Here is a 57143-nt window from a genome sequence, read left to right as displayed (position 1 = left end):
GCACGCGCAGAGCTCGGTCACGCTGTACGGCCTGATCGATGCCGGCATCGCCTACACCAACAACGTGGGCGGCGGTTCCCAATGGCGGATGGCCACCGGCACGATCAACGGCAGCCGTTTCGGCCTGCGCGGCAGTGAAGACCTCGGCGGCGGCCTGAAGGCGCTGTTCCTGCTCGAGAACGGCTTCAACACGAACAACGGCTCGCTCGGCCAGGACGGCAAGCTGTTCGGCCGGCATGCGTACTTCGGCCTGAGCCGCGCCGGCTACGGCACGCTGACGCTCGGCCGCCAGTACGATTCGATGGTCGACTTCGTCGCGCCGCTGTCCGCGACGGCCGGCGACTTCGGCGATACGGGCTTCGCGCATCCGTTCGACAACGACAACCTGAACCATTCGGTACGCGTCAACAACGCGGTCAAGTACACGAGCGACTCGATCGCGGGCTTCAAGGTCGGCGCGCTGTACGGCTTCTCGAACTCGACGAACTTCGCCGGCAACCGCGCGTACAGCGTCGCGGCGAGCTACACGAACGGCCCGCTGAAGCTGGCCGGCGCGTACCTGCAGATGAACGGCACGAAGGGCTCGACCAGCGCGAGCCCGGGCGCGTCCGACGTGGCCGAAGCGAAGGGCGTGAGCCAGGGCGGCTGGTCGGTGGGCGCGGACCGCATGCGCACGTACGGCGGCGGCGTCAGCTACGTGTTCGGTCCGGCGACGGTCGGCTTCGTCTATACGCGCTCGCAGTACGACAACACGGGCTCGTTCGGCTCCACCGGCCAGGTCGCGTTCAACAACTACGACGTGAACGTGCGCTATACGGTGACGCCGGCCGTCAGCCTCGGCGCGGCCTACGTGTACACGGACGCCAGCGTGTCGAACCCGGACAGCAAGCACGGCACCGATCCGAAGTGGCACCAGGTCGACCTGCAGGCGGTGTACAAGCTGTCGCGCCGCACCGACCTGTACGCGGAAGCGATGTATCAGCACGCATCGGGACGCGGTTACCAGGCGTTCATCAACACGTCGGGCGGCGCGTCGAGCACCGCGAACCAGGTCGTCGGCACGATCGGCATGCGCACGCGGTTCTAAGCGCCGATCCGCGTGACATCACGACGCGTCGCCCGCCGGCCGAAGCCCCGCCGCTGCAAACGGGTTCGGTCGATACGGGCGACGCGCGCCAATGTTGTTCCATCTGGAAAGCTGCCTGCCTGGAATCGGGGTTTTTGTGACGAGGCGCGCTGAATAGACTGGCATTGACGGTTCCGATCGCGGATCGATCGCCGAACCGGCCTCACCCCCGTCTACAGGAGAACATCGTGAAATCGCTCGTCGTCACCGCCGCCGCTGCCGTCCTGCTTGCCGCTCCGGCGCTGTCGTTCGCTCAGTCCGCCAAGTCGCCCGTTACGCGCGCGCAAGTGCTGCAAGAGCTCTACGACCTCGAATCGGTCGGCTACAACCCGTCGCTCGGCGACGCCGGCAACTATCCGGACGACCTCATGGCCGCGCAGGCACGCCTGGCAGCCAAGCGCCTCGCCGAGCACAAGGCCGCGCAAGCCGCCTATGGCCCGGCCGGTGCGGGCGCAACCGAATCGGGCGTGACCGCGAATCCCCCGCTGTGAATGCCGCTGTGAATGCATCACGCAACGCCGCGCCCGCATGACACGTGTCGTGCGGGCGCGGTTTCCATTGCGGCAATGGCCGATGACGACGGGCCGGTGACGATTCGACCGGTCAGCGTGCCGCCCTGCCCGCGGCGTGCCGGTGAATCGATCGCCGTCAGGCGGCCTGCGCTTCGCGGCCGATCGCGTTGAGCATCTCGACGTCGTGGGCGATCATCCCCGGCACCTGCGCACGCAGCATCTCGACCCACGTGCGGACCTTCGCATCGACGAAGCGGCGCGACGGATACAGCGCATACACGTTCATCTTCTGCAGGATGTGCCCCGGCAGCACGCGCACGAGCGTGCCGTCGTGCAGCGCGTCGATCGCCGAATACAGCGGCAGCATGCCGATTCCGATGCCGTCGCGGATCGCGAGCGCGAGCGACTCGGCCGTATTGGTCTGCACCGGCCCGGCGACATGGATCTGCTCGACGCCTTCGGCTCCTTCGAGTACCCATTCATGAGTCGGGAACGCCGGCGTGCAGAGCGTCAGGCACGCGTGCGCGCCGAGATCCTGCGGGCGCGCCGGCGCACCATGGCGCTTCACGTAGTCGGGCGACGCGCACAGGATGCTGAAGGTCGAGCCGAGCAGGTGCGACACGAGTTCCGAATCGGGCAGCGACGACGCGGTCACGACCGCCATGTCGCTCGTGCCGTCGAACAGGTCCGGCATGCGCTGCGACAAGGACAGTTCGATGGACACGTCGGGAAACTGCGTGTGATAGCGCGTCAGCGCGGGCATCACGTAGTGATGGCCGACGCTCGCGAAGCTGTGCATGCGCAGCACGCCGGCCGGCCGCTCGTGCGCGCAGCTCGCCTCTTCTTCCGCACGGTCGACGTCGGCGAGGATCTGGCGGCAGCGCCGCAGATAGCTTTCGCCGGCCGACGTCAGCGCGAGACGGCGCGTCGAGCGATTCATCAGACGAGTGCGCAGGCGCGCCTCGAGCTCCGACACCGCGCGCGACATCGCGCCCGTGGTCGAATTCAGCGATTGCGCGGCCGCGGTGAAACTGCCCGTCTCGACGACGCGCGTAAACACTCGCATGTTTTGTAGGGTATCCATTCCTGTGAGCCACCTGTAGCGGAGCCGATATTTTCCTCCAGAGGCCGACGCAGATTGTTGCGCACCCTGCAACTATCGTTTCCCCGTGGCTGCGTTAATGCCCGCGCGCCGCGCTCCTACAATCGGCGCCTCACCAGTCGAACGGACCCGTCCGGACGCGCCGCGGCCCCGCACGCGCGCGCCCCTCTTTTTTCATGAAGCCACAACCTGCGATCGAGCGACCTTCCATCGAACCGGCACGATGGAGACCCTGGCTCGATCCGCTCGGCCGCGCCGCGCGCGACTGGGCCGCGAGCGACGGGCTGATCTGGCTGCACCTCGCGAAGACGGTGCTCGCCGCGCTGCTCGCGATGGGCATCGCGATGCGGCTGGAGATGCCGCAGCCGCGCACGGCGATGACGACCGTGTTCGTGCTGATGCAGCCGCTGTCGGGCATGGTGTTCGCGAAGAGCTTCTACCGCGTGCTCGGCACGGCGGCCGGCCTCGTCGCGGCGCTCGCGCTCGGCGGGCTGTTCGCGCAGCAACCGGAGCTGTACATGGCCGGCATCACGCTGTGGATCGGCACCTGCATCGCGCTCGCGGTGCGCAACCGTCACTTCCGCTGGTACGGCTTCGTGCTCGCCGGCTACACGGCCGCGCTGATCGGCCTGCCGGCGGTCATGACGCCGCAGACGCTGTTCCAGTCCGCGCTGACGCGTGCCGTGGAAGTCGCGCTGGGCATCGCGTGTTCCGGCGCCGTCAGCGCGCTGATCCTGCCGCTCAGCTCCGCGAAGGCGCTGATGCGCTCGCTGACCGCCCGCCATGTGAAGTTCCCGGCCTTCGCGGCCGGCGCGCTGTCGGGCGACGTCGCGCGCGGCGATTTCGAACGGCGCTTCGCCGATTTCGTCGACGAGATCGTCGGCTTCGAGGCCAATCGTGCGTTCGCGTCGTTCGAGGATCCGCACATTCGTGTGCGCAGCCGCCGGCTCGCCCGGCTGAACAGCGAGTTCATGAACGCCTGCACGCGCCTGCATGCACTGCACCAGCTCGTCAAGCGCCTGCGCGAAAACCGCTCGGACGCCGTGCTCGACGCGCTCGCGCCGCACCTCGACGGGCTCGCCCGGCGGGTCACCGCGTTGCGCGACGAGCGGCAGCGCGGGATCGCGTCGACCACCGGCGCGCTGCTCGACCTGCGCCGCTTTCACACCGCGTTGCCGAAGGCCGCGCGCGCGTCGCGCCACGCGATCGAGGCTCATGCGGCCGGCGGCCTGCTCGACTTCGACACCGCGATCGAGCTGGTGTATCGCTTCATCGGCGAGTATGTCGGCTATGCCGACACGTTCGCGTCGCTCGACCGCGACGATCACGCGTTCGAGCGCTCGGTCACGCACTACGCGGTGAAAACCAATGCGTTCTTCGTCGGCTTCGCGTTCCTGCGCACGCTCGTCGCCGTCGGTGCGATGAGCGCGTTCTGGCTCGCGTCCGAATGGCCGAGCGGCTCGCTCGCCGTGATCGCCACCGCGATCGCGTGCGCGCTGAGCTCGACGTCGCCGCGCGCGCCGAAGTTCGTTGCGCAGATGGGCGTCGGCGCGACGTTCGCGACGGCGGTCGGCTATGTGTTCCTGTGCTACGTGTATCCAAACATCGACGGCTTTCCGCTGCTGTGCGCGGCGCTCGCGCCGGTGCTCGGCCTCGGCGCGTTTCTCGCGATGCGCCCGGGCCTGTCCGGCTACGGGATCGGCTTCGCGGTGTTCTTCTGCCTGCTCGCGGGCCCCGACAACGCGATCGCGTATACGCCCGAGGTGCTCGTCAACAACGGTTTCGCCATCGTCGTCGCGATGTTCGCGTGCTCGATCGTGTTCGCCGTGGTGTTTCCGACCCACATGCCCTGGCTCACGTCGCGTATCGCGCACGATCTGCGCCGCCAGGTCACGCTCGCGTGCGAAGGCGCGCGCGAGGGCCTCTCGGCGCGCTTCCAGTCGAGCACGCACGATCTGATGGCACAGTTGCGCACGCTGCTCGTCAAGCGCACGCGACAGCATCGCGACGCGCTGCGCTGGATGCTGTCGACGCTCGAGGTCGGTCATGCGGTGATCGACCTGCGCGACGAGCTGCACGGCTTCGCCGAATCGAAGCCGCCGCAGACACTGCACTGGACGACCTCGATCGATGCGGTGCTGCGCGCGCTGCCGCGCTTCTTCGACGATCCGACGCCCGTCCACCACGCACGCGCGCTGAAATCCGTGAACCTGGCGATCCGCGCCGCGCAGCACGCGCTGCACGCGTGGTACGCCGTGCCCGATGCGCGCCACCGCATGCAGCGCATCGTCGGCTGCCTGCACTTCATCCGCAGCGCGCTGCTCGACAAGGACGCGCCGTTCAATCGTCACCGGCATTGACTCGTCGACGGCGATCGATCCGGATCGATGCGTACGCAACGTGATCCTTGTTCCGATTGGAAATAAGCTCTGCACCCGCGATGATTAATCTTTAAGCAGTGCGCACCTATAGTTTCCTCACTGCCAGCGAGACTGGCACTGACCCAGGAGAAACCGAAATGAAGCCGCTGCACCTCGCCCTCGTTGCCCTGTCGCTCGCCGCCGCTGTCGCGCACGCCCAGTCCGCACCTGCCGACCTCGCGCAACAACCGGCGAACCGCGCCGAAGCCGTCCAGGCAGCCGGCCGCGTCGATCGTTCGCAATCGAAGCAGGACGAACCGAACGCATGCGTCGGCCCCGTCAGCTTCTGCAACGTCTACTTCGGCAACTGAGCATGACACCGCGTCGTCACGGCCAGGCCCGACGCGCGCGCATCGCCCGCATCGCATGCGCACGCGCCCGACGCGCCGGCCGCTCGCCGCAACGACACTGCCCGCCACGCCGCTTCGAGTGAAGCGGCGCATGCCGTTTCAGGCGCCGCGCCCCGGCCGCCACCCCACTTCGCGCAACGCATCCAGCAAGCGCGCCTGCCCCAGCCCTTCGACCCGCGCGCCGCGCGATGCGACCTCGCCCCCCGCGACCAGCGCATTGACGATCGCTTCCTCCACCGCTTCCGCCGCCGCGACGAACAGCGCGGAGATATGGTCGTTGTTGACCATCTTCACGCCGGTCGTCGGCACGCCCTTGCTGCCGTAGTTCGCGGCCGGCAGCCTGTCGTTGCCGGTAGCGAACGCCAGGAAGATGTCGCCGCTCGAATCCTCGGTGCCGCCGCCGACGCGGGCCAGCCCGACGCTCGCACGCTGCGCGAGGCGCGTGCATTGATGCGGCAGCAGCGGCGCGTCGGTCGCGAGCGTGACGACGATCGAGCCCATCCCGGCCTCGCCTTGCGCCGCGGCCGCGCGAAACGGCGAATGCACGTGCCGCAACACTTCACCGACCGGGTAGCCGGCCACGCGCAGCATCTCGCGCACGCCGTGGTTCGCCTGCACGAGCGCGCCGACGGTCCAGCCGCCCGCGTCGGCCGCGACTACCCGCGACGCGGTGCCGATACCGCCCTTGAACTCGTGGCAGATCATGCCCGTGCCGCCGCCGACGCCGCCTTCCGCGACCGGCCCCGACTGCGCGGCGGCCAGCGCGCGCTGCACGTGCGCGGCGCTCACGTGCTGCCCCCAGATGTCGTTGAGCAGGCCGTCGTAGGTTTCCATCACGACCGGCATGCACCAGTACACGCGGCCGGCCGCCGCTTCGCGTTCGTTCGCGACCAGCGCATCGCGCACCGCGCCGACGCTGTGCGTGTTCGTATAGGCGATCGGTGTCGTCAGCAGGCCGGCTTCGCGGATCCATTCAAGCCCGGTCGCGTCGCCATTGCCGTTCAGCACGTGAACGCCCGCGAAGCACGGCGAATCGTGCGCGGTGCCCGCGCGCGGCTCGATCACGGTGACGCCGGTGCGGATCGACGCGTCGCCGTTCTCGACGTTCAGCGTGCAATGGCCGACCCGCACGCCCGGTACGTCCGTGATCGCGTTGAAGCGGCCCGGCGTGCCGAGCCCGATGCGGATGCCGAGATCCCTCGTGCGCATGATGCAGTTCCTCCCGTCCTTCAATGGTTCGGTGTTTCGGTATGGCAGGGTGTCGGTGCGGCGTTCAAAGCGCGCGGAACGCTTCGCTGTGGCGCGCCCAGGCCAGATACATCACGAGCGCGGCCACCAGCAGCCCGCCGATGATGATCAGGTCGGTGGACTTCGTCGCCGTCGCCAGCGTCGTGTAGAGCGTGTACGCGGCGCCCGCGACCGCGACGAGCGGCGTCACGGGCCACAGCGGCATCCGGTAGTGATGTTCGACGTCGCGACGCACGCGCCGGCTGGCCAGCGCGGCCAGCCCGACGACCAGGTAGATCAGCAGCAGCAGGTCGACCGTGAACGCGGTCAGCTCGTCGAGGCTCGACACGAACACCAGCCCCGCGGACGGCACCGCCAGCGCGAGCGTCGCGAGCCACGGCGATTCGAAGCGCGGGTGGATCGTCGAGAACGCGCGGTTGCAGGGTCGCGACCAGAGCGCATGCCGGCCGCTGCTGTACAGCAGGCGTCCCATCGTGATCACGATCGCGATGATCGCGTTGAACACCGACAGGAAGATCCCGCCGCTGACCACGCGCGAGATCACCGGGTTGCTCAGCGACCGCACGACATAGCCGATCGGGTCGGCGCTTTTCGTGAGTTCCGTCAGCGACGGCGCGCCGAGCACGATCGCGGTCAGCGGCACCAGCTCGACGACGAGGATCAACAGCAGCGAATAGATCACCGCCTTCGCGACGTTGCGGTTGCCGCCGCGCAGATCTTCCGCCAGATACGCGGCGGAGCCGAAGCCGTTGTAGCAGAAGATCGCGGTGCCGATCGCCGGCACGATCGCCGCGAGCGTGGCCGGCACCAGTGCATTGCCGCTCGCGACGACGGGCGCGACCAGCACGTCGGCGCCGCGATGCGGGGAGCCGAAGCCGAGCCCCGCGATCAGCATCAGCACGCCGATCTCGACGACGAGGAACGCGCCCGTGATCCACGCGTTCGTCTTGATGTTCAGCATCCCGAGCACGTAGCCGAGCAGCACGATCGCCAGCGCGACCGACGGGTTGCCGAAGTGCGTGCCGAGCGCGTTGTTCAGGTACGGCGCGGCACCGCTCGCGAGCACGGCCGGGATGAACACGCTGACGGACAGCACCGTGATGAAGGTCAGATAGCCGGGCAGCGTGCCGAACACGCGCTTGGCCATCACGTATTCGCCGCCCGCGCTGCGATGCGCGGCGCTGAGTTCCGCGTAGCAGAGCGCGAACGCGAGTGCGAGCACGCCGCCGAGCACGAACGACAGCACCGCGCCGCTGCCGGCCTGCTGGATCGCGAACGGCGCGATCACGAAGATCGAGCTCGCGGGCGTCACGCCCGACACGGTGATCATCACCGCGTCGCGCACGCTGAGCGTCCGCGACAACGCGCGCGGCGCGTCTTCCGTGACAGGTGCCGCTTGCAGCGTGCCCGTCGATTCCGACATCATCGCCATTTCGTTCTCCTGTGCTCCTTTGCTGCGGTTTTTTGAACGCCCATACTCGGGCCCGAATCATTGCGTGGCAGTCTAGGAAGCCAAATTCAGGACCGCTATTCCCCCTTCGTGTTACGCCTTCCGGTGGTGGTATGGATCGACTCTTCTCCGAAATCGCGATGCACCAGGCGCTCGGCCGCGCGATCGATCATCTCGGCCAGCCGCGCTTCTGGCGCTTCCTGGTGCTGCTGCTCAACGAGATGGTGCCGTTCGACAACGCGCTCGCGACCGCGATCGGCCGCGACGGCGTGCCGCTCGTGCTCGACGAGTACGACACGGGCGGCACCGACAGCGCGTCGCCGGTGCCGCTTTACCTCAATGGGTTATATCTGCTCGATCCGTTTCTGCAGGCCGCGCACGACGGGCTCGCCGACGGCTGCTACCGGCTCGAGGAAGTCGCGCCCGACCTGTTCCGGCAGAGCGAGTATTTCCTGAGCTATTTCCGCGATGCGGTCGGCGACGACGAAATCCAGATCCTGCTGCGGCCGAACCCCGACCTGTTGCTGTCGCTGTCGCTCGGCGCGGCCACGCGCTTCGACGTCGAGCCGCTCGGCAAGCTGACGGCGGCGATGCCGTGGGTGCTCGCGGCGATCCGGCAGCACTGGCGGCTGGTGGGCGATACCGCGCGCGCGACGCCCGACGACGATCTCGGCGCGCGCGTCGAGCAGGCGCTCGCGCGCTTCGGTGCGGGCGTGCTGACCGATCGCGAGATGTCGATCGCGAGAATGGTGCTGCGCGGCAATTCGTCGAAGGCGATCGCGGAGCGGCTGGCGATTTCACCGGAGACGGTGAAGGTGCATCGCCGGCATCTTTACGCGAAGCTCGGGATTGCGTCGCAGCCGGAGCTGTTTTCTCGGTTCATCCAGGCGCTGGGGGAAGATGCGGCGGGCTGAGCGCGTCGATGCAGGCGGTGCATTCACCCGCCCGCTTCGACGAACCCGCCATCGGGCGCCGGGTGCGGCACGTACCAGCCGAAATACACCTCGGCCTCGACGAGCCGACCATCCCGCACGCACAACCGCTCGGCGTTCCGGAACCGCCTGCCGGCCGTCGTTTCGGCTTCGTACACGACAAACACGTATTCGCCGTGCACCACAACGTCGACGAACTCGAAGCCTGCGAGCATCGCGCTGTTCGGCCAGCAACGCGCCAGATACGCGGCGCGGTCGAGCCGGTTGTCGAGCGGGCTCGTGAAATGGAAGTCCGGCGCGATCAGCGCTTCGATCGCATCGCGGTCCTTGTCGACATACGCGCGATAGCTCGCGCGCGCGACTTCACCGGGGTCGTCAGCCATCGTCGTTACCTCCGCGAAGCACCGGGACGAACACGCCGGCCGGCGTCGTCCCGGGACATCGTTGAAACGGGAACAGGAACGTGCGGCACGAGCCGCAACCACGCGATCCCGCGTTCGCAAGATATGCGCGTGCGTGCGGCCCGGTGCCATTCATGAAAACCCGCGCCGACAATCCGCCTGCGCCGCTCGGCGCGTTCCGCCGCAGGCACCCGGTCCCGCGGTTGCCCGTTTCCGCATGCGCGGGCATGATGTCCGCCAGCGTGCCGCGGCACGCGTGCGCTTCGGCGCGCATCGATGCCCCGAACGGCATGCCGTCGCCGCGCCGCCCCGGCATCGTCGAGCAATCCGCGTGCCGGCCCGTTCGCCCACTTCATCGAGCCCATGTCATTACGCGCATTCAGAACGCTGGTCGCGATCGCCCGATACCGGACCTTCGCCCGCGCCGGCGAAGCGATCGGGCTCACGCAGTCCGCCGTGAGCCTGCAGATCAAGGCGCTCGAAAGCGAATACAACGTCCAGCTGTTCGACCGTTCGCGTCGGCAGCCGGTGCTCACGGAAGCCGGCAACATCCTCGTCGCGCAGGCCGAGCAGGTGCTCGCGATGGTCGACCGGATTCCCGATGCGCTCAGCGACGAGAAGAAGCTCGTCGGCCGCTTGCGGATCGGCGCGATCCAGACCGCGCTGTCCGGCCCGCTGCCCGATGCGCTGCTCGCGCTGCGCGATGCGCATCCGTCGTTGCGCGTGCACGTATCGGCCGGCATGTCGGCCGAATTGGCGAACCGCGTCGCGGCCGGCGAACTGGACGCGGCAATCACGACGCGCCCGGTGCGCCCGCATCCGGCCGAATTAACCTGGACCACGCTGTACGAAGACCGCTTCTGGCTGCTCGCGCCGCCGCAATACGCGGGGCGCGACGCGGGCACGTTGCTGGAAGCGCTGCCGTTCATCCGCTTCGACGCGCAGGCGTGGGCCGGGCGGATGATCGCCGCCGAACTGCGCCGCATCGGCGTGCGGGTGCGCGAGGAGATGGTGCTCGACAGCGCGGAGACGATCGCACGGATGGTCGCGCGCGGACTCGGCGCGGCGATCGTCGCACTCCCCGACTCGACGCTCGCGCGGCTGCCGCCCGTCACGCGCTTGCCGTTCGGCCAGCCGCAAATGGGCCGCGCGGTCGTGCTGCTCGAACACCAGTCGCGTCCGGCCGAGCGTTTCGCGCATGCGCTGGCCGCCGAAGTCACCGCGTCATCAATGAGAATTTCTCATTGAATGCCCGATAATTAACAATTATTCCTGCTGCATCAGCGTGTTAACTTGGCGGCATCGTCACTCTTTCGATTGCGTGCCGCCATGTCGTTCCGCTGCTTCGCCCGCCGGCCCTCCCGACCGGCTCGACCACCACGCCCGGTCCACCTGACGGCGCGCCGATGATCGGCCCGATCCTGCTCGCGCTCGCGCCGGTCGCGCTGCTGGTCGCGTTCGGCCACGGCCTGCGGCGCACGGGCTTCATCGCCGAGGCATTCTGGCCGCACGCCGAGCGGCTCTGCTACTACGTGCTGCTGCCCGCGCTGTTCGCGGACGGTCTCGCGAATGCGCGGCTGCACGCGCTGCCCGTTTTACCGCTGGCGGCGGCGCTGGTCGGTTCGACCGTGCTCGTCGCAGCGCTGCTTCTGCTGGTGCGCCGCTTCGTGCCGGTCGACGGCGCCGGCTTCACGTCGGTGTTCCAGGGCGCGGTGCGCTTCAACAACTATGTCGGCACGGCGCTCGCCGCCGGCCTGTTCGGCGCGCACGGGATCGCGCTCGCGGCCGTGTGCGTCGCGGCGATCGTGCCGACCGTGAACCTGATGTGCGTGCTGGTGTTCGCCCGCTACGGCGACACGCGGCTCGGCGCCTGGGCGCTCATGCGTCAGATCCTGTCGAATCCGCTCGTCGTCGGGTGTGCGCTCGGGATTGCGATGCAGGCCGCCGGCGTGGCGTTTCCGGCTGCCGTCGAGCCGGCCGTGCACGCGCTGGGCGCGGCGTCGATGCCGCTCGGCCTGCTGTGCGTGGGCGCGGCGCTGAAGTTCGACGCGGCACGCGGATGGATGCAGCCGATGTGCATCGCATCGGCGTTCAAGTTCATGGCGATGCCGCTCGTCACGCTCGCGGCCGGCCGCCTGTTCGGGCTCGGCGATGCGGCGCTGACCATCGCATTGCTGTTCCAGGCGCTGCCGACGTCGTCCTCGTCGTACATCATGGCGCGCCAGCTTGGTGGCGACGCGCCGCTGATGGCCGGCATCACCGCGTTCCAGACGATCGCGGCCGCGCTCGCGATGCCGGTCGTGCTGACGACGCTTGCGTCGGCACCGGTGTTTCGCTGACGGCCCGGCACGCCTGCTCGATCGCCACCGTCACCGTCACGCCGTCGAGCCGGCCTGAATCCGCCCGTCGCGCGCCGCCGTGTTCACCAACCTGGTGCCGGTGTTCGGCGTGCTGCCATGTCGTTGCGCGACACATACGCATCGCCGATACGCCCCCGGTTCTTCCAGCAGCCCCGCCAAAAACCGCCTATGGTGAATGATGCGGGCCCGTTCCGCCGCCCATCGACTTCGCGTCGCCCGCACCGGCGGCCCCGGCGCCGCGTTCCGGCCCCATTCCTCGCAATCGCACGCATGCCCGGCCGTGCGCGCGACTGTGCCGCCCACCGGACTACCAGGAGGTATCCATGAAAGCCGTGCTGCTCGTCAGTTCCGCCGTGCTCGCCATGGCGTCCGTTTCGGCCTCGGCGCAAGGCTCGATCACCAAAGTCGAAAACGGCGCGCTCGTCGCCGCGAACGGGATGACCGTCTACGCCTTCGACAAAGACAAGCCCAACGCTGGCACCAGCGCATGTTCGGGTCAGTGCGAATCCCTCTGGCCGCCCTACAAGGCCAGCGCGACCGACGTCCCGGTGGGCCCGTACACGATCGTCAAGCGCGACGACGGCAGCCCGCAATGGGCGTACAAGGGCAAGCCCCTGTACTTCTTCTCGAAGGACATGAAACAGGGCGACCGCAACGGCGACAACTTCAGGAATGTGTGGCACGTCGTCGCGCCGTAAACGTTCCCTCCCCATCTTGCGCGCCGGCACGGCCGCCGCACGCGTAAAAAGGCCCGCCTCGATCGCCGATCGGGGCGGGCCTGTGGGTCCCGGCGCCGGCGCTGCGGCGCCCGCGGCCGGCGCACGCGTCAGCGGTTCGACGGGAAGCTGAACATCGTGCCTTCGCGCACGCCGGCCGACGGCCAGCGCTGCGTGATCGTCTTGCGCTTCGTGTAGAAGCGCACCGCATCCGGGCCGTACGCGTGCAGGTCGCCGAACAGCGAGCGCTTCCAGCCGCCGAACGAGTGGTACGCGACCGGCACCGGCAGCGGCACGTTGATGCCCACCATGCCGATCTGGATGTTGTCGCCGAAGTAGCGCGCCGCTTCGCCGTCGCGCGTGAACAGGCACGTGCCGTTGCCGTATTCGTGCGCGTCGATCAGCGCCATTGCGTCGTCGAGCGACTTCAGGCGGATCACGCCGAGCACCGGCCCGAAGATCTCGTGCTGATAGATCGGCATGCCGGGCTTCACGTTGTCGAACAGGCACGGGCCGAGGTAATAACCGCCGTCGTGGCCGTCGACCTTCACGCCGCGGCCATCGACGACGAGCGTGGCCCCCGCTTCCACACCCGCTTCGACGAAGCGCGTCACCTTCTCGAAATGCTGCTTCGTGACGAGCGGCCCCATGTCGACGCCGGCGCCGTTGCCCGGACCGACCTTCATCTTCGCGATCTCGGCCTTCAACCCTTCGACCACCTTGTCGCCCGTTTCATCGCCGATCGCGACGACCAGCGGGATCGCCATGCAGCGCTCGCCGCACGAACCGTACGCGGCGCCCATCAGCGCGTTCACCGCATTGCCGATGTCGGCGTCGGGCATCACGACCGCGAAGTTCTTCGCGCCGCCGAGCGCCTGCACGCGCTTGCCGTGCGCGCAGCCGGTCGAGTAGATGTATTCGGCGATCGGCGTCGAGCCGACGAAGCTCACCGCCTTCACGCGCGGGTCGGTCAGGATCGTGTCGACCGCTTCCTTGTCGCCATTCACGACGTTCAGCACGCCCGGCGGCAGGCCGGCTTCGAGCGCGAGCTCGGCCATGCGCAGCGTCGACGACGGCGTGCGCTCGGACGGCTTCAGCACGAACGTGTTGCCGCACGCGACGGCCATCGGCCACATCCACAGCGGCACCATCACCGGGAAGTTGAACGGCGTGATGCCGGCGGCGACGCCCAGCGCCTGGAATTCGCTCCACGAATCGATCGCGGGGCCGACGTTCTTGCTGTGCTCGCCCTTCAGCAGCTCGGGCACGTAGGTCGCGTATTCGACGTTCTCGATCCCGCGCTGCAGCTCGCCCATCGCGTCGGCGAGCACCTTGCCGTGCTCGGCGGTGATCAGCGCGCAGAGTTCTTCCGCATGCGCCTCGAGCAGCGTCTTGAAGCGGCTCATCACGCGGGCGCGCTTCAGCGGCGGCGTGTTGCGCCACGCCGGGAACGCGGCCTGCGCGGATGCGATCGCGGCTTCGACGGTCAGCTTGTCGGCGAGCGCGACGCTCTTGTCCGATTCGCCGGTGGCCGGATCGAATACCGGCTGGACGCGGCTGCCGCCGTCGACGCGCTTGCCGTCGATCAGGTGACCAATGGTGGAGGTTACGTTGCTGTCGTGTTTCATCGTTGAGGCTCTTTCGTGAATTCGGTTATCGCGGGGGACGAGCGGCGGCTCAATCCACTTCGTTCAGTGCGTCGGACAGCGCGTTGACCAGATTGTCGATCTCGCGCTTCTCGGAGATGAACGGCGGCGCGAGCTGGATCGTGTCGCCGCCGTAGCGCACGTAGAAACCCTTCGCCCAGCAGCGCATCGCGATCTCGTACGGACGCCGTGCCGGCTCGCCCGGCAGCGCCGCGATCGTCAGGCCGGCGGCCAGCCCGTAGTTGCGGATGTCGGCGATGTGGCGCTGGCCCTTCAACCCGTGCACGGCCGCCTCGAAATGCGGCGCGAGATCGCGCACGCGGGCCACCGCGTCGTCCTTCACGAGCAGGTCGAGCGCCGCGACACCGGCCGCGCACGCCACCGGATGCGCCGAATACGTGTAGCCGTGCGGGAACTCGAGCATGTACTCGGGGCCGCCCGCGGCCATGAACGTGTCGTAGATTTCCTTCGTCGCGATCACGCCGCCGAGCGGCTGCACGCCGTTCGTCACCTGTTTCGCGAAGTTCATGATGTCCGGCACCACGCCGAATGCGTCGGCGCCCGTCATCGCGCCGGCACGACCGAAGCCCGTGATGACTTCGTCGAAGATCAGCAGGATGTCGTGCGCGGTACAGATGTCGCGCAGGCGCTTCAGATAGCCCTTCGGCGGGATGACCACGCCCGCCGAACCGGAGAACGGCTCGACGATCACGGCCGCGATGTTCGATGCGTCGTGCAGCGTGATCAGGTCGAGCAGGCGATCGGCCAGCTCGACGCCGTTCTCGGGCATCCCGCGCGAGAACTTGTTCTCGGCGAGCTGCGTGTGCGGCAGGAAATCGGCGTCGAGACCCTGGCCGAACAGCTTGCGGTTCGCGCCGATCCCGCCGACCGAGATCCCGCCGAAGTTCACGCCGTGATAGCCCTTCTCGCGGCCGATCAGGCGCGTCTTCGTGCCCTTGCCCTTCGCGCGCCAGTAAGCGCGAGCCATCTTCAGCGACGTGTCGGCCGCTTCCGAGCCCGAGCCGGTGAAGAACACGTAGTCGAGGCCGGCCGGCGTCAGGTCCTTGATCTTGTTTGCGAGTTCGAACGACTTCGGATGGCCGAACTGGAATGCCGGCGCGTAATCGAGTTGCGCGACCTGGCGGCTCACGGCCTCCGTGATTTCGGCGCGGCCGTGACCGAGGCCCGTGCACCACAGGCCCGACAGGCCGTCGAATATCTTGCGGCCTTCGCCATCCGTGTAATACGCGTCCTTCGCCGACACGATCATGCGCGGGTCGGACTTGAACTGGCGGTTCGCCGTGAACGGCATCCAGTGGGCGTCGAGCCACGCGGCGTCGGTGCGGAGATGCGTCTCGTCGTGCTGTTTGGCGATGGTCGTATCGGTCATGTCGGTCGGCGCGGCGCGCCCCTCCTCCTTATGTTGATGTTGCGCATTGTCGGGACGCCAATTAGTCTTTTGAATATCGCAATATCAATGTTCACTTGCGCAATTATGCAAGCAAAGAAACCGAAGAGCCGCGCGCTGCTCGGGCAGCTCAGCGACATGGATCTCCGCCTGCTGCGGGTCTTCAAGGGCGTCGTGCAGTGCGGCGGGATGGCGGCGGCCGAACTCGAGCTGAATATCGGCATCTCGACGATCAGCCGCCACGTGAAGGATCTGGAAACGCGCCTCGGCCTCGTGCTGTGCCGGCGTGGCCGCGCCGGTTTCACGCTGACCGTCGAGGGGCAGACGGTGTACGAGGAAACGCTGCGGCTACTTGCGTCGATGGAAGCATTTCGCAGCAGGATTGATGGCATTCACGACAAGATGGGCGGAGAACTGCACGTCGCGGTGTTCGACAAGACAGCCACCAACGCCAACGCGCGGCTCGGCGATGCGATCCGCCAGTTCGCGGACGAAGCCCCCGATGTCGCGCTGAACCTGCATGTCGCGTCGATCAACGAGGTCGAGCGCGGGATCATCGACGGCAGCTATCAGGTCGGGATCATTCCCGCGCACCGCAGCTCGGGCAGCCTCGTGTATTCGGAACTGTTCGACGAGCGGATGCTGCTGTATTGCGGCCGCGAGCATCCGCTGTTCGACGCGCCGCACGGCAAGCTCACGTGGACAACGATCCGCAACCACGCGTTCGCCGGGCTCGGCTTCCATTCGCCGAACATGGAGCTGAGCCATCGCGCAAAGCTCACGCGCAGCGCGACCGCGTCCGACCAGGAATCGATCGCGACGCTGATCCTGTCGGGCCGCTATCTTGGTTTCCTGCCCGACCATTACGCGGAGAGTTTCGAAAACAAGGGGCTGATGCAGCCGATCGCGCCGCACCGGTTCAACTACCGCTGCCGGTTCGTGAGCCTGCTGCGGCGCTCGCCCAGGCCGTCACGGGCGGCGCTGCTGTTCCAGTCGTGCCTCGAAGCCGCGCATGCGGCGGCACGACCGGGCAGCGCCGACGCCTAGCCGCTCGGCTCAGCGTTCGCCGGCATCGCCGCCGGATTGCGGCTCGCGCCGCATCTGCATCCGGAAATACACGGCGACCAGCGCGGCCGCGAACCCGGACGCCGCACCGACACCGAGTGCCCAGCGCGGGCCGAGGTGGTTCGCCACCCACCCCGCGACGGGTGCGCCGATCGGCGTGCCGCCGAACGCGACCGCGAGGCGCAGCGCCATCACGCGGCCGCGCATCGCCGGCTCGGTCGACAGTTGCATCAGCGCATTGGTCGACGTGGTGAACGTCATCGCGGCGATCCCGGTCAGCACCAGCGCCGCCGCGAACAGCCAGTAGCTCGGCGCGATCGCGCCGAGCGTGCAGCCGATGCCGAACACCGTCGCGCCGATCCACAAGTGCCGGAACAGCGGCCGTTCGCGGCGTGCCGCGAGCAGTGCGCCCGTGATCGTGCCGACCGCCATCATCGACGACAGGATGCCGAAGCCGCGTGCATCGACGTGGAATACGCCGGCTGCCATCGTCGAGATGAACAGCGGGAAATTCAGCCCGAACGTGCCGATCAGGAACAGCATCGCGAGCGTCGCCTTCAAGTCGGCGCGATGCCATACATAGCGGAACCCGTCGAGCAGGCTGCCCCGCGTATGGCCGGCGCGCGCGTTCTCGCGCAGCTCGTCGGCGCGCAGCAGCGACAGCGATGCGAGCACCGCGACGAAGCTCACGCCGTTGAGCAGGAACGCCCAGCCGGTGCCGACCGACGCGATGATGAAGCCGGCCGCCGCCGGCCCCATCATGCGCGCCGCATTGAACGACGTCGAATTGAGCGCGACCGCGTTCGCGAGCTCGCGGTCGCCGACCAGTTCCGCGACGAAGGTCTGCCGCACCGGCGCATCGAACGCCGACGCGCAACCGAACAGGAACGCGAACAGATAGACGTGCCACAGCTGCACGACGCCCGTGACCGTCAGCAGCCCCAGCGCGAGCGCGAGACCGCCCATCAGCGCCTGCGTGGTCATCAGCAGCCGGCGCTGGTCGAAACGGTCGGCCGCATAACCCGTCCACGGCAGCAGCAGCAACTGCGGGCCGAACTGCAGCGACATCACGATGCCGACCGCCGACGCATCGTGATGCGTGAGCTGCGTGAGCACCAGCCAGTCCTGCGCGGTGCGCTGGATCCACGTGCCGACGTTGGACACCAGCGCGCCGGCTGCCCACACGCGATAGTTGAAACTGCGGAGCGAGCGGAACACGCCCGCGGCCGGCACGCTCATGGCCGCTCCGGGCGCGCGGCGTCCTGGAATTCGGCGAGCCGCTGCAGCAACTGCACGGCCGACGCGAGTTCGGCCTGCTCCCGCGCCGACAGCTGCGCATGCAGCGCGCGGAACAGCCAGTCGTCCTTGGCCGCGCGGTTCGCCTGCAGGCGCTTGCGGAAGGCGGGCGTGAGCGCGATCAGCGTCTGCCGGCCGTCGGTCGGATCCGGCGCGCCGCTGACGGCGCCCAGCGCTTCGAGCGTCGCCACCGTCATGCGCATCGACTGCGGGCGCACGCTTTCGGCACGCGCGAGCGCGGAGACGGTCGCGGGGCCGTCGCGATCGAGCCGCAGCAGCACCGATTTCTGCGAGGACGTGAGGTCGTTCGGGCGGGTTTGCTCGCGCATCCGCCGCATCAGCTTGGCGACCGAGATGCGGAGTTCGCCGGCGAGACCGGCCAGGTGCGGCGCGTCGGGAGACGAAGAGGGCGTGTTCATGAATTCAAGATAGCAGATCGACAGCAAAACTGTACAGTTTGACTGTAGATATCCGTGCATGAAGCATGCTTCACCGATCGCGCGGCGTGGCCGGCGTTCCGCCCCCGTCCTACCGCCCGATCCGGCTCTGCGATAATGCCGGCTTCCCGTTTCCGCTCCGCCTTCCGCCATGACGCAGCCGTCCGCCCCGCTCCCCACCGACCTGCCGCCGATCTCGTGCCTGCCCGGCGACGCGCTGCCGTGGCTGCCGATGAGCGCCGACCTGCCGGGGCTTGCGATCAAGTATCTGCACATCAATGCGGCGGAAGACACGCTGACCGCGCTGCTGAAGATGCCGGCCGGCGGCACGCTGCCGCGCCACCGTCATGACGGCGAGGTGTTCGTCCATACGCTGCGGGGTGCGTGGCGCTACCGCGAGTACGAGTGGGTCGCACACGCCGGCTCGACGGTGCTGGAGCCGGCCGGCTCGGTGCACACGCCGGAAACGCTCGGCGCGCCCGGCGAAGACGTGATCACGCTCAACGTGATGCGCGGCGACCTGGTGCTGCTCGACGACGACGGCCGCGAGACCGCGCGCGAGAATTGCCGCGTCGCGCTGCTGCGCCAGCGCAAGCATGCGCGCACGGCACCGCAAGACGCCACGGCGTTCGTCACGCACTGACCGCCAGCGGTCTCGGCCCGTTTCTCGCTGATCCCCGGCTCATCGCCCCCGGGCATCGCGCCGAATCGCCTGCGGCGGCACGCCGAAACCGCGCACGAACGCGTCGCGCAGGTGCCGCCGGTCACGGAAACCGTTCTCCTTCGCAATCACGTCGAGTGAATGCCGGCTCTGCTCGATCATCAGCCGCGCGGCCTCGAGCCGCAGCCGCTCGATCGCCTTCGCCGGCGACTGGCCGGTTTCGAGCGTAAACACGCGACTGAACTGGCGCGGACTCAGGTGGACCGCGTCGGCCAGGTCCTCGACGGTCGGCGCACGGCCAAGATTCTGCCGCGCATAGTTCAGCGCGCTCTGGATCCGGTCCGATTTCGGCGCGAGATCCAGCATCTCCGAATGCTGCGACTGCCCGCCCGCGCGGCGTTGGTGCATCACGAGCTTGTGCGCGACCGAGCGCGCGGCGGCCGCGGCGCCGTGATCAACATCTCGTCGATCGTCGCGATCTCGCCGGAAACGCTCAATGGTGTCTATGGCGCCAGCAAGGCATTCGTGCTCGCGTTCAGCCAGTCGCTGCATCACGAACTCGCGGATCACGGCGTGCAGGTGCAGGCCGTGCTGCCCGGCGCGACGGCCACCGACTTCTGGCAGACCGGCGGCCTGCCGCTCGACCATCTGCCGAAGGAAATCGTGATGCCGGCGTCGGACCTGGTCGACGCGGCGCTGGTCGGCTTCGAGCGCGGCGAGCTCGTGACGATTCCGTCGCTGCACGCGGCTGACGAATGGGACGCGTATGAGACCGCGCGCCGCACGATGACGCCGCATTTGTCGACGGATGCGCCGGCGCCGCGCTATGCGGCTGCGCCCTAGTCGGGTCGTATCCGCGCCGCGCCCGCGATGCCGGGGCGCGGCGCGATCGAATCGAAAACAGGTGAACGCGAACAGACAGGTGCGCGGCTCGGCCAGCGTTTGGCGCCCCTTGGCGGAACATCCACGGTTGCAGGGGATCCCCCACACAAAGCCTGGAGCCGCGAAATCCATACGCTTGATTTCGGGTCAGATGTGCACTATGCGCACGCACAGGAACGCCAAGAACCAATGGGCGGCGACCACGCCAACGAGATATCCGGCAATGACGAGCGGCGGGCGGCGTCGTGCAAACAGGTGGAAACCTAGCGCCGCAAAGAGAATCATCGGGACAAAGACGTATGAGAACAGTTTGATTGTGCTCTGTATCGTTATGGCGCAAGCGTCCACGCCGCCGCCACACTCGCCCACGCGCGGGGTGCAGAGGCTCGAAAAGACCGAGCATAAATAGCTGTCAATCAGCGTCCATATGACAACACTAGCGACGCCAGCAAACCCGAATCCTACGGTCCCGAAGAAACGGCGCATTACTTGATTTCAGAAGATGGGCTGACATCGATCGTCTCCTCGACGGATGCAAGGTCGGGACGGGCACGAAACGCAACGCCGGTCGCCGCCGCCCGCCGGCAGCGACCGGCCGTGGCTCAGGCGCGCGGCGCGGCTTCGCCCTTCACGCCGAGCATCAACGCGGCGCCGCTCAGCACGAGCAGTGCGGCCAGCAGGTACACGGCGAGATCCATGTTGCCGGTGCGCGTGCGGATCATCCCGATCACCCACGGGCTGACGATGCCGCTCGTGATCCCGATGCTGCTGATCAGCGCGATCCCGGCCGCGGCCGCGTTACCCGACAGATAGCGCGTCGGCACGGCCCAGAAGATCGGCAGCGCCGCGAAGATCAGCGTCGCCGCGATCGACAGGCACGCGAGCATCGCCGCGAAGCTGTGCAGGTGCAGCGTCAACGCCGCGAGTGCGAGCCCGCCGCCGATCGTGCAGCACGCGAAGTGCTTGCGGCGCTCGCCGGTGCGATCCGAATGGCGCGCGATCAGGATCAGCCCGACCGCGCCGACCGCATTCGGCACGACCGTGTAGAGGCTCACGGCCACGACGTCGGTCACGCCGAAGTCGCGGATCATCAGCGGCATCCAGAAATTGAGCGTCAGCGATGCGCAGGTCAGCGAGAAGTAGATGAACGCGAACAGGTAGACACGCGGGTTCGCGAGTGCGGCCACCAGGCTGTGTTTGTCGTGCGCGCCATGCGCGGCGCCGTGCGGCCGGCTGTCGCCGCACAGCGCGGCGACGCGCGCCTTGTCGTCGGACGTGAGCCACGTGGCGTCCTGCGGACGGTCGACCAGATACGTGAACGCGAAAAACGCGAGCACGATCGCGGGCGCGCCTTCGATCGCGAACATCCACTGCCAGCCGTGCAGCCCCAGCAGGCCGCTCATGTCGCGCATGATCCAGCCCGACATCAGCCCGCCGAGCACGCCCGCGACCGCGACGCCCGCGAAGAACACCGAGATCGCCGCCGCGCGCCGATTCGCCGGGAACCAGTAGGTCAGGTACAGCACGATGCCGGGGAAGAAGCCGGCCTCGAACACGCCGAGCATGAAGCGCAGCACGTAGAAATGCGACGGCTGCGACACGAACATCATCCCGGTCGACGCAATGCCCCACAGCAGCATGATCCGCGTGAACGTGCGGCGCGCGCCGAAGCGCGCGAGCAGCATGTTGCTCGGCACCTCGCAGAACACGTAGCCGACGTAGAACACCGCGGCGCCGAGGCCGTACATCGCATCGCTGAAGCCGAGATCGTGCTTCATCTGCAGCTGCGCGAAGCCGATGTTGATGCGATCGAGGAACGATACGACGTAACAGAGGAACAGGAACGGCACGATCCGCCATGCGATCTTGCGGAACAGCAGCGCATCGCCGGATGCGGATACGGATTCGTAGGTCGAAGCCGACGACGCGGCACTGGCGTGCGCGATCGTCGCTTCGGCGGGAAGCGATCGGGGCATGTCTGTCTCCAAACGGGCCGCGCGTTTTCGAGCGCGCAGCAGTCTCCGAGGGCGTGCATGCGCCCTGCTTTCTTGTGAGATCGGAACTCGGCTCCCTGAACCGCGGCGTAACGCCGCCGCCGTTCAGGGGCCGTCAGGAACACGGCGGGACGTCCGCCCGGACACCCCGCCGTCGCGACGCGCTCAGTCCTGCAGCGCGTCCCACATGTCCTTGTCGCGCTGCGCGGTCCAGATGCGCGGATGCGTGATGCCGCTCGCCTCGTCGAATGCGCGCGACACGTCGAACGGCAAGCAGTGCTCGTAGATGAACACGTGGCCGAACTTCGGATCCATCGCTTCGCGCGTGAGCGCCATCGACGCCTTCAGGTCGAGCTTGCGCTCGACCGCCTTGCGGCCCTGCGCGAGCAGCGTCGTCACGAAATCCTTCGTGTAATCGAGGCCCTTGTTCACTTCAGCCGGATTCAGCAACGCGGGGCCGCGGCCCGGCACGAGCTTTTCCGCGCCGAGCGCGCGCAGCGCCTCGAGCGTGGCCGGCCACTGTTCGAGCTGCGCGTCGCCGCAATAGCAGGCTGCGTCGTATTCGACCAGGTCGCCCGAGAACAGCACCTTCTGCGACGGAATCCAGACGATCGTGTCGCCCTTCGTGTGGCCCGAGCCGACGTGCATGATCTTCACTTCGAGCTTGCCGAGGAACAGCGTGATCTCGCGCTCGAACACGAGCGTCGGCCAGGTCAGGCCCGGCACCGTCTCGACGCCCGCGAACAGGCGCGGGAAGCGCTCGATCTCCGACTTCATGTCGGCCTCGCCGCGCTCGACGATCATCTCGTACGTGCCGCGGCTCGCGATCACGTGCTGCGCGCCTTCGTCGAAATACGCGGACGCGCCGAGCACGCGCACCGCGTGGTAGTGCGACAGCACGACGTGCTTGATCGGCTTGTCGGTCACGCTGCGGATCTTCGCGATCAGGTCCTGCGCCATCGCGGGCGTCGCGGTCGTGTCGACGATCAGCACGCTGTCGTCGCCGATGATCACGCCCGAATTCGGGTCGCCTTCGGCTGTGTAGGCGTACGCGTTCTCGGACAGCTTCGTCCAGGTGACTTTCTTCTCTTCCAGATCGGCTTGGGAGGCGAATGCTTTGGCCATGTTGCGTTCCGTGGCTGCGAGCCATGTGTTGAGGGGAGTGAGCGGATCATCGACCTGCACCGATTATTTGTCAATGACGAAGTCGCTTGTTATTGTTTAATACGGGTAAACCTGCGGGCTGGCGCGTGAAATGGCGTCGGATACCATGCGGGGTTTCGTCAACGGAAGAATCATCGCGTGCAGAACCACGAAGTCAGCGCGGACGACGCGCCGCCCAAGGCGCAGCGCGGGATCCAGAGTGTCGAGGTCGGCGGCCGGCTGCTCGATGCGCTCGCGCGCCGGCGCAAGCCGCTCGGGCTGTCGGAGCTGGCAGCCGCGGCCGACTTGTCGACCGCGCAGGCGCATACCTATCTCGTCAGCCTGACGCGGCTCGCGCTCGTGAAACGCGACGCGCTCACCGGCAACTACGAGCCGGGGCCGCTATCGCTGAGGCTCGGGCTGATGTCGATCGAACGGCAGCCGGCCTATCGCGCGGCGCTGCCGCACGCGGCGCGGCTCGCGGAAACGGTCGGCCTGAGCGTCGCGCTGTCGGTGCCGGGCGCGCTCGGGCCGACGATCGTGCGGATCGAGCACGGCGGCTATCCGTTGCACGTGAACCTGCACGTCGGCTCGGTGATGTCGCTCGACACGACGGCCACCGGGCGTGTATTCCGCGCGTTCGGCGACGCCGCGCAGCTCGACGCGATGGCGGCCAGCCAGGCCGGTGCCGGCGAGTCGCTCGCGGGCGCGGAAGACGAGCAGCCGACGTCCGATGCCCGCGCGCGGCAGGCCGAACTCGAGGCCATTCGCACACGCGGGATCGAGCGCGGCGTGGACCGGCCGAGCCCCGGCGTCAGCGCGATGTGCGTGCCGGTGCTGGACGCGGACGAGCGCCTGCAACTCGCGTTGACGGTGATCGGGTCGACCGGCTCGATCGATGTCGACTGGGACGGCCCGATCGCGACGGCGCTGCGCGATGCGGCGCGGCAGGCCACCGCCTCGCTCGACGCAGGCCGCGACGCGCGGCCGGTCGCACCGCCGTCGGCGCCGACCGCCACCGCGCAGCGCATGCCGCCCGCGCTCGCCGACGACACGAAAACGCAGCGCGGCATCAATGCGCTCGACAGCACGGGCGAGCTGCTGCTCGCGCTCGTGTCGGCGGGCCGCGCGCTGCCGCTGCGCGATCTCGCGACGGCGGCCGGCATGCCGGCCGCGAAGGCGTTTCCGCACCTGGTGAGCCTGCAGAAGATCGGCCTGCTGAGCCGCGACGACGCGGGCTGCTTCGGGGGCGGCCCGCTCGGCCAGGCGCTCGGGCTGATCGCGATGCAGCGCGTGTCGCCGACGCGCGATGCCGAAGCCGAAATCGTCGCGCTGGCGGCCGCGACCGACATGAGCGTGGCCGCGGCGACGCTCGGGCCGCTCGGGCCGACCGTGATCCGCCTCGAGGAGTCCGCGCGGCCGCAGCACGTGAGCCTGCAAGTCGGCACCGTGATGTCGCTGGTGAATACGGCGATCGGGCGGATCTTCGCGGCCGGCATGTCCGGCGACGTGCTGGCCGGGCTGCTCGCGGACGAGCCGGTGCGCCTCGCCGGCGGCGCGACGCAGGTCGACGACGCGTTCGACGCGCGGCTCGCGACGATCCGTGCCGACGAACTCGATTTCGCGTTCGATGCGCCGGTGCCGGGCATCGGGACGATCGCCGCACCGGTGTTCGATCACACCGGCAGCATCCGGCTCGTGATCGCGATCATCGGCTCGTCGCGCGGCTTCCCGCGCGGGCCGGACAGCGATCTGGCCCATACGCTGCTCGCCGCGACGCGCCGGCTGTCGTGGCGCTTCGGGTGGATCGGCGGGTAATCGTCACGCCGCTGCCAGCCGTTCTTCCCGGCTCATCTCCGTTTTCGCCCCTTCCATGCGGGGCCGTGCCCGCCACGGCCTCGTCGCGCCTGTCTGCCACGCAAAGACGCGCGCGATCGCCATTCATGTTGCGCGGGAGCAACATGAATGGCCAGTAATTCTCATATAACGAAATCGCATTTCACAAGGCGGTGAAGTTTCTTTATGATTAGGGTTATCCCTAACTCACCACCTATCTGGGGTTTCGCCATGCAAACGTCCAATGTCTCGAACCGTTCCACTGAATCCGCTGGCTGGCTCTCGCGTGTCGGCGAACTGATCGCGGAAGCCTGGGCACTGCACCTCGAGAACTGCGAAGTCATCGCTGAAGCGCACGCACGCCTGCCGCACTAAGCGTCGCGACCGGCCGCCTCCCGGCGGCACGATACCCGACTGACCCGCTTGCCGGAACGCCGAACGAATATCGCGAAAAATGGGGCCGAATAGCCCTCGTTGACCGAACGGGGCCCACGCAACGTGAGCTGTCGTGCGCCGAATGCCGGTGCCGCGCGTGGCAGCACGGTGTCGATTGCCGCTTGGCGGCGCGCCCGGTTGTTGCGAATGCCATGCGCGATCGCTGCGCGTCGCGCCGGGTCGACACGGAAGATTCATCCGTTTTCCTGCCCCACTGGCGTGTCCCACCCGTATCCGGCGCCAAGCCGCGCGCACGGGCGCCGACAGCCCGATTCCCCGCCTTTCCTGGACGCAGCCGCGAACCGCGTCGTCATGACGCCGCGCGGCTCGCCGCCCCGTCGTCAAACCTGAATCGACGGCACGTCTTTCATGCACCGCAGTGCGAACATCGAGCGGCTGTGGCGGATGCTCGAAATCCGGTAGAGCTTTTCGCGCAGGAAACGCTCGTACCCGGCCGTACCATCCACCGCGACCTTGATCCAGTAGTCGTATTCGCCCGACACCAGGTACGCCTCGAGCACTTCGGGCAGCGCCGCGAGTTCGGCGCCGAAGCGCGCCAGCGCGTCGTCCTCGTGGCGATCGAGCGTGACTTCGAGGATCACGATGTCCGCGTAGCCGAGCATCCGCTGGTTGACCAGCGCGACGTAACCGTCGATGTAGCCATCGAGTTCGAGTTGCCGCGTGCGGTTCCAGCAGGCGGTGGTCGACATGCCGATCTGCTCGGCCAGTTCCGCGTTCGACAGACGCGCATTTTTTTGCAGTGCACCGAGGATCTTGAGGTCCTGGTTGTCGAGGTTTTTCGGCGTGCGTTCGCGGGTAGCCATGACAGAAAGAATCTTCTACTGAAAATTCGCATTCTATATGAACATGATTCCGTTTTCCGGCCCATTTTGCTGGAAAACAGGAAGCCTTTTAACCGGCCCGCTTGATACATTTTCTCCATGCCTGTTGCCCGGCACGCTCCCCGCGACAAACCCTTCGCACCGGGACGCGTGGCCGCAATCACGAGTTGCGGCGCCGGACACACAGGCATGCGATTCCCCGCCTCCCGTGCGGCCTATCCGGCCGCCGGGCGGCGCCCAACCCCTGTTCCCGTACCATCCCGTCATGTCGTTCAGGCTTTATCTGTCGTTCCTCGCAGCCTCCGCCGTCCTCATCTACGCTCCCGGCCCCGTCAACCTTCTCACGATGAACCAGGCTTTGCGCGCCGGCTGGCGCCGTGCGCTGCCGTGCGTGTGGGGCGGCACGCTGGCCGTGCTGCTGCAGCTCGCGCTGACCGCGCTGTGCCTGAATTCGCTGGTCCATCTCGACGAGCACGCGCTGACCGTGCTGCGCTGGGCCGGCGCCGCGTACCTCGTGTGGCTCGGCTGCAAGCAATGGCTCAGCCGCGCGCCGGTCGCGGCACCCGCGGCCGCAGCCGCAGCATCGGCGTCGGTATCGGCGGAAACCCGCGACATCGAATCCGCTGCCGACTCCGGACGCGCGCTGTTCTGGCGCGGCGTCGCCACGTCCGGGCTGAACCCGAAAACGTTGCTGTTCTTTCCGTCGTTCTTTCCGCAATTCATCGTCCCGAACGACGACTGGAGCCTGAACGCGCAGTTCCTGCTGCTCGCGACCACCTTCGCGCTGCTGTTCGCCGGCGGTGTCGCCTCGATGGCGCTGTTCTCGCATCGGCTGAGCCGGGCGTTGCAGCGCCCGGCGCGGATGCGCGCGATGAACCGCGTGACGGGCGGGCTGCTGGTCGGAATGGGCGCGATCATGGTCGGCTGGAACTGAGGCCGGGCGGCGGTGCACGCGGGTGCCGCGTCGCCCGCCGCCCCCTCGAAAAAGCAGCCGGGCGCCGAATGCTTTAGGGTAGCGGCTGGTTCGTTGGACAGCCCGGCCCGCCCGGGCGACTGCATGAAGCACGTCACTACCCGCCTGCGGCGCCTGTTCGCGCCGATCGGCCTGCACTGGTATCTCGCTCTCCTCCTCGCGCTCGATGCACTGATGGTGCTGCGCCCCGTCGTCGCGCACGCGAAGCTCGGCGTCCATCATGCGTGGCTCAGCGATGCGCTGAACCTCGTCGACAATGCCGGCCTCGTCGTGCTGCCGCAGGTGGTCGTCGCGGCCGGGCTCGCGACGATGGCCATCGGCATCGTGCTGCGCGCCCGCGTCGCGTGGGTGCTGTCGATCCTGCTGCTGGTCGCGGCCGCCGCGATCAGCATCCTCGGCGGCTACCGCAGCAATGCGGTGTTCGTGTACACGGCCGTGCTGGCCGTCGCGCTGATCTACTACTGGCGGCACTTCGATCGCGCGAGCGTCGCCGCGAGCAGCCTGTTCGCGCTGCTCAGCATCGTGTCGCTGCTGATCTACGCGACCTTCGGCGTGCTGTATCTCGGCGACGAATTCACGCCGCCGGTCCACGACCTCGCCACCGCCGTCTACTTCTCGATCGTGTCGATGTCGACGGTCGGCTATGGCGACATCGTCCCGCACGCGCCCACCGCGCGCCTGTTTACCGCGTCGGTGATCGTGCTCGGCATCACGGTGTTCGCGACGTCGATCAGCGCGGTCGTCGGGCCCGTGATCGGCGGCAATCTGAAACGGATCGTCAAGGGAGGCCTGTCGAACGTGATCCGCAAGCATCATTTCCTGATCGTCGGCGCGACGCCTGTCGCGCATGCGGTGCACGACGGGCTGCGCAAGCGCGGCTACGCGGTGACCGTCATCGTGCCGGCCGGCGTCGAGCACAACTATGCGAGCGCGACCGACCTGATCGTCGGCGACGCCACGGACCACGCGGTGCTCGAAAGCGCCGGCGCGGCCACGGCGCGCGCGGTGCTCGCGCTGCGCTCCGACGATGCCGAGAACGCATTCATCATCCTGGCGATCCGCGAGATCGCGCCGACGGTGCGCACCGTCGCGCTCGTGAACCAGCAGCGCAACCTCGAGCGGCTGCGCCTGCTGAAGCCGGACATGGTGTTCTCGCCGCAGCAGCTCGCGGGCGAACTGCTCGCCAGCACGCTCAACGACGAGCCGGTCGACAAGTCGGTGATCTCGCACCTGCTGTTCGGCACCGCCGACGCCGCGTGACCGGTGCCGGCCCGCATGCGGCCGGTACAATCGCGCGATGTCCGAACTGCTCACCTACGGCGGCCTGTTCGCCGTGTCGATGGTCGCCGCGACCCTGTTTCCGCTCCAGTCCGAAGCCGTGCTCGCCGGCCTGCTGCTCGCCGGGCGCGAGCCCGTGTGGGCGCTGGTGCTCGTCGCGAGCGTCGGCAATGTCGCGGGCTCGCTCATCAACTGGGTGCTCGGCCGCGGCATCGAGCACTTCCGCGAGCGCCGCTGGTTTCCGGTCAAGCCGGCCGCCCTTGCGCGCGCAGAGGGCTGGTATAGGCGCTACGGCCGCTGGTCGCTGCTGCTGAGCTGGGCACCGGTGATCGGCGATCCGCTGACGATGATCGCCGGCGTGCTGCGCGAGCCGCTGCCGACGTTCCTCGCGATCGTGACGATCGCGAAGGTCGGGCGGTATCTGGTGATTGCCTGGCTCGTCGTGCATTGACGCATCAATGCACGACGCGCGCCATCGCCGTTACTTCTTGTCCCCCGCCAGATCGATCGCCTTGTCCGATCCGACCGCGTGGCGCAGCTGGAATTTCTGGATCTTGCCGGTCGACGTCTTCGGCAACTCGCCGAACCGCACGGCCTTCGGCACCTTGAACCCGGCGAGCAGCTGCTTGCAGTGCGCGACGATCTCCTCCTCGGTCGCGCTCGCGCCGTCGCGCAGCTCGACGAACGCGCACGGCACCTCGCCCCACTTCGGGTCCGGCATCGCGACGACCGCCGCGACCGCGACGGCCGGATGCCGGTACAGCGCATCCTCGACCTCGATGCTCGAGATGTTCTCGCCGCCGGAAATGATGATGTCCTTGCGGCGATCCTTGATGCGGATATAGCCGTCCGGCGTCAGCACGCCGAGATCGCCCGTATGGAACCAGCCGCCGTGGAACGCCTCGTCGGTCGCCTTCGGGTTCTTCAGATACCCCTTCATGCAGATGTTGCCGCGGAACATGATCTCGCCGAGCGTCTCGCCGTCGGCCGGCACCGGCGCCATCGTGTCCGGATCGAGCACCGTCGCGCCCGCCTCCAGGTGATAGCGCACGCCCTGCCGCGCGTTGAGCCGCGCGCGTTCGTCGTCGGGCAGGTCGTCCCAGTGCGCCTGCTTCGCGCACACGGTCGCCGGGCCATAGACCTCGGTCAGCCCGTACACGTGCAGCAGGTCGAAGCCGATCTCCTTCATCTTCGCGATCACGGCCGGCGCCGGCGCCGCGCCCGCGACCATCGCGTGCACCGTGTGGTCGATGCCGGCGCGGAACTCGGCCGGCGCGTTCGCGATCGCGCTCTGCACGATCGGCGCGCCGCAGTAATGCGTGATGCGTTCGCGGCGGATCAGGTCGAACACCGTCTTCGCGTCGAACTTGCGCAGGCACACGTTCACGCCCGCGCGCGCCGCGACCGCCCACGGGAAGCACCAGCCGTTGCAGTGGAACATCGGCAGCGTCCACAGATACACGGCGTGCTTCGGCATGTCCCATTCGAGGATGTTGCTGATCGCCGCGAGATGCGCGCCGCGATGGTGATAGACGACTCCCTTCGGGTCGCCCGTCGTGCCCGACGTGTAGTTCAGCGCGATCGCCTCCCATTCGTCGGCGGGCGGCGTCCATGCGTAGTCGGGATCGCCGCCCGCCACGAACGCTTCGTAGTCGGTCGCGCCCGCGAAGCGCGCGGGGTCGGCCGGCATCGCGTCGGCGACGCTGACGATCTTCAGGCCGGGCAGTTCGAGCGCCGCGCGCTGCGCGAGATCCGCATATTCGGTATCGACGATCAGCACCTTCGCTTCGCCGTGACGCAGCATGAACAGCACCGACGCGATGTCGAGCCGCGTGTTGATCGTGTTGAGCACGGCGCCGGCCATCGGCACGCCGAAGTGCGCCTCGACCATCGCCGGAATATTCGGCAGCAGCGCCGCGACCGTGTCGCCGCGCGCCACGCCGGCCTGCGCGAGCGCGCTCGCGAGCTGCTTCGCCCGCGTGCAGGTCTCGCCCCACGTGCGCCGCACGTCGCCGTGCACGATCGCGAGGCGCTCGCCATAGACTTCAGCCGCGCGGATCAGAAAATCGATCGGCGTAAGCGGCACGTAGTTGGCGTCGCGGCGGCCGAGTCCGGCCTCGAACATCTGCGTCATGATCCTGTCTCCCGTGTTCTGTCGACCGGCGCGTGCGTCGACGCCGCGGCGCACGCTTCGGTCACGTATCCAGCCGGAGTGCATGCACCCCGATTCGTTTTGATGTGGTTCAATTGCCGACAGCCTAACGGGCGCTATTGTGAGCCGTCTGTCATCGAAACGACAGAGTGCCCCGCGAACGCCGCGCGTTATCCCTATCCTCGCAAACCCGCATCCATGCACGACCACCTCGTAGCGCCGCCCGACGCGGCCGCCATCCCTGCCGAACCGGGCCCGTTGCCCGCCCTGTCGGTGCTGTTCGGCCAGTGCGCGTGGTTCCGCGCGCTGGCGCCGGAACACCAGGCGCTCGTGCTCGCGCAGTCGCGCGCCGAGCAGCGCGAGGCCGGCGACGTGATCGCTCAGCGGCTCGCGCCGTCCGAATACTGGATCGGCGTGCATCGCGGGTTGCTGAAGCTGGCGATCTTCAACGCGTCCGGGCGCGGCTGCACGTTTTCCGGCGTGCCGTCGGGCGGCTGGTTCGGCGAAGGCAGCGTCATCAAGCGCGAGCTGCGCAAATATGAAGTCGTCGCGGTTCAGCGCTCGACCGTGCTGTTCGTGCCGGTCGACACGTTCCATGCGCTGCTCGACACGAGCCTGCCGTTTACACGCTTCGTGATCCACCAGCTGAACAACCGGATGGGCGAGTTCATCGCGTCGATCCAGAACAGCCGGCTGCTCGATGTCGACGCGCGCGTCGCGCAGGCGCTCGCGCAGCTGTTCAACCCCGACCTGTATCCGGACACCGGCCCGTCGCTCGCGATCTCGCAGGAGGAACTGGGCATGCTCGTCGGCGTGTCGCGGCAGCGGATCAACCAGGCGCTGCAGCAGCTCGAGAAGCTCGGCGTGTTGCGGCTCGCGTACAACCAGATCGAGGTCGTCGATCTGGCCGCGCTCGCGCGGGTCGGGATGGAACAGATCTGAGCGACGCCCGATGAACGGAAGCGTCATCGACGTGGCGTGCGCCTCCGGCACGGCAGGCGTTGCCGGGCACCGGCGCCCGCGCGCGTTTCATCCGATCAATCGCCTTGCCATCGCCGCGCCCCAACCTGACAATTCCGCCAGTTTCGCGTCAGTAACCCGTTTAGCCCCGACGCCTATCATTCGGATTCCCTTCACCGACGCCTGATCACCGCCCGTCCCGCCGCCTCCATGTGGATCGTCAATCTCGCGCTCAGGCGCCCCTACACGTTCATCGTGATGGCCATCATGATCGTGCTGGCCACCCCGCTTGCGCTGATGCGCACGCCCGTCGACGTGCTGCCCGCGGTCAACATTCCCGTCATCAGCGTGATCTGGAATTACAACGGCTTCTCCGCGCAGGAGATGACCAACCGGATCACGGCCGTTCATGAGCGGATCCTGACGACAACCGTCAACAACATCGAGCACATCGAGTCGACGTCGCTGCCCGGCATCGCGGTCGTGAAGGTGTTCCTGCAGCCGGGCGCGAACGTGCAGACGGCCATCGCGCAGACGGTCTCGTCCGCGCAGGCGATCGTGCGCCAGATGCCGCAGGGCGCGACGCCGCCGCTCGTGATCACCTATTCGGCGTCGAGCATCCCGGTGATCCAGCTCGGGCTGTCGAGCAAGACGCTCAGCGAACAGTCGCTCGGCGACATCGCGCTCAACTTCCTGCGCCCGCAACTGATCACCGTCCGCGGCGCGCAGATCCCGTTCCCATACGGCGGCCGCACGCGCGTCGTCGCGATCGACCTCGACCCGCAGGCGCTGCTCGCGAAGGGCCTCACGCCGGCCGACATCGTCAATGCGGTCAACACGCAGACTCTCGTGCTGCCGACCGGCACCGCGAAGATGGGCCAGAGCGAATACCGGATCGACACGAACGCGTCGGCCGACACGATCGCCGACATCAACAACCTGCCGATCCAGACCGTCAACGGCGCGACGACCTACCTGCGCGAAGTCGCATCGGTGCGCGACGGCTTCGCGCCGCAAACCAACGTCGTGCGCCAGAACGGCCAGCGCGGCGTGCTGATCTCGATCCTGAAGACCGGCGACGCGTCGACGCTGAAGGTCGTGTCCGACCTGAAGGCGCTGCTGCCGAAGGTGATCCCGACGCTGCCCGAAGGGCTCACGATCACGCCGCTGTTCGACCAGTCGGTGTTCGTCAATGCCGCCGTGCAGGGCGTGATCCACGAGGCGCTGATCGCCGCCGTGCTGACCGCGATGATGATCCTGCTGTTCCTCGGCAACTGGCGCAGCACGCTGATCATCGCGATCTCGATCCCGCTGTCGATCTTCACGTCGCTGATCGCGCTGTCCGCGCTCGGCGAGACCATCAACATCATGACGCTCGGCGGGCTCGCGCTCGCGGTCGGGATCCTGGTCGACGACGCGACCGTCACGATCGAGAACATCGAGCGGCACCTGCATCTCGGAACCGATCTGCACGAGGCGATCCTCGAAGGCGCGGGCGAGATCGCGGTGCCTGCGTTCGTCTCGACGCTGTGCATCTGCATCGTGTTCGTGCCGATGTTCTTCCTGACGGGCGTCGCGCGCTTCCTGTTCGTGCCGCTCGCCGAGGCGGTGGTGTTCGCGATGCTCGCGTCCTACGTGCTGTCGCGCACGCTGGTGCCGACGCTCGCGATGCTGCTGTTCCGCCCGCAACAGGCCACCAGCGGCCCCGATCATTCGACGTCGCGTTTCGCGCGCATCCACCACACGTTCAACGATGCGTTCGAGCGGCTGCGCGCGTGGTACATCGTGCTGCTCAGCATGCTGCTGGTGCGCCGTCGCTTCTACGCAATGTGCTTCCTCGGCTTCTGCGTGCTGTCGACCGGCCTCGTGTTCATGCTCGGCCGCGACTTCTTCCCGAACGCGGATGCCGGCAACATCCGGCTGCACATGCGCGCGCCGACCGGCTACCGGATCGAGGAAACCGCGCGCCTCGCCGACCAGGTCGAGCGCGTGATCCGCGAAGCCGTGCCGCCCGACGAGCTCGGCGCGATCGTCGACAACCTCGGGCTGCCGATCAGCGGCATCAACCTGTCGTACAGCAACAGCGGCACGATCGGCTCGCTCGACGGCGAACTGCTGATCGCGCTGAAGCCCGGCCACCGCGCGACCGAGCACTACGTGCAGGTGCTGCGCACGCTGCTGCCGCAGCGCTTCCCCGGCGTCGAGTTCTTCTTCCAGCCGTCTGACATCATCACGCAGATCCTCAACTTCGGCCAGCCGGCCGCGATCGACGTGCAGGTGCTCGGCAACGATCTCGCGAGTAACATGGTCATCGCGAGCAGCCTGATGAAGAAGGTCAGGCAAATCCCCGGCGCCGTCGACGTGCACGTGCTGCAGCGCAACGACGAACCGACCCTGGTGGCCGACATGGACCGTACGCGCATGCAGCAGCTCAGCCTCTCCGCGCAGAACGTCGCGCAGAACATGCTGATCTCGCTGTCCGGCAGTTCCCAGACCACGCCGTCGTTCTGGATCAATCCGCGCACCGGCGTCCAGTACCCGCTGCAGATCCAGACCCCGCAATACAGCCTCGCGTCGATCGACGACCTGCTCGGCACGCCGGTGTCCGCGAGCGGCCGCACCGGCATGCCTCTGCAACTGCTCGGCAACCTCGTGCAGATCCATCCGGTCGCGAGCCCGGCCGTGATCACGCACTACAACATCCGGCCGGCGATCGACCTGTACGTGAGCGTCGAGGGCCGCGACCTCGGCTCGGTCGCGAGCGAGATCGACCGGATCGTGTCCGACGCGCGCGCGACGCTGCCGCGCGGCACCGACCTGTCGGTGCGCGGCCAGGTCGAGACGATGCGCACGTCGTACCTCGGCCTCGGTGCAGGCGTCGCGATGGCGATCGTGCTGGTCTACCTGCTGATCGTCGTGAATTTCCAGTCGTGGCTCGATCCGCTGATCATCATCAGCGCGATGCCGGCCGCGCTCGCCGGCATCGCCTGGATGCTGTTCATCACCGGCACGCACCTGAGCGTGCCCGCGCTGACGGGCGCGATCATGACGGTGGGCGTCGCGACCGCGAACAGTATCCTGGTCGTGTCGTTCGCGCGCCAGCGCCTCGCGGCCGGCGCGCCGCCGCTCACGGCCGCGCTGGAGGCCGGCGCGACGCGGATCCGCCCGGTGCTGATGACCGCCCTCGCGATGATCATCGGGATGGTGCCGATGGCGCTCGGTCTCGGCGAAGGTGCCGAGCAGAACGCGCCGCTCGGCCGCGCGGTGATCGGCGGCCTGCTGTTCGCCACCGTTTCGACGCTGCTGTTCGTGCCGCTCGTGTTCGGCGGCGTGCATGCGCGGCTGGCCCGCCGGCGCGCGCGCCAGGCCCGACACTGACTTTCGCCCCTAGCCTATAGACCCGGTCAATTCATGGAAGAGAAACATCACAGCTCCGTCGGCATCCAGGTGGACGAACACGGCATGCACCTGCCGACGCGCACGTCGGTGTCGCGGCGCGCGCGCATCGTCCTGATCGTGATCGGCGTGCTGCTGGCCGCGGGCGCCGCGCGCACGATCGTCGTCAACGTGCTGAACCGCCATCACCTCGACGCGGTGGCCGAGCAGAACACCCGCCAGTACGTGAACGTCGTCCACCCGGTCGATGCGGCCACCGGCGGCAAGCTGACGCTGCCCGGCACGCTGCGCGGCTACGTCGAGGCGCCGATCTATGCGCGCGCGAGCGGCTACGTGCTGCGCTGGCAGGCCGACATCGGCGCGCACGTGAAGCAGGGCCAGCTGCTCGCCGAACTCGACACGCCCGAGCTGAACCAGGAGCTCGCGCAGGCCACCGCGCAGCGGCAGCAGGCGCAGGCCGCGCTCGCGCTCGCGAAGACGTCGTTCGACCGCGCGCAGCAGCTGCGCCAGCGCGATGCGGTGTCGCAGCAGGAACTCGACGACCGGCAAGGCGCGTTCAACCAGGGCACCGCGAACCTCGCGGCGGCCGAGGCGAACATGCGCCGGCTCACCGAGCTGAAGGGCTTCCAGCGGATCGTCGCGCCGATCGACGGGATCGTCACGCAGCGCAACGTCGACGTCGGCGACCTCGTCAGCTCCGGCAACGCGGGCCGCGCGCTGTTCACGGTCGTGCAGGCCGACCGGCTGCGCCTGTACGTGCAGGTGCCGCAGGCTTACGCGCAGCAGGTGAAGGTCGGCCAGCACGTGAGCGTCGCGCAGGCCGAACTGCCCGGCCAGACCTTCGACGGCACGATCACGCGCACGTCGAAGGCGATCGACGTCGCGACGCGCTCGCTGCAGAGCGAGATCACGCTGCCGAACCCGGACGGGCGGCTGCTGCCCGGCGCCTACGTGCAGGCGACCCTGCCGATGACGCCGGTCGGCCGCCTGCAGATTCCGGCCAGTACGCTGCTGTTCCGCGCCGAAGGGCCGACGGTCGCGACCGTCGACGCGAACGGCCAGGTGCGCCTGAAGGCGGTGACGGTCGTGCGCACGATCGGGCAGACGCTCGAGGTCGACGGCCCGCTCACGCCGACCGACCGCCTCGTCGCGAATCCGAGCGACGCGCTCGCGAACGGCGACCCGGTGATCGTGCAGGCGCCGCCGGCCGTGAAGCCGGCCTCCGCCGCCGCGGGAGCGAAGTCGTGAACGCAATGCGCATTCGCCCGCGCCTGCGTCCCGCCGCGGCCGTGGCCGTCGTCACGGTCGCGGCCCTCGCCGGCTGCACGGTCGGCCCCGACTACCGGCGCCCTGCCGTCGACACGCCGGCCACGTGGCGGCTCGATCCGGCCGATGCGTACTGGCACCCGGCCGCGCCGGCCCGCGCGCCGCTCGATCCGGCCTGGTGGACTGCATTCGGCGACGCGCAGCTCGACGCGCTCGAAACCGACGCATTGCGCAACAACCAGAACCTCAAGGCCGTCGCCGCGCGCTACGACCAGGCGAAAGCGACGCTTGCGTCGGTCGCGTCCGCGCAGTATCCGGCCGTCGGCCTGAACGCGAGCGGCCAGCGCTTCAAGATTTCCGCCGCTCGCCCGCAGACCAACTACGCGACGAAGAGCACGTCGACCGTGCAGAACGAGATCCAGGTCGGCGCAAGCGTGAGCTATGAACTCGACCTGTTCGGCCGCGTGCGGCGCAGCGTCGAATCCGCGCAGGCCAGTTCCGAGCAGGCGCGTGACGATTTCGCGAACGCCCGGCTGGTGCTGACCGCCAATCTCGCGTCGAGCTACTTCGCGCTGCGCGAACTCGACACCGAGATCGACGTCGTCCAGCGTTCGGCCGACCTGCAGCAGAAAGCGCTCGACTACGTCAGCGCGCGTCACGACCTCGGCGCGGTGTCCGGCCTCGACTTGCTCCAGCAACGCGCGCAGCTCGACGCGACGCGCACGCAGGCGCAACTGCTGATCCAGCAGCGCGCGCAGGTCGAGACGGCGATCGCGACGCTGGTCGGCACGCCGGCCCCCGCGTTCTCGCTGCCGCCGCGCGTGGTGCCGATCAACGCGCCCGCGCTGCCGACCGGGATGCCGAGCGACCTGCTGCAACGGCGGCCCGACGTCGCGTCGGCCGAGCGCGCGATGGCTGCCGCGAACGCGCAGATCGGCGTTGCGCGCGCCGCGTATTTCCCGCGCATTGCGCTGTCGCCGGACATCGGCTGGGACGCGACGCGCTTCTCCGGGCTGTTTACCGTGCCGGCGCTGCTGTGGTCGATCGGCGCGTCGGTCAGCCAGCCGTTGTTCGCGGGCGGCAAGCTGAAGGCCGGCGTCGATTTCGCGCAGGCCGGCTACGTGGCCGCGCAGGCCGATTACCGGCAAACGGTGCTCACCGCGTTCCAGGAGGTGCAGAATGCGGTGACGGGCCTGTCGGTGCTCGCGCAGGCCGCGCAACAGGCATCGGCGGCCGTCGACGACGCGCGCAAGCTCGTGTCGCTCGCGCAGGATCGCTACGCGGGCGGCCTGACGCCGTTCATCGACGTGCTGACGGCCCAGCAGCAACTGCTGACGAGCGAGCGCCAGGCCGTGCAGATCCAGGGCCAGCGCGCGGCGCTCGTGGTGTTTCTTGCGAAGGCGCTCGGCGGCGGCTGGGACGGCGGCGCGACGGGCGGCGCCGCGCCGACCGACATCGCGGCAGCCGGCCCGCAGCCTGCCGCGGCCATCGGCCCCTAACCCGGTTACACGAACAAGCCCATGAAAGTCCTGATCGTCGAAGACGAACCGAAAGTCGTCGAATACCTGAAGAGCGGCCTGACCGAGGAAGGCTGGGTCGTCGACACCGCGCTCGACGGCGAGGATGGCGCGTGGAAAGCCGTCGAATTCGACTACGACGTGGTCGTGCTCGACGTGATGCTGCCGAAGCTCGACGGCTTCGGCGTGCTGCGTGCGTTGCGCGCGCAGAAGCAGACGCCCGTCATCATGCTGACCGCGCGCGACCGCGTCGACGACCGCGTGCGCGGGCTGCGCGGCGGCGCCGACGACTACCTGACCAAGCCGTTCTCGTTCCTCGAACTGATCGAGCGGCTGCGCGCGCTCACGCGCCGCGCGCGCGTGCAGGAATCGACGCTGATCTCGATCGGCGATCTGCGCGTGGACCTGATCGGCCGCCGCGCGACCCGCGACGGCACGCGCCTCGACCTGACCGCGCAGGAATTCCAGCTGCTCGGCGTGCTCGCGCGGCGCAGCGGCGAGGTGCTGTCGAAGACGACGATCGCCGAGCTCGTGTGGGACGTGAACTTCGACAGCAACGCGAACGTCGTCGAGACGGCGATCAAGCGCCTGCGCGCGAAGCTCGACGGCCCGTTCGCGGAGAAGCTGCTGCACACGATCCGCGGGATGGGCTACGTGCTCGAGGCGCGCGAGGACGGCGACGCGGAGCGGCACGCATGAAACGCTCGATCACCCTGCGTCTGTCCGCGATGTTCGGCATCGTGTCGCTGCTCGTGTTCACGCTGGTCGGCTGCGGGCTGTTCGTGATGATGGAGCGCCAGCTGTTCGCCGAACTGCGCGCGACGATCGACACGCGCGCGAAGGTCGCGCAGATGATCGTGTCGCATGCGACCACGGCCGCGCGCGGCCGCGTGATGCAGGAAAAGCTCGCCGACCTCGAGCCACCCGACGGATCGACACGCTACCAGGTCGACAGCCCCGACGCCAACTTCCGCTTCGGCCATCCCATCGACGGCGTGCCCGTCGGCGAACCGTTCGGCGCGTTCCAGCAGTACGCGCTCAACCACAGCAGTTACGACGTGATGACGAAGACCGTCCCGATCGCGGGCAGCGGCGAGCGCCCTGACCTGAAGCTGATCGTCGCGTCGTCGTGCGAGCGCACGCAGCGGATGCTGCGCCATTTCGTGTGGACGCTCGCCGCGCTGATCGCGATCGCCACCGTCATCACGCTGCTGCTGGGCCGCGCGGTCGCCCGCTTCGGGCTCGCGCCGCTGGAACGGCTGTCGCAGGATGCGGCGGCCATCAGCGCCACCCACCGCGGCCAGCGGCTGCAGACCGCCGCACTGCCGACCGAATTGCGCGAGCTCGCCGCGTCGTTCAACGGCGCGCTCGCGCGCATCCAGCAGACCTATGGGCGGCTCGAGGCATTCAATGCGGATGTCGCGCACGAGCTGCGCACGCCGATCAGCATCCTGATCGGCCAGACCCAGGTCGCGCTGACGAGCCGCGACCGCTCGGTCGACCGGATGCGCCAGACGCTGCAGTCGAACCTCGAGGAGTTCGAACGGCTGCGCGTGATCATCAACGACATGCTGTTCCTGTCGCGCAGCGATCGCGGCGAACGCGCGACCGACCTGAAGCGCGTGTCGCTCGCCGACGAAGTGCGGCGCATGCTCGACTTCCTCGAGATCCCGCTCGATGAAGCGCAACTGCGCGCGGAACTGCACGGCGATGCGCGCGCGACCGTCGATCCGTCGCTGTTCCGCCGCGCGATGACCAACCTGCTGATCAACGCGATCCAGCATTCGGCGCCCGGCGAGACGCTGAACGTGACGATCACGCCGCGCGATACGCTCGTCGACGTGTCGGTCGCGAACCCGGGCGAGCCGATCGACCCCGTGCAGCGCTCGCAGTTGTTCGAGCGCTTCTACCGGCTCGAGGAAGCGCGTGCGAACAGCAAGGAGAACCACGGGCTCGGGCTGTCGATCGTCAAGGCCGTCGCGGAAATGCACGGCGGCAGCGTGTTCGTCGCGTGTTCGGGCGGCGTCAATACGTTCGGCTTCTCGGTGTCGACGCAACCGTGCAGCAGCGGCACGCCGCGGACGGCCGATGCCGGTGACCCGCACGCGCTGCGACCGGCGTCGGCGCCAGGCGCCATGCACTGACGGCGGCCCCACCGCCGAGGGCAGTTTTCTTCAATACGGGCACGCGCGGCTGCTTTAGTCTCGATGCGACTTTGACATTCGCATGGAGACATCTGATGAGCATGCTGGTTTCGATGGCGGCGTTCGCGCTGGCGTCGTCGATCACGCCCGGTCCCGTCAATATCGTCGCGCTGAGCGCGGGCGCGCGCCACGGTCTCGGCGCAAGCCTGCGCTATGCGGCCGGCGCGACGCTCGGCTTCGTCGCGCTGTTCCTGCTGATCGGCCTTGGGCTGCACGCGGCGCTCGCACGCTGGCCGATGCTGACCACGGCTACCCAGTGGTCGGGAATCGCCTTCCTGCTCTACCTTGCGTTGCGGCTCGCGCTCGACGACGGCCGGCTGTCGACCGAATCCGGCGCACGGAATGCGGCCGGCCCGTCGGCCACGGCCGGTGCGGCGATGCAATGGCTGAATCCGAAAGCGTGGCTCGCGTGCGTGGCAGCGATGGGCGCGTATGCGGCCGACGGCGACCGCGCGCAGGTGTGGCAGTTCGCGGCGCTATATCTGGTGATCTGCTTTGCGTCGATCGCGTGCTGGGCGTATGCGGGTGCGTCGCTGCGGCACCGGCTCGCGAATGCGCGGCGGATGCGGCTGTTCAACCGCGCGATGGCGCTGCTGCTTGCAGGCAGCGCGCTTTATTTGCTCGATATCTAGTGTCGTTGCTTCGGTGTGCGAGGTCGCGGCGGATGCCGCCGGTGGTCGATGGCGGCAAGCGGTGCCGGCACCGCCCAACGTTCACCGTTCAGCTCGCGGCGCTTCGATATTGCCCCGGCGTGGCGGCCGCAATACGCCGGAACGCGCGCTGGAAATGCGCCTGGTCCGCGAAGCCCGCATCGAGCGCGACGTCGGCGATCGGCCTGCCGCGGCGCAACTCCGCCCGACCGTACTGCACGCGCCGATCGATCAGGAACGCATGCGGCGTCATCCCGTAGCGCGCGTTGAACGCGCGGATCAGGTACGACGGCGACAGGTCGGCCGCCGCGCAGATCGCATCGAGCGTGACGGCCTGACGGCAATGCGCGGCGATGTAGTCGGCCGCGCGAGAAAGCCTCGCGTTGTCGGCCCCGCGCCGCGCGTCGTCGGGTAGCGCGCGATCGAGCGCGCCGTGCAGCCGCGTGAAGAATTCGACCGCCGCGCTTTCCTTGCCGAGCGGATCCACAGAGGGTGCGACGAGCGTGCGGTAAAAGCCGCCGAACTGTGCGAACAGGTCGCGCCGCTCCGTCAACTTCGGCGAAAACCCGTGAAAATCGCGATTCGGATCGCGCCCCAGCGAATGCTGGAGGCGCGCGAGCCACGGCACGTCCACATAGACCATCCGGTACGCCCATGCGTCAGCGCCGTACGGATTGCAGGCATGCACTTGCTCCGGATCGATCATCACGAGCACGCCGCGCCCGACGTGTTCCTTCGTCGCCCCGTTCAGGTAGGTACTCGTGCCGCCGACGATCGCGCCGAGCGAAAACGTGTCGTGCGTGTGCTTCGCGTAGCAGATCGTCCGCCCGTCGTCGACGGTGCGCGCCTCGATGAACGGCAGCGCGGCGTCGCGCCAGAACGGCGACGGCGCGGCAACGGTATTGGCGGAACGGCTCACGCGACAGGCTCCCGGATCGGACGGTGAACGCACACCGTACAAGACTGCGCGGCGCGATGCAACCGCGATCCGACGCTTCGCGGCCGGATCGCCTAAGCTTTGAATTCCGGCCGCCGCGGCCGACGCGGCGGGTCCGATCCCCGTTCCCCACTTACCCTTTTTCACACCGATACGCTCATGCACATCGATCTGACAGGCAAGACCGCGGTCGTCACCGCTTCCACCGCCGGCATCGGGCTGGCGATCGCCGAAGGGCTCGCGCTCGCAGGCGCGCGCGTCGTCGTCAACGGACGCAGCGACAAGTCGGTCGAGTCCGCGCTCGCGCTGCTACGCACGGCGGTGCCCGACGCGGACATCGACGGCGTCGCCGCCGACCTGTCCGACGCCGCCGGTGCCGCCCGCATCGCGGAGCACACGCCCGACGCCGACATCCTCGTCAACAACGCGGGCATCTATGGGCTGAAGGAATTCTTCGACATCGACGACGACGAATGGGCCCATTACTTCCAGGTGAACGTGATGTCCGGCGTGCGTCTGGCGCGGCACTACCTGAAGAGCATGCTCGCGCGCAACACCGGCCGCATCGTGTTCATTTCGTCGGAATCGGGCTTGAACATCCCGGTCGACATGATTCACTACGGGTTCACGAAAACGGCCCAGCTGGCGATCGCGCGCGGCCTCGCGAAGCTCGCGGCCGGCACCGACGTGACGGTCAATTCGGTGCTGCCGGGGCCGACGATGTCGGAAGGCGTGCGCGCGATGCTGAAGGCGACGGCCGACGAATCGGGCCGCAGCGTCGACGATGTCGCGGTGGATTTCGTGCGCAGCGAGCGCGCGATGTCGATCATCCGGCGGCCGGCGCAGCCGGAGGAAATCGCGAATCTCGTGGTGTACGTGTGCTCGCCGCAGGCGTCGGCGACGACGGGCGCCGCGCTGCGTGCCGACGGGGGCGTGCTCGATACGATCGCCTGATCGCGCGGATGGCCCGGACGATGGGCGCGGCAACGGGCCGCCGCGCTATCGGGAAGCGGCCTTGCCCGGCTGAAGCGTGCTTTTGCGGTCGGCGTCCATGCAGGTATCGAAGCCGTGTTGCGTGACGGCGCCGGCCTTGTCGAACACGACGAAGTACGGCCGGTGATCGTTGCCGTGCTCGATGAAGTAGTTGTAGCAGACGCCGCTGCCGTTGCGCACCATCCAGACGCTGCGCGGGTTGCCGCCCGCACGGACGATATCGGCGCGCGTCGCGCCATGCCGCGACGCGGCCCGCGCCAGCGGCGTGCGTGAATACGAGAACGGCAGCCACGAGTCGAACCACGCGCAGCCGTGCAGCATCAGGCAGCTTGCCGCCAGGGACAGCGTCGCCGCGGGACGGGACATCGGAATCAATCGCATGCTTGGGAGAGTCTGCTGCGCCATGCCGGCGTGATCGAAAGCCTCATGCTACTCGACCTTTGGGTCCGGATCGAAAAGAAATGTAGAGACTTGTGTCCGACTGCCCGGTTCGACGTCGTTCGGTGCGCGTCCAATCGTCACGAACCGTTGCGGCACCGCGTCGGCTCGCACACGCATCGATGCCCATGCATCGATATTTCGAACCGGCGCGACGACCGGCATCGTCATGCGACCCATTCGGCCCACAGCATCGTCAGCACCGTCATCAGCGCGGGGCCGACGAACAGCCCGATCAGCCCGAACGTCTCCGCACCGCCGAGGATGCCGAACAGCACGAGCAGGAACGGCAAGCGGGTCGAGCTGCCGATCAGCACCGGTCGCACGAAATGCTCGGCGACGAACACCACCACGAAGCCGATCACCAGCACCACCACGGCCCACATGGTCGCGCCCTGCACGAACAGCCAGAGCGCCGCGCCGCAGAACACGATCGGCGCGCAGAACGGCAGCATCGCGGCGACCGCCGTGACAAGGCCGAGCAGCGCCGCATGCGGCACCCCCGCGAGCGCATACGCGATCCCGAGAATCGCGCCCTCGCCGAGCCCGACGACGACGAGCCCCGTCACCGTGCCGTACACGGCCGCGACCATCCGCTCGATCAGCTCGCCGCCGCCGCGGCCGAACGCGCGCCGCGCCCCCTGCAGCAACGCGCCCGACAACTTGTGACCGGCCCGCATGATCACGAACAGCGTCACGAGCATGAAGCCGAACTCGAACAGCGCATGCGCGAGCTTCGTGCCGAACTGGCGGCCGAACGCGATGACCTTCTCGCCGCTCGCGCCATGCATTGCGGTGCCCGCATGCAGCGGATGACCGAGATTGGCCTGCCACCATTCGGTGATCTGCGCGGAGCCGTAAGGCAAGCGGCTGACGACGTCCGGCAGCGCAATGCCGTTGTCCTGGATCGAATGCAGCCAGAGGCTCAGGTCGTGCTCCTGCGAGATCGCCTGCCCCAGCGCGATCGCGACGGGCAGCACGACCAGCAGCGACACCCCCGTGGTGATCACGGTTGCGATCAGGGTCGGCCGGTCGCGAAACCAGCGGTCGGATTCGAAGCGCTTCAACAGCGGCCACAGCGCGATCGCGATCACGCAGGCCCACGCGATGGCGGGAAGAAAGTCGCGGATGACCCACAGCGCGAGCACCAGCAGCACCGCGTACAACCCGGCGCGGGCAACCTGCTGCACGCGCGGCCGCGCGGCGGAATCGTGAGACGGCGGGACGTGTGCGCCCATGACACCTCTGTCGAAATGAAAAATGGCGGTTCGCGCAGGCCGGAAGCCTGTACGAACCGCCATTCTATCCATCGGCGCCGCCATGGCACGCACACGCAGTGCCAAGCATCTTGACATCCTCCCCGGCCTGAAGGCCGGAGATTCCTACGGCGCTCAGGCGCGGCATTGGGCTGCCCCTGGGTCGCTTCGGTGAGTTCCTGCTGCTGGCGGCCTTACCGCACCGCTCACTACACAGGCGCAACGGGCGTGTCCCGCCCTGAGAACATTGATCGCGCCGACCACATCGGCGTTTTCCTCGAATCCGCATTCCACACACTCGAACTGGACTTGCGTCTGGCGGTTGTCTTTCGACACATGGCCGCAGCACGGACACGTCCGGCTCGTGTTCTGCGGAGGTACGGCGACAAGATGCCCGCCGTTCCACACCAGCTTGTAATCCAGTTGGCGGCGGAACTCGAACCAGCCCTGATCCAGAATGGATTTGTTCAGGCCAGACTTGGCCCGAACATTTCTGCCCGGCTGCCCGATCGTACCCGCCGCCGACTTGGACATGTTCCGCACCTGCAAGTCCTCGATACACACCATCGCGTGATTTTGGCTGATCGTGGTCGTGGTCTTATGCAGGTAGTCGCGGCGGGCGTTGCCAATGCGGGAATGAATGCGCTGGACGCGGGCTTTCACCTTCTTCCAGTTGCTGCTGAATTTCGTCTTGCGGCTCAACGCCTGCTGCGCTTTGCGCAATGCCGTCTCGTGCCGCCTGAAGCTGTTGAGTGGTGCGTAAAACGTGCCGTCCGAAAGCGTCGCGAAGCGGGCGATGCCCATGTCAATGCCGACCGCGCCACCGCTTGGAATCCGCTGCGCGACCTCGCGTTCGCTCTGAATCGACACAGACCACTTGCCGCCCGCCAGGCTGACGATGACGTTCTTTACCTCGCCCAACACTTCCCGGCTATTGCGGTAGCGCAACCAGCCAAGCTTGGGCAGGAAGATTCGGCTGTTGGCCTGATCGAGCTTGATCTGCTTCGGGTCGGGATAGCGAAAGCTGTCGGACTGACTTTTCTTCTTGAAGCGCGGAAAGTCGGCCCGCTTGGCGAAAAAGTTGGTGTAGGCGCGCTCCAAATCCTTGAGCGACTGTTGCAGCGGGTGCGTCGGGGCATCGGCCAGCCACGGCGTTTCCGTGCCGTTGCGCCATTCGGTGAGCTGCTTGCACAGCCCGGCGTAGCCGAGCTTCTTCTCGCCTCGCTCGTAGCGTTCCTTCTGCAACGCCAGTGCCTTGTTGAACACAAACCGGCATGAGCCAGCGAAGCGGCGCATTTGCCGCTCCTGCCGGCCGTCTGGCATCAGTTCGTATTTGAAGGCTTGAAGTCGTTGCATGGCTCGATCATACCTGGTGAACAGCCTCAAGGGCGTGTTCAGCCGCCTGCTGCGCAAGGAACGACCGGACATCCAGAAACGCTACTGGAAGGGCGTGCTGTGGTCGCCGTCCTACTTCGCCTCAAGCTGCGGCCGTGCGTCGATTTCCGTCGTGCTCCAGTACGTCGAGCAACAGCAGACACTGCACTGAAAAACCAAGGACGGCTACGCAGTCCGCGCTATCCTTCCCCGCCATGAACGGCGGGGCTTGTCGCGCACCGGGTCAAATACGAGCCGCGAACGCCGCGACCCGCGGCAACGCGTACTCAGGCTACCTTGTCCGCGACGCGATAGCGTTCGAGCCAGTGCGCATACGGCGCGGGCAGCATCCACGACGGACGCTCGACGCCGAGCTGCCTGGCCGCGTAGTACGGCCAGTGCGGATCGGCCAGGTGCGCGCGGCCGACCATCACGAGGTCGAGCTGCTGTTCGGCGACGACGCGCTCGGCGAGTTGCGGCGTGTCGATGCCCCATGCGGACGACACCGGCAAGCCGGCCTCGCGGCGCACGCGTTCCGCGACCGGTGCGAGAAACGCCGGGCCCCACGGAATCTGCGCGTCGGGCGTCGAGAACCCGACCGACACGCTCAGCATGTCGAGCCCTTCCCGCTTCATCCGCTGCGTCAGTGCGATCGACTCGGCGAGCGTCGCTTCATCGCGGCCGTCGTATTCGATCACGCCGAGACGCGCGGTCAGCGGCAGATGCTCCGGCCACACCTGGCGGACGGCCTTCAGCGTGTCGACCAGGAAACGGCCGCGGTTCTCGGCCGAACCGCCGTACGCGTCGTCGCGCTGGTTCGAATGCACGGAGAAGAAGCTCTGGCCGAGATAGCCGTGCGCGAAGTGCAGCTCGAGCCATTCGAAGCCGAGATCGCGGGCGCGCTTCGCCGATGCGACGAAGTCGGCCTGCACGCGGCGCGGGCGATGTCGTCGTGCGTCATCGCGCGCGGCGTCTTCGGCAGGTGCGCGCCGAACGGCAGCGCCGACGGCGCGATGGTCTGCCAGCCGCGCGGATCGCCGTCGGCGATGTGATCGTCGCCTTCCCACGGACGGTTCGCGCTCGCCTTGCGGCCGGCATGCGCGATCTGGATGCCCGGCACCGCGCCGGCCGCCTTGATCGCCGCGACCGACGGCGCGAACGCCTCGGCCTGCGCATCGGTCCACAGCCCGGCGCAGCCCGGCGTGATGCGCCCTTCCGGTGACACGGCCGTCGCCTCCGCGATCACGAGGCCCGCGCCGCCGCGCGCGATGCCGGCCAGATGCACGTGATGCCAGTCGTTGACGACGCCGTCTTCGGCGACGTACTGGCACATCGGCGGCACCGCGATGCGGTTGCGCAGCGTGACATCCTTGAGTTTGAACGGTTCGAACAAGGCAGACATCCACCACTCCTTTGCTTGGTTCTGCGAAACGACTGGATGATCCACCGCGCGATGCGCACGGCGGAACGATTCGGGCCGCCGCCGGGCAGGTCGTGCCAGGCGGCGGAAACAGCCTGGCGCCGGTCATGCCGGCGCCAGGCCGGCTTACTGACGGCCGAGCTGCGCGAGCAGTGCCTCGGCCGCGGGCTCCGACGACGCGGGGTTCTGCCCCGTGATCAGCCGCCCGTCGGTGACGACATGCGGCGCCCAGTCGGCACTGCGCTCGAACTGCGCGCCGTTGGTCTTCAGCATGTCCTCGACGAGGAACGGCACCACTTCCGTCAACTCGACGGCCGCTTCCTCGCTGTTGGTGAAGCCCGTCACACGCTTGCCGCGCACGACCGACTCGCCGGTCTTCGGATCCTTCACGTGGCGCAGCACGCCCGGCGCATGGCACACGGCCGCGACCGGCTTGCCGGCCGACAGCGCGCGCTCGATCAGGCCGATCGAATGCAGATCCTCGGCGAGATCCCACAACGGGCCATGGCCGCCCGGATAGAACACCGCGTCGTAATCGTCGATCGACACGTCGGCCAGCTTGTGGGTGGCCGCGAGCTCGGCCTTGGCCGCCGGATCGGCGTCGAAGCGGCGCGTCGCGTCGGTCTGCGCGGCCGGATCGCTGCTTTTCGGGTCGAGGGGCGGCTGGCCACCCTTCGGCGACGCGAGCGTCAGCTCGACGCCCGCATCCTTGAACGCGTAGTACGGCGCGGCCAGTTCCTCGAGCCAGAAGCCGGTTTTCTTGCCGGTGTCGCCAAGCGTGTCGTGCGAGGTCAGGACTACCAGAATCTTCATGATCGGACACTCCTTCGAAATGGGGAACGGGGCCGCGTCGTGGCGGCCAGCATGACGCACGCCGCGTGCCGACGACGACGGCGCGCCTGCCCGTTAGGCCGCTGGCGCGCGTCAACGTGCCGGCCGCGTGTCGAAAATGTTTGTCGCTCGCGACTATTAGACCAGTCGTCTAGTTTAAACCTCAAAAAAACGACGACCTCCCCTGCACGGTCAGCATCGCAGCGCGATATGGCATTTTCGCGTCTGCGCCGCACGCCGGGGACGACGTCGCATTCATGAGGCTGGATGATAGCCCTGGATTAGACCGGTCGTCTAGCGAACAATCCTTCATCCCTCCAACTGTCATGGCTTTTCGAAATCTCGTCTCACTGCTAGGGCCTGTTCACGCTAATAACGGGCTTGCGCTGCCCCCCAGAAGGGCCGAGCGCAAGGAATGCGACGAAGCGAATACTCGACGTATTAGCGAGGAGCATGACGCGGCGATCGGCCCTTCTGGGGGGCAGCCCCACGAATGATTTTCTTCCAAACAGGGGAACGTGCCTTTCCGCCCGCATTGCGGCGTCGTTCGTCGTTGCAATAGCTACGGCTATTGCGCCTCCTCTCTCCTTGCCCTGCGGGCGGAAAGGCACGTTCGCAAGCCCGTTATTAGCGTGAACAGGCCCTAGCCTGGCGCTCCATCGCCGTCGACAGTTGCCGATAGATCACGGCATCACACATCCACCGACATGACCTGCTGCGATGCGACGAGCTTCGGCGGCGCCGGGCACTTGCAAATACACAGATCGTCGCTCAGCGCGACCCGCCTGCCGTCTGGTCCTGTCATCGGAAGTCGCGGGCCTTCGCATTGAATCTTGCCGATCGATTTGCAGGCCGGACAAACCACGTCGTCGTTTTCGTGGGCGATATGCTTACCGTCCAGTATGAACGGCGCCGCCTTTGCCCGGACTGTTCCGGCCACGGTCGTGTGATCACCGTCGAGGATCAGGTATCGAGTCATGATTTACGTGGTGTATTCAAAATCAAGCGTGGTCGAGGTAGGCAACGAGTTCCCATGCGACCGATACCATGTGCTGCCGCGTACCCATCATGCTGTCGAGAACTGGCAGCCGACGCGGTTCATGGACGATGACGGACGGCAATGAGTCGCCTTTGAGAAACCGGCGTGTCGCATCGCCGATCTGACCAGCATCGAGTTTTGCGCACCATACGCCGTCTTCCGGGCACTGCTGGCCGGTGCGCGCAACGGTCCCTAACGGCAGACGTGCCGCAAGGGTCTGTGGCTGATCTTGTTGCGAAATCTTCTCGGTCTTCCCTTCGAGCGGCAAACCAGTTTTCGGATCGAGATTTTGAGCCTTCGCCATCTCATTGACCATCTCGTCCGACGGCTTCTGCGGCGGGACAGCGGCGTCCTGCTCCTTCTGCCATTGGAACGTGCCATCCCAAGGCGGAAGTTTTGCGGGAGGAAGGGGCACGATCTTGTCGATGTCCGGAACCTTGGGATTGCGTCCGTCGTTACTGTCGATGAACTTACCGATCAACGCGTATCGGCGTGTCCGCTCCATATCATTTGGAAGAGACAGATATGAAAGTCGATCAGACTGAGGGGGCGCCTTGAACCCATTTTCGAGCGCCAAAGCCGCTTGGGTGCTGCCTGCCGCTACCCCCTTCTGAAAGGCATCGACCGCATCGCTATACGATGCGTTATTTTTTAAATTAATTCCCAGCGCGTTGGCTGCCTCACCGTACCCTTGGTCAGTCGCACACCGACGCATCTGGCGCGCAATATCCGGGGCCTTGTCATGAGGGGCCAGCAACTCCGCAACATATGTCTGCGCTTCCGGGTTTCCGAGATCGGCGGCCTTCCGGAAATACCGCAGCGCCATCTCGGCATCCTGCCCCAGTCCGTACCCCGTTTCGAGATAGTGGCCGATGTCGTAATAGCCCGATGGGATGCCTTGTTGGATCAATCGCACAGCAAGCGCCACCGTTTCCTTCGGTGCATCGGGCGAGTCCGCCAAACCGTCAGAAATCAGCGACTGAAGGTTTTGGTTGGCCTTGTAGTGCCCGTGCGCCGCCGCGATCCGGTAATAGCGCGCAACCTCGTTGAAATCTTTCGGACCGTCCCGCTTTTCCAAATAACGCGCGTAGCGGAACAGACTGTCTGCCTGCGGATCAAGCGACGGCAAGTGATCGGCCTGATGCGTGCAGGTAAAAGCGAGATTCGCACGCACGGCGCTCATATCTGGCAATGATGTCACTGGCGCTTCCTTTTTCGTGCAAGCGCAGGCTACTAGAGCAAGCGCAATGATGATGGCATATCGGTTCATGAATCAGTCGGAACGGGTAATCTTGTTCGAGGTTCGCATAAAGCCGATTAGAGATGCAGCGGGGGACTGGTCGCCAGCCCTCTGAAAATCGGCGTTGTTGTTTATGAGAAGTTCCCAATTCTTAAACGCTTCTTGGGGATCATCCTGCGCTCCCTTCCCACCAGTGTGCAGATTCCACAACTGTTGCCGCAGTCGCTTCGTCACATCGCCATGTTCATGGCAAATGTTGAGTTCGCTGTCCGCTTCCATGCTACGCGTGTTGATGTTCGCCGAACCGATGGTTGTGAACGTGTCGTCAACCGTCATCAGCTTGGCATGTACGTACACCGGCTCCCATTTTCCGGGCGGCGAATCCGGCGCAACCAACGTACAGACATGTACCTTGAGCCCCGGGTAGTCGCGGTTCATCACCGGGTGCGCCGGTCCTTTCATCTGCGACTCGATCCCGGCACGCTGCGCCTTGAGTTGAGCGACTTTTTGCTTCGCCTGCGCAACTGCCTGCGTGGTCGCTGGTGTGTTCGCCATGCCTTGCATCTGAAGCGCACCCAGATATTCCTGCCCGGCATCCTGCTGTTTGCTCACCACGTCGGAAAATTGTTTTCTCAGGTCGGCTTGGCGGTCGCTCTCCTGCAAGATCGCTCCCACGCCCGGCATCGATTTCGCCTGTCCCAACGCATCCAGCATGCGATACGTGTTCAGCGTTCCCGTACTCACCGCCGCATCGGTGGAGTTCGTGATCACGAACAGATACACCATGCCGTGTTTGCCGGAATCCCGCCCCCACTTCTGTTGCTGCACCGCGACCGCCTTGATCTTCTCCGCGAGCGGCACCCACCGGAAATACTGGTTTTCGATGAAGACGTGCTGCGTCGCGTTATTGACGGCCTGAAGATACAGCTTCTCGATGTCGCGCTTGCCCTTCTGCGACTGCGTGCGCAGTATCTGCGACATGACCCGGGTGTCGCCACCTGGATCGATTCGCACCTTCAGTCGCGTGTGCAAACCCTTGCGTTTCTCAGCAAGCCCCTGACCGGTTGCATCGTCCCACGCCTGACAGAAATTCTCGTTCAGGTAGCGTAGCACCGGTCCCGTCACCCACGCAGAGATATCCTGCCATGGCGAAAGTCCGTTACGGCCCGTTGTCGGCGTCTTGCGCACGTAGCTGTGATCGTTCGTGTCCCAGTACTGGTCGAGCATGTTGTGCCCCATGACGAAGCCACGTGCATTCTCCGGGTCTTCGTAATCGACAAGCACCATTTTCTGGTGATGCGTCGGTTCGGCCAGTCCCATCGATGCACTGTTCTGCGCGCGCGTCATCACATCGCGGTCCCGGTCCTTTCCATGCCAGAACGTATGCCACGCAATTTCGGCGCGATTGACTGCACTGAAACCGCGTGTCGCAAAGTCTATGTTTCTGAATGCTTCCTTTTGGTACAACGCGCCCTTGGCCGCGATATATACATCGCGCGGCCCTGCCGGCAGGTTGAGCGAAACGTTGTGCAGGTTCGCGCGCCGGTACCATTCCTCATCGATCTTGCGCTGCTGATCGGTCTGGTAGTCACGCGACATCATCGAGAACTTCTCGTAGGCGGAATCCGGCAGCCGTTGTTTGACATCCGTCGCGATGTCGTTGCCGGGCATGTTGTTTTCGCTGAGTTCCGACACGAACGCCGGATCACGCCAGACCAACAACCGCACCTTGACGCCAGCTTCCCCCTTCTGGCGCAGCAGTTCCCCGATGCCGACTCCTTGGCCGTCGCGTTTGAACATCATCGAGGGCTGAAAACCCCAGCAGATGATATCGATGGAGTGCCGCGCCTTCGAAATCTGCTCGTACACGTGACCAAATGCTTCCTCACCGTTCACAAGCGGACGAAAGGTCGCGGCAGCAGGGTTGTATTCGGTCTTTTGCACGAACCAGCGGAAAGTGACGGTTCCGCTGTTCGTGTGATTCAGCGCGATGGGCGTCGTTGCGACGAAGGCATCCGAAGCAGGTGAACTGTTTGCCATGAACTATGCTTCCGAAGAGGGATTGAGCAGATCGCCATAAATCTGCCGGTGCGCTGCGCGGTCTGCCGCTGCAGTGTCGGTGTCCGGCTGTCCCTCATGGAACTGGATGCCCCGGTTCGCGAGCGCCCCGTTTGCCGCGTCGCGGTACTCGCCCGGCACCGGAATGTCGTGCCGATCACCATTCGCCAGTTCAAGCGTGTATTTCTGCGTCGCCACGTGGTGATCGATAGGCAACTGCCCGGACTTATCGAACACGCCTTGCTTAACCAGTGCGCCATCGGCATACAGCTTATAGGGCATTCCGACCGGGGCAACACTGGTCGAGGAAGGCGACGCGAACGTGTTCAGCGACAGCTTCTGGACTGGGGAATCCTTAAACGCGGGGTTCGTGATATCGACCCGCGCCGGGCCGGCGAACGAATAGCTTGCTGCCTTGAAGTCGATCTTGCCTGGCGAGTGGATATTGATGCTGCCGTCCTGGCTGATCTGGACAACTGCGCCACCGCATAAGATCCGGATTTCCTTTCCGGACGCTACCTCGATCACATCGGTAACCGAGCGGATATGCAACGCCAACTGAGCCGCCAGGTCGATCACACCCGCATGCGCCTGAATATCGATGTCGCCCTTCCCGGCGATGGCCTTCATGCCGCCGTTCTGCGCAAAGAGGCTGATCAGGTTGAGGGCCGCAATGATCAACGACTGCCCCGACGCGACAGTCGTGGTCTGGCCGCTAACGAGATTGATGAGTTGGTCTGCCGCGAAATGCACCGATTGCTGCGTTGACGCCGCAATTCCCGCTGGGCTGTCCAGCAGCATCATGGGTTCTTTGAAAGCGTTCGCGGTGCCGGTGCCACCACCCGCCGTGCGCCCCCCCTTGGCCTCGGGCGTCTGTGGCAATTCCAGTGCGTCCGCGAAATGCTTCAACGCGTCGTGACCGGCCTTGAGGTCTGCTGCCTGATGCCCCTTGCTGGCTTCCGACAACGAATCAACCAGGTTCCCCGCGCGGGACAGTTGCTGACTCGCCTCTCGCACGTCCAATTGTTCGGCGTCCGGCGACTTGTGCTGCGTGCTGATCGCCATCCCCTGATTCGCCCGCATCGCACCGAACGCATCAGTATGGAGTTTGTAGCCAATCCCGCGATAACCACCACGCGTATTGCCCGTCTGGTCAATCAGGTATCCCTGGTGGAATAGGTGATAGGTGCCTCCGGTATAGCTCGTCAGCCGCTGGCCGCCCTGATGCGTGGAATCGTCGTGGATCAGGGCGTTGTATGCTCCGGTATTGCCGAACCCACGCGACTGCTGGCCCGACTTCAGTACATCCGAATGCCATGGCTGCTGAGTGGTCCCACCGGGCAACCGGCCCAGCACGAATGGGCGGTCACAGTCGCCTTGCCAGTAACCGATAGCAACCCATTCACCTTTGCGGGGAACGTGAACCGCACCATAGCCGTCGCCTGTGTCGCCCTGCATGACGCGCATCCACGGCGAGGTGTTGTACTCGTCCGGCTTACTCTGCCGGTCCCATGCGAATCGGCCACGAATCTCGTTGTTCTTGTTCGTCCACGCTTCCTCGCCGTTCGGTGCGCCGACCAGCAGATGCTCAACCTGCATCGCCGGCTTCTTGTGTTCAAGCGGACTGCGGTACACGACATCCGCGCGTTGAGCTTCGGTCTTTATCAAGAAGAAGCCGACCGAACCGTCATCCGCATGAGGCCGAGACACCGACGCCTGTTCGTATTCCGCCTGAATGCGGTCGAACTCCGATTGCAGGCTGAACGGAAATGCCTCCGCCTGCCGGGCGAACGGTACGTTGTTCAGGATGAACCAGTGCGCCTCGACCGCCACAAACTCCCGGTCCTTCGGATCGCGCTCATCGTGACGTGGATGGTCGTTCAGCACGAACCGCGACCCTGCATCGAGCCAACGCACTCCGCCAACGCCGATAAAGCGGCGAGCCATTGCGTCCCATGCCTGCGTCCGAATCCGCGCACGGCGGCCACCGCTGTCGGAGTCCGGATAGCCCAAGGTCGTCGGTTCATACACGGTTGCAGGTACACCCGGAACACTGAGGGTTTCCTTGTCCCGGTAATGCTGGACCGTGTATGTCGTCGCCTCCATCAGACTACTCGCAGCGAAGCTGGTACCCGGTCGATCCTGATCGAACGACGTGGACTTGAACTCCATTGGCTGTGCGGTCTGCTGCATCACCCACTGCGTCAAGCCGTCGATTTCATCGCCCGTGTTGCTTCGGGAATACGTGACATCGTGCGCTTCCGGCAACGCCGAGATGCTGTCCACGATCACCAGCGTGGTGTTCGGTGGTTCGTTACCCTTGACGGGCGCATGCTCCCAATGGAAGTACCACCCTTCGTCTTCCAGCAGGCGTTGAACAAAATTCAAATCCGATTCGCTCTGTCGCGTGTACGTGCGTGTACTTGGCTGGCTGCTGAGATTGAACCGGTAGTGCCCGCGCAACTGAGGGTATTTGTCGAATACGGTGCTGATGCTCTGGACGGCGTTCGAGTCCAGCCAATAATAATCGTCACGGCCTTCGCCCAAGAAGAACAGGGTGGACGCGAACTCGATCTGGTAAAGCGATAGCGCACCATCGGCCCCCAATCGCCTGATCTGATGCACGAAGCCGTGAATCGGACGATACTCCGCATCGGCATAGCGTGTTGTCGATTGCTGAATCAACAACGACACTTGCTGATGCATCAGCGCAAGCAATTCGATGTCGTCGCGCGTGGATACCGCATCAACAGTCCAGCGATAATCACGGCCGATCTTCGACCAGCCTTTCGCGCGAACGGGCGTGAGTACGTTATCGCCCAGCGGGGTGCGCAGCGTCAGCAAACGGCCATGCTGCATGAGGCCACGGTTGATCACATCGAAGATGTCGCTGTATCCCAAACTCCCCGAATCTGTCGGTCCGAGTGCCATCTGTTCTTGTCCTTGTCTCTCAGGTTCGACCGTCACAAGGATGCAAGGCAAAAAGGACGGTCCGCGGTCGCAAATACTGCCGCTCGCGCGATTTTATCCGCAATAAGGCAAATACGTGACATTGGCCGAACTCGTCGGCCGTTTGTTTGACGATTTTTTGCGCTTGTTCCGCGAGTAATTCACGAAGGAATAAAGGATTGCGCCGTTTCTTTCGGACAACTAGCCGCGCAGCGGCCCATCCGTGTCTCCGCCCTCGATCACCGGCATCTCAAGCCGCTGCCCGCAAACACCGTCCGCGAGCAACCCCAGCATCAACTCCGCCAGCGCCCGCCCCGTCGCATGTCCGGTCGGTTGCACCACGGCCGTTACCCGATACGGATGCGCGACGTCCGGCGGCACGCCGTCATAGACGATCAACGACAGGTCCTGCCCCAGCCGCAGGCCGCTGTCGATCAGCGCCCGAAACGCGCCGCCGCCCGCGATATTGTTGTCGACCAGCAGCGCCGTCGGCCGTTCGGCCCGCGCGAGCAGTGCCTGCGCGCCCTGCTGCCCGCCGTCGCGCGTAAACGGACATTCGACGAGCAGCGCGGGATCGGCCGCGATGCCCGCCTCGCGCAGCGCCGCGAGATAGCCGGCGCGACGCTGCATCGCGAAATTGAGCGACAAGGGCGCGCTGATCATTGCAATGCGGCGATGGCCGAAGCCGATCAAACGCCGCACCGCCTCGCGTGCGCCCGCTTCATTGTCGAAATCGAACCATGCGTAAGGCTCGGCGGCTTGCGTGCGGCCATACGCGACGTACGGAAACGCATTCGACCGCAGGTAGGCGAGACGCGGATCGTCGACCAGCGTCCGCGCGACGATCAGCCCGTCGACGAGCTTGCCGTCGACGAGCCGCCGGTACGTGTCCAGTTCGGCGTTGGGCCGCGCGGACGCGATGATGAAGTCGAGACTGCGCTCGGCGAGCCGCTCGGTGATGCCCGCGACGACTTCGCCAAAACGCGGATCGCCGAGATCACCGGCGCCGAACGGATACACGATGCCGATCGTATCGGCGCGCCCCGTCGCCAGCCGCCGCGCGGTCGGATCCGCGACATAGCCGAGTTCGCGTGCCGCCTTCGCCACGCGCTCGCGGGTCGCCTCGCTCACGTCGTCATAGCCGTTCAGCGCGCGACTGACCGTCGTGCGCGACAGCCCGAGCGCGTCCGACAACGCCTTCAGATTCACCTTCACGTCGCTCCTCGCGTTGTGCATGCCATTCGGCCAGGCCGCTTGAACGGCAATTCTTTCCGAATGGTAGTTATTACCGTCAAATATTTATCTTTTGACGTCCAAACCGGTTTGAAATAGCATCCAAACCGGTTTGGACATCGATGCCGCCGTCAGCCGTTCCCTTTCACCGTCAACGGAAAACAACGCCGACATGATTTACTTTCCTTTTTGCCGCACGACTGCGGCCAAACGTTTGCTGCTCGCCGGCGCCGCACTGGCCGCCTTCGCGTCCGCCGCGCACGCGCAGACCGCCGGCGCGCCCGCACCCACGTCGCACACGCAGCAGGCATATGACCCCGAGGGTAACTTCACGATGCGCTGGACCCGCGCGGACATCCGCCAGATCGTCGCGCAGTCGCACACGGCCGGCGCCGACAGGAATTCGCTGCCGCAAGCGCTGACGATGCCCGACATCCCGCAGGATTTCCCGCTGATCAACTCGAACGTGTGGGTGTGGGACACCTGGCCGCTGGCGGACCTGCGCGCGAACCAGCTCAGCTACAAGGGCTGGGAGGTAATCTTCTCGCTCACCGCCGATCCGCACGCGGGCTACACGTTCGATGACCGCCACGTCCATGCACGCATCGGCTTCTTCTACCGCCGTGCCGGCATTCCCGCGTCGCAGCGGCCCGCGAACGGCGGCTGGACCTGGGGCGGCCACCTGTTCCCGGACGGTGCGAGCGCCAAGGTGTTCGG

The 57143-nt window shown here is 66.8% G+C and carries 47 protein-coding genes and 5 pseudogenes (2 of these 52 running past the window's edge); 26 read left to right on the top strand and 26 right to left on the bottom strand.

Annotated features, from left to right (window positions below; all coding sequences use genetic code 11):
• Positions 1-1087, top strand: the 3' portion of a protein-coding gene (locus ACTJKF_RS04380; protein ID WP_440622344.1) for a porin. Its footprint begins 56 nt before the window's first position; 1087 of the gene's 1143 nt are visible here — the last part of the coding sequence; its start codon lies off the left edge, out of view; it ends in the stop codon at positions 1085-1087.
• A gap of 227 nt (positions 1088-1314) precedes the next feature.
• Complete coding sequence (locus ACTJKF_RS04375) at positions 1315-1617, top strand: DUF4148 domain-containing protein (protein WP_440622343.1); 303 nt, start codon at positions 1315-1317, stop codon at positions 1615-1617.
• Positions 1618-1774: 157 nt separating this feature from the next.
• Here ACTJKF_RS04375 and ACTJKF_RS04370 read toward each other — a convergent pair whose 3' ends face one another.
• Positions 1775-2722, bottom strand: a complete 948-nt coding sequence (locus ACTJKF_RS04370) for a LysR family transcriptional regulator (protein WP_440622342.1) — start codon at positions 2720-2722, stop codon at positions 1775-1777.
• Positions 2723-2916: 194 nt separating this feature from the next.
• Here ACTJKF_RS04370 and ACTJKF_RS04365 point away from each other — a divergent pair, with 194 nt between their 5' ends.
• Positions 2917-5100: an FUSC family protein gene (locus ACTJKF_RS04365; RefSeq protein ID WP_440622341.1), complete on the top strand. Its 2184-nt coding sequence runs from the start codon at positions 2917-2919 to the stop codon at positions 5098-5100.
• A gap of 158 nt (positions 5101-5258) precedes the next feature.
• A complete protein-coding gene (locus ACTJKF_RS04360) occupies positions 5259-5471 on the top strand; it encodes a hypothetical protein (RefSeq protein WP_440622340.1) in 213 nt (70 codons plus the stop codon).
• 138 nt (positions 5472-5609) lie between these two features.
• Here the strand turns inward: ACTJKF_RS04360 and ACTJKF_RS04355 are convergent, their stop codons facing one another.
• Both ACTJKF_RS04355 and ACTJKF_RS04350 read right to left on the bottom strand, forming a co-directional pair.
• Positions 5610-6719, bottom strand: coding sequence for a P1 family peptidase (locus ACTJKF_RS04355; RefSeq protein WP_440622339.1), 1110 nt, complete (start codon positions 6717-6719; stop codon positions 5610-5612).
• 64 nt (positions 6720-6783) lie between these two features.
• Positions 6784-8190, bottom strand: a complete 1407-nt coding sequence (locus ACTJKF_RS04350) for an APC family permease (RefSeq protein ID WP_440622337.1) — start codon at positions 8188-8190, stop codon at positions 6784-6786.
• Positions 8191-8321: 131 nt separating this feature from the next.
• On the opposite strand from ACTJKF_RS04350, the gene ACTJKF_RS04345 reads away from it, so the two are divergent.
• The gene (locus tag ACTJKF_RS04345) at positions 8322-9122 is read left to right on the top strand and encodes a helix-turn-helix transcriptional regulator (RefSeq protein ID WP_440622335.1); all 801 of its coding nucleotides are present in this window, start codon (positions 8322-8324) and stop codon (positions 9120-9122) included.
• A 23-nt stretch (positions 9123-9145) separates the two neighbouring features.
• Here the strand turns inward: ACTJKF_RS04345 and ACTJKF_RS04340 are convergent, their stop codons facing one another.
• On the bottom strand, positions 9146-9523 hold the full coding sequence (locus ACTJKF_RS04340) for a nuclear transport factor 2 family protein (RefSeq protein WP_440622334.1): 378 nt from the start codon (positions 9521-9523) through the stop codon (positions 9146-9148).
• A gap of 381 nt (positions 9524-9904) precedes the next feature.
• Here ACTJKF_RS04340 and ACTJKF_RS04335 point away from each other — a divergent pair, with 381 nt between their 5' ends.
• The 3 genes from ACTJKF_RS04335 (at position 9905) to ACTJKF_RS04325 (ending at position 12599) form a co-directional block, all read left to right on the top strand.
• Positions 9905-10789 carry a LysR substrate-binding domain-containing protein gene (locus ACTJKF_RS04335; RefSeq protein ID WP_440622333.1) on the top strand — a complete coding sequence of 295 codons (885 nt, stop codon included), beginning with the start codon at positions 9905-9907 and terminating at the stop codon, positions 10787-10789.
• A 158-nt stretch (positions 10790-10947) separates the two neighbouring features.
• Complete coding sequence (locus ACTJKF_RS04330; RefSeq protein ID WP_440622332.1) at positions 10948-11880, top strand: AEC family transporter; 933 nt, start codon at positions 10948-10950, stop codon at positions 11878-11880.
• A gap of 344 nt (positions 11881-12224) precedes the next feature.
• Entirely contained in the window at positions 12225-12599 is a 375-nt protein-coding gene (locus ACTJKF_RS04325; RefSeq protein WP_440622331.1) for a COG4315 family predicted lipoprotein, read from the top strand.
• 128 nt (positions 12600-12727) lie between these two features.
• Here the strand turns inward: ACTJKF_RS04325 and ACTJKF_RS04320 are convergent, their stop codons facing one another.
• A complete protein-coding gene (locus ACTJKF_RS04320; RefSeq protein WP_440622330.1) occupies positions 12728-14245 on the bottom strand; it encodes a CoA-acylating methylmalonate-semialdehyde dehydrogenase in 1518 nt (505 codons plus the stop codon).
• A gap of 49 nt (positions 14246-14294) precedes the next feature.
• On the bottom strand, positions 14295-15653 hold the full coding sequence (locus ACTJKF_RS04315) for an aspartate aminotransferase family protein (RefSeq protein ID WP_440622329.1): 1359 nt from the start codon (positions 15651-15653) through the stop codon (positions 14295-14297).
• Positions 15654-15758: 105 nt separating this feature from the next.
• Between ACTJKF_RS04315 and ACTJKF_RS04310 the strand changes: the two genes are divergently transcribed.
• On the top strand, positions 15759-16718 hold the full coding sequence (locus tag ACTJKF_RS04310; RefSeq protein WP_440622328.1) for a LysR family transcriptional regulator: 960 nt from the start codon (positions 15759-15761) through the stop codon (positions 16716-16718).
• 9 nt (positions 16719-16727) lie between these two features.
• Here the strand turns inward: ACTJKF_RS04310 and ACTJKF_RS04305 are convergent, their stop codons facing one another.
• Both ACTJKF_RS04305 and ACTJKF_RS04300 read right to left on the bottom strand, forming a co-directional pair.
• Positions 16728-17975, bottom strand: a complete 1248-nt coding sequence (locus ACTJKF_RS04305) for an MFS transporter (RefSeq protein ID WP_440622327.1) — start codon at positions 17973-17975, stop codon at positions 16728-16730.
• On the bottom strand, positions 17972-18451 hold the full coding sequence (locus tag ACTJKF_RS04300) for a MarR family winged helix-turn-helix transcriptional regulator (RefSeq protein WP_440622326.1): 480 nt from the start codon (positions 18449-18451) through the stop codon (positions 17972-17974). The genes ACTJKF_RS04305 and ACTJKF_RS04300 overlap by 4 nt, the downstream gene beginning before the upstream one ends.
• 169 nt (positions 18452-18620) lie before the next feature.
• Here ACTJKF_RS04300 and ACTJKF_RS04295 point away from each other — a divergent pair, with 169 nt between their 5' ends.
• Positions 18621-19112: a 2,4'-dihydroxyacetophenone dioxygenase family protein gene (locus tag ACTJKF_RS04295; RefSeq protein WP_440622325.1), complete on the top strand. Its 492-nt coding sequence runs from the start codon at positions 18621-18623 to the stop codon at positions 19110-19112.
• A 39-nt stretch (positions 19113-19151) separates the two neighbouring features.
• On the opposite strand, the pseudogene ACTJKF_RS04290 reads toward ACTJKF_RS04295, so the two are convergent.
• Positions 19152-19574 (bottom strand): annotated as a pseudogene (locus ACTJKF_RS04290) (helix-turn-helix domain-containing protein); the annotation flags it as partial.
• Here ACTJKF_RS04290 and ACTJKF_RS04285 point away from each other — a divergent pair.
• Positions 19569-19973 (top strand): annotated as a pseudogene (locus tag ACTJKF_RS04285) (SDR family NAD(P)-dependent oxidoreductase); the annotation flags it as partial. The pseudogenes ACTJKF_RS04290 and ACTJKF_RS04285 sit on opposite strands and share 6 nt — an antisense overlap.
• Positions 19974-20159: 186 nt before the next feature.
• Here ACTJKF_RS04285 and ACTJKF_RS04280 read toward each other — a convergent pair.
• The 3 genes from ACTJKF_RS04280 to ACTJKF_RS04270 form a co-directional block, all read right to left on the bottom strand.
• Complete coding sequence (locus ACTJKF_RS04280; protein WP_440622324.1) at positions 20160-20498, bottom strand: hypothetical protein; 339 nt, start codon at positions 20496-20498, stop codon at positions 20160-20162.
• Positions 20499-20614: 116 nt separating this feature from the next.
• Complete coding sequence (locus ACTJKF_RS04275) at positions 20615-21988, bottom strand: MFS transporter (protein ID WP_440622323.1); 1374 nt, start codon at positions 21986-21988, stop codon at positions 20615-20617.
• A gap of 183 nt (positions 21989-22171) precedes the next feature.
• Positions 22172-23131 carry an MBL fold metallo-hydrolase gene (locus ACTJKF_RS04270; RefSeq protein ID WP_440622322.1) on the bottom strand — a complete coding sequence of 320 codons (960 nt, stop codon included), beginning with the start codon at positions 23129-23131 and terminating at the stop codon, positions 22172-22174.
• A 177-nt stretch (positions 23132-23308) separates the two neighbouring features.
• On the opposite strand from ACTJKF_RS04270, the gene ACTJKF_RS04265 reads away from it, so the two are divergent.
• Positions 23309-24967: an IclR family transcriptional regulator gene (locus tag ACTJKF_RS04265; protein WP_440622321.1), complete on the top strand. Its 1659-nt coding sequence runs from the start codon at positions 23309-23311 to the stop codon at positions 24965-24967.
• Between the two features lie 249 nt (positions 24968-25216).
• On the top strand, positions 25217-25360 hold the full coding sequence (locus ACTJKF_RS04260; RefSeq protein WP_440622320.1) for a hypothetical protein: 144 nt from the start codon (positions 25217-25219) through the stop codon (positions 25358-25360).
• Between the two features lie 401 nt (positions 25361-25761).
• Here ACTJKF_RS04260 and ACTJKF_RS04255 read toward each other — a convergent pair whose 3' ends face one another.
• Positions 25762-26244 carry an Lrp/AsnC family transcriptional regulator gene (locus ACTJKF_RS04255; RefSeq protein WP_440622319.1) on the bottom strand — a complete coding sequence of 161 codons (483 nt, stop codon included), beginning with the start codon at positions 26242-26244 and terminating at the stop codon, positions 25762-25764.
• Positions 26245-26527: 283 nt separating this feature from the next.
• Between ACTJKF_RS04255 and ACTJKF_RS04250 the strand changes: the two genes are divergently transcribed.
• The 3 genes from ACTJKF_RS04250 to ACTJKF_RS04240 all read left to right on the top strand — a co-directional run bounded on the left by ACTJKF_RS04250 (position 26528) and on the right by ACTJKF_RS04240 (position 28964).
• Positions 26528-27196, top strand: coding sequence for a LysE family translocator (locus tag ACTJKF_RS04250; RefSeq protein ID WP_440622318.1), 669 nt, complete (start codon positions 26528-26530; stop codon positions 27194-27196).
• 123 nt (positions 27197-27319) lie between these two features.
• Positions 27320-28495, top strand: coding sequence for a voltage-gated potassium channel protein (gene kch, locus ACTJKF_RS04245; RefSeq protein WP_440622317.1), 1176 nt, complete (start codon positions 27320-27322; stop codon positions 28493-28495).
• A 37-nt stretch (positions 28496-28532) separates the two neighbouring features.
• Positions 28533-28964: a YqaA family protein gene (locus ACTJKF_RS04240; RefSeq protein WP_440622316.1), complete on the top strand. Its 432-nt coding sequence runs from the start codon at positions 28533-28535 to the stop codon at positions 28962-28964.
• 30 nt (positions 28965-28994) lie between these two features.
• Here the strand turns inward: ACTJKF_RS04240 and ACTJKF_RS04235 are convergent, their stop codons facing one another.
• Entirely contained in the window at positions 28995-30647 is a 1653-nt protein-coding gene (locus ACTJKF_RS04235; RefSeq protein ID WP_440622315.1) for an acyl-CoA synthetase, read from the bottom strand.
• Between the two features lie 216 nt (positions 30648-30863).
• Between ACTJKF_RS04235 and ACTJKF_RS04230 the strand changes: the two genes are divergently transcribed.
• The 7 genes from ACTJKF_RS04230 to ACTJKF_RS04200 all read left to right on the top strand — a co-directional run bounded on the left by ACTJKF_RS04230 (position 30864) and on the right by ACTJKF_RS04200 (position 40640).
• On the top strand, positions 30864-31607 hold the full coding sequence (locus tag ACTJKF_RS04230) for a Crp/Fnr family transcriptional regulator (protein WP_440622314.1): 744 nt from the start codon (positions 30864-30866) through the stop codon (positions 31605-31607).
• A 228-nt stretch (positions 31608-31835) separates the two neighbouring features.
• Positions 31836-35003 carry an efflux RND transporter permease subunit gene (locus tag ACTJKF_RS04225; protein ID WP_440622313.1) on the top strand — a complete coding sequence of 1056 codons (3168 nt, stop codon included), beginning with the start codon at positions 31836-31838 and terminating at the stop codon, positions 35001-35003.
• Positions 35004-35036: 33 nt separating this feature from the next.
• Positions 35037-36269: an efflux RND transporter periplasmic adaptor subunit gene (locus ACTJKF_RS04220; protein WP_440622312.1), complete on the top strand. Its 1233-nt coding sequence runs from the start codon at positions 35037-35039 to the stop codon at positions 36267-36269.
• 5 nt (positions 36270-36274) lie between these two features.
• Complete coding sequence (locus ACTJKF_RS04215; protein WP_440622433.1) at positions 36275-37786, top strand: efflux transporter outer membrane subunit; 1512 nt, start codon at positions 36275-36277, stop codon at positions 37784-37786.
• Between the two features lie 21 nt (positions 37787-37807).
• Positions 37808-38503, top strand: a complete 696-nt coding sequence (locus ACTJKF_RS04210) for a heavy metal response regulator transcription factor (protein ID WP_440622311.1) — start codon at positions 37808-37810, stop codon at positions 38501-38503.
• On the top strand, positions 38500-39948 hold the full coding sequence (locus ACTJKF_RS04205; protein WP_440622310.1) for a heavy metal sensor histidine kinase: 1449 nt from the start codon (positions 38500-38502) through the stop codon (positions 39946-39948). The genes ACTJKF_RS04210 and ACTJKF_RS04205 overlap by 4 nt, the downstream gene beginning before the upstream one ends.
• Positions 39949-40043: 95 nt before the next feature.
• On the top strand, positions 40044-40640 hold the full coding sequence (locus ACTJKF_RS04200; protein ID WP_440622309.1) for a LysE family translocator: 597 nt from the start codon (positions 40044-40046) through the stop codon (positions 40638-40640).
• 88 nt (positions 40641-40728) lie between these two features.
• On the opposite strand, the gene ACTJKF_RS04195 is transcribed toward ACTJKF_RS04200, so the two are convergent.
• Positions 40729-41577 carry an AraC family transcriptional regulator gene (locus tag ACTJKF_RS04195; protein ID WP_440622308.1) on the bottom strand — a complete coding sequence of 283 codons (849 nt, stop codon included), beginning with the start codon at positions 41575-41577 and terminating at the stop codon, positions 40729-40731.
• Between the two features lie 177 nt (positions 41578-41754).
• On the opposite strand from ACTJKF_RS04195, the gene ACTJKF_RS04190 reads away from it, so the two are divergent.
• Positions 41755-42549, top strand: a complete 795-nt coding sequence (locus tag ACTJKF_RS04190; protein ID WP_440622307.1) for an SDR family NAD(P)-dependent oxidoreductase — start codon at positions 41755-41757, stop codon at positions 42547-42549.
• Between the two features lie 45 nt (positions 42550-42594).
• Here ACTJKF_RS04190 and ACTJKF_RS04185 read toward each other — a convergent pair whose 3' ends face one another.
• The 3 genes from ACTJKF_RS04185 to ACTJKF_RS04175 form a co-directional block, all read right to left on the bottom strand.
• Entirely contained in the window at positions 42595-42969 is a 375-nt protein-coding gene (locus tag ACTJKF_RS04185) for a hypothetical protein (protein ID WP_440622306.1), read from the bottom strand.
• 224 nt (positions 42970-43193) lie between these two features.
• Positions 43194-44264, bottom strand: a complete 1071-nt coding sequence (locus ACTJKF_RS04180) for an AI-2E family transporter (RefSeq protein ID WP_440622305.1) — start codon at positions 44262-44264, stop codon at positions 43194-43196.
• Between the two features lie 153 nt (positions 44265-44417).
• On the bottom strand, positions 44418-45638 hold the full coding sequence (locus ACTJKF_RS04175; protein WP_440622304.1) for an RNA-guided endonuclease InsQ/TnpB family protein: 1221 nt from the start codon (positions 45636-45638) through the stop codon (positions 44418-44420).
• Here ACTJKF_RS04175 and ACTJKF_RS04170 point away from each other — a divergent pair.
• Positions 45637-45828 (top strand): annotated as a pseudogene (locus ACTJKF_RS04170) (transposase); the annotation flags it as partial. The gene ACTJKF_RS04175 and the pseudogene ACTJKF_RS04170 overlap by 2 nt on opposite strands.
• Before the next feature lie 259 nt (positions 45829-46087).
• Here the strand turns inward: ACTJKF_RS04170 and ACTJKF_RS04165 are convergent.
• The 8 genes and pseudogenes from ACTJKF_RS04165 to ACTJKF_RS04130 all read right to left on the bottom strand — a co-directional run.
• Positions 46088-46588: pseudogene (locus ACTJKF_RS04165) on the bottom strand (oxidoreductase); the annotation flags it as partial.
• Positions 46589-46656: 68 nt separating this feature from the next.
• Positions 46657-46989, bottom strand: a pseudogene (locus ACTJKF_RS04160) (oxidoreductase); the annotation flags it as partial.
• A 213-nt stretch (positions 46990-47202) separates the two neighbouring features.
• Positions 47203-47889, bottom strand: coding sequence for a type 1 glutamine amidotransferase domain-containing protein (locus ACTJKF_RS04155; RefSeq protein WP_440622303.1), 687 nt, complete (start codon positions 47887-47889; stop codon positions 47203-47205).
• A 709-nt stretch (positions 47890-48598) separates the two neighbouring features.
• Complete coding sequence (locus ACTJKF_RS04150) at positions 48599-48886, bottom strand: PAAR domain-containing protein (protein ID WP_440622302.1); 288 nt, start codon at positions 48884-48886, stop codon at positions 48599-48601.
• Positions 48887-48908: 22 nt separating this feature from the next.
• Complete coding sequence (locus tag ACTJKF_RS04145) at positions 48909-50216, bottom strand: SEL1-like repeat protein (protein WP_440622301.1); 1308 nt, start codon at positions 50214-50216, stop codon at positions 48909-48911.
• Positions 50217-50219: 3 nt separating this feature from the next.
• The gene (locus ACTJKF_RS04140) at positions 50220-52226 is read right to left on the bottom strand and encodes a phospholipase D-like domain-containing protein (RefSeq protein ID WP_440622300.1); all 2007 of its coding nucleotides are present in this window, start codon (positions 52224-52226) and stop codon (positions 50220-50222) included.
• A 3-nt stretch (positions 52227-52229) separates the two neighbouring features.
• On the bottom strand, positions 52230-55175 hold the full coding sequence (locus ACTJKF_RS04135) for a type VI secretion system Vgr family protein (protein ID WP_440622299.1): 2946 nt from the start codon (positions 55173-55175) through the stop codon (positions 52230-52232).
• Positions 55176-55394: 219 nt separating this feature from the next.
• Positions 55395-56429, bottom strand: a complete 1035-nt coding sequence (locus tag ACTJKF_RS04130) for a substrate-binding domain-containing protein (protein WP_440622298.1) — start codon at positions 56427-56429, stop codon at positions 55395-55397.
• A gap of 169 nt (positions 56430-56598) precedes the next feature.
• On the opposite strand from ACTJKF_RS04130, the gene ACTJKF_RS04125 reads away from it, so the two are divergent.
• Positions 56599-57143: the 5' portion of a glycoside hydrolase family 68 protein gene (locus tag ACTJKF_RS04125; protein ID WP_440622297.1), read on the top strand. The gene runs 1036 nt beyond the window's last position; 545 of the gene's 1581 nt are visible here — the first part of the coding sequence; it begins with the start codon at positions 56599-56601; its stop codon lies beyond the right edge, outside the window.

The organism is Burkholderia sp. 22313 (assembly GCF_052045245.1).
Lineage (GTDB): Bacteria > Pseudomonadota > Gammaproteobacteria > Burkholderiales > Burkholderiaceae > Burkholderia.
Note: the sequence above shows the minus strand (reverse complement) of the source record. Positions and strands in the feature narration are given on the sequence as shown.

Coding starts and splice junctions, on each gene's coding strand:
- ACTJKF_RS04370 (WP_440622342.1), bottom strand. CDS start 2,722: ATGGATACCCTACAAAACATGCGAGTGTTTACGCGCGTCGTCGAGACG.
- ACTJKF_RS04365 (WP_440622341.1), top strand. CDS start 2,917: ATGAAGCCACAACCTGCGATCGAGCGACCTTCCATCGAACCGGCACGA.
- ACTJKF_RS04360 (WP_440622340.1), top strand. CDS start 5,259: ATGAAGCCGCTGCACCTCGCCCTCGTTGCCCTGTCGCTCGCCGCCGCT.
- ACTJKF_RS04355 (WP_440622339.1), bottom strand. CDS start 6,719: ATGCGCACGAGGGATCTCGGCATCCGCATCGGGCTCGGCACGCCGGGC.
- ACTJKF_RS04350 (WP_440622337.1), bottom strand. CDS start 8,190: ATGGCGATGATGTCGGAATCGACGGGCACGCTGCAAGCGGCACCTGTC.
- ACTJKF_RS04345 (WP_440622335.1), top strand. CDS start 8,322: ATGGATCGACTCTTCTCCGAAATCGCGATGCACCAGGCGCTCGGCCGC.
- ACTJKF_RS04340 (WP_440622334.1), bottom strand. CDS start 9,523: ATGGCTGACGACCCCGGTGAAGTCGCGCGCGCGAGCTATCGCGCGTAT.
- ACTJKF_RS04335 (WP_440622333.1), top strand. CDS start 9,905: ATGTCATTACGCGCATTCAGAACGCTGGTCGCGATCGCCCGATACCGG.
- ACTJKF_RS04330 (WP_440622332.1), top strand. CDS start 10,948: ATGATCGGCCCGATCCTGCTCGCGCTCGCGCCGGTCGCGCTGCTGGTC.
- ACTJKF_RS04325 (WP_440622331.1), top strand. CDS start 12,225: ATGAAAGCCGTGCTGCTCGTCAGTTCCGCCGTGCTCGCCATGGCGTCC.
- ACTJKF_RS04320 (WP_440622330.1), bottom strand. CDS start 14,245: ATGAAACACGACAGCAACGTAACCTCCACCATTGGTCACCTGATCGAC.
- ACTJKF_RS04315 (WP_440622329.1), bottom strand. CDS start 15,653: ATGACCGATACGACCATCGCCAAACAGCACGACGAGACGCATCTCCGC.
- ACTJKF_RS04310 (WP_440622328.1), top strand. CDS start 15,759: ATGCAAGCAAAGAAACCGAAGAGCCGCGCGCTGCTCGGGCAGCTCAGC.
- ACTJKF_RS04305 (WP_440622327.1), bottom strand. CDS start 17,975: ATGAGCGTGCCGGCCGCGGGCGTGTTCCGCTCGCTCCGCAGTTTCAAC.
- ACTJKF_RS04300 (WP_440622326.1), bottom strand. CDS start 18,451: ATGAACACGCCCTCTTCGTCTCCCGACGCGCCGCACCTGGCCGGTCTC.
- ACTJKF_RS04295 (WP_440622325.1), top strand. CDS start 18,621: ATGACGCAGCCGTCCGCCCCGCTCCCCACCGACCTGCCGCCGATCTCG.
- ACTJKF_RS04280 (WP_440622324.1), bottom strand. CDS start 20,498: ATGCGCCGTTTCTTCGGGACCGTAGGATTCGGGTTTGCTGGCGTCGCT.
- ACTJKF_RS04275 (WP_440622323.1), bottom strand. CDS start 21,988: ATGCCCCGATCGCTTCCCGCCGAAGCGACGATCGCGCACGCCAGTGCC.
- ACTJKF_RS04270 (WP_440622322.1), bottom strand. CDS start 23,131: ATGGCCAAAGCATTCGCCTCCCAAGCCGATCTGGAAGAGAAGAAAGTC.
- ACTJKF_RS04260 (WP_440622320.1), top strand. CDS start 25,217: ATGCAAACGTCCAATGTCTCGAACCGTTCCACTGAATCCGCTGGCTGG.
- ACTJKF_RS04255 (WP_440622319.1), bottom strand. CDS start 26,244: ATGGCTACCCGCGAACGCACGCCGAAAAACCTCGACAACCAGGACCTC.
- ACTJKF_RS04250 (WP_440622318.1), top strand. CDS start 26,528: ATGTCGTTCAGGCTTTATCTGTCGTTCCTCGCAGCCTCCGCCGTCCTC.
- kch (WP_440622317.1), top strand. CDS start 27,320: ATGAAGCACGTCACTACCCGCCTGCGGCGCCTGTTCGCGCCGATCGGC.
- ACTJKF_RS04240 (WP_440622316.1), top strand. CDS start 28,533: ATGTCCGAACTGCTCACCTACGGCGGCCTGTTCGCCGTGTCGATGGTC.
- ACTJKF_RS04235 (WP_440622315.1), bottom strand. CDS start 30,647: ATGACGCAGATGTTCGAGGCCGGACTCGGCCGCCGCGACGCCAACTAC.
- ACTJKF_RS04230 (WP_440622314.1), top strand. CDS start 30,864: ATGCACGACCACCTCGTAGCGCCGCCCGACGCGGCCGCCATCCCTGCC.
- ACTJKF_RS04225 (WP_440622313.1), top strand. CDS start 31,836: ATGTGGATCGTCAATCTCGCGCTCAGGCGCCCCTACACGTTCATCGTG.
- ACTJKF_RS04220 (WP_440622312.1), top strand. CDS start 35,037: ATGGAAGAGAAACATCACAGCTCCGTCGGCATCCAGGTGGACGAACAC.
- ACTJKF_RS04215 (WP_440622433.1), top strand. CDS start 36,275: ATGCGCATTCGCCCGCGCCTGCGTCCCGCCGCGGCCGTGGCCGTCGTC.
- ACTJKF_RS04210 (WP_440622311.1), top strand. CDS start 37,808: ATGAAAGTCCTGATCGTCGAAGACGAACCGAAAGTCGTCGAATACCTG.
- ACTJKF_RS04205 (WP_440622310.1), top strand. CDS start 38,500: ATGAAACGCTCGATCACCCTGCGTCTGTCCGCGATGTTCGGCATCGTG.
- ACTJKF_RS04200 (WP_440622309.1), top strand. CDS start 40,044: ATGAGCATGCTGGTTTCGATGGCGGCGTTCGCGCTGGCGTCGTCGATC.
- ACTJKF_RS04190 (WP_440622307.1), top strand. CDS start 41,755: ATGCACATCGATCTGACAGGCAAGACCGCGGTCGTCACCGCTTCCACC.
- ACTJKF_RS04185 (WP_440622306.1), bottom strand. CDS start 42,969: ATGCGATTGATTCCGATGTCCCGTCCCGCGGCGACGCTGTCCCTGGCG.
- ACTJKF_RS04180 (WP_440622305.1), bottom strand. CDS start 44,264: ATGGGCGCACACGTCCCGCCGTCTCACGATTCCGCCGCGCGGCCGCGC.
- ACTJKF_RS04175 (WP_440622304.1), bottom strand. CDS start 45,638: ATGCAACGACTTCAAGCCTTCAAATACGAACTGATGCCAGACGGCCGG.
- ACTJKF_RS04155 (WP_440622303.1), bottom strand. CDS start 47,889: ATGAAGATTCTGGTAGTCCTGACCTCGCACGACACGCTTGGCGACACC.
- ACTJKF_RS04150 (WP_440622302.1), bottom strand. CDS start 48,886: ATGACTCGATACCTGATCCTCGACGGTGATCACACGACCGTGGCCGGA.
- ACTJKF_RS04145 (WP_440622301.1), bottom strand. CDS start 50,216: ATGAACCGATATGCCATCATCATTGCGCTTGCTCTAGTAGCCTGCGCT.
- ACTJKF_RS04140 (WP_440622300.1), bottom strand. CDS start 52,226: ATGGCAAACAGTTCACCTGCTTCGGATGCCTTCGTCGCAACGACGCCC.
- ACTJKF_RS04135 (WP_440622299.1), bottom strand. CDS start 55,175: ATGGCACTCGGACCGACAGATTCGGGGAGTTTGGGATACAGCGACATC.
- ACTJKF_RS04130 (WP_440622298.1), bottom strand. CDS start 56,429: ATGCACAACGCGAGGAGCGACGTGAAGGTGAATCTGAAGGCGTTGTCG.